We start from the raw sequence: 43,761 nt of genomic DNA on the forward strand, positions 1-43,761 counted from the left end.
CGAAATCCCAGAATTGCAGCGACATCTCTCTTTGACCATCACTCAGATTGAAGAATCCGATCGCGAGGTCACCGTCTGCTAATACTTTTACCAGCATGAACACTTCATTGGTATGGAACCACTGCGGCTCAGGCTTGATGCGGTAAGCTCCGCGGCCCTCGATATCCTGGTTGATGGCAATCAGATCCGGGTTCAGTAGAATCTTCTTGGTCGCTTCATTCGCCTTGCGGATGTCACTGCCGATCATCAGCGGAGAGCCCAGCAGGCTCCACAGCGAGAAATGCGTCTTGTATTCTACATCCGTGCAGCCGCCGATCTGACTGCCGATGAAGTCACTGTTGCTGCCCCCGTACATGCCGACTACCAGCATATCCAGATCGTTATGGCAGTAGGCCCCGGTGTAGGCGGCTTTATCAAGCTGTGACAGCGCCAGCGTCTTGATCGATTCCCAGCTGTCCTGGATATCGCCGGTGGAACGGTACATATGCGCGCCGGATTCACGAATCCACTGGTAGACGTTATCTTCACCCCAGTTACATGCGGAGAAAAGAATGTCTCTTCCGCAGTTCTTAAGTGCGAGACTCATCCGCTTATACAGTAGCTCCCCCGACATATGTCTGGGTTTGAAGCAGTAGTCATACTTCAGGAAGTCTACACCCCATTCCGCCAGCGATGCGGCATCCTGGAATTCATGCTCGAAGCTGCCCGGATAACCTGCGCAGGTATGCGTTCCCACACAAGAGTACATCCCGAACTTCAGTCCCTTGGAGTGAATATAATCTGCAACCGCCTTCATTCCGTTCGGGAATTTGTCCGGATCGGCCACCAGTCTGCCCTGCTCATCCCGCTCCTTCAAGCTCCAGCAGTCGTCAATCACAATGTATTCGTACCCTGCATCCTTGTAACCGTCCGCCACCAGCGTATCGGCCGCTTCCCGGATCAATTGCTCATTGATATCCCAAGTAAAAGTATTCCATGAATTCCATCCCATCGGCGGCGTTAAGCCAAGCTGTTGCTGTTTGTCCATCATTCGTATTCATCCTTTCGAGTCCATCATTAAATAAATAGTTACCAGCTAGTAGTCATCTGCATAAATACTGTATTCTTTATGTATTTAATCATACTGGAGCCTTGCATTCTATAGCTTGACGTTGCTTTCATATCGACAAATGTTGCTTTTGAGTGTGATGCTTATCTGCCTCCTTAGCCGCCATCAAAACTGCTTGATCCGTCTCCACTTCTGAACATAGGTGGAAAAGGGTATCTTAATTTTCCGTATTCTCAGGATTAGGCGGGAGCAAGTGGATAAAGAGCATCTAATGGGTTTGATTTCGTCACTTTAGTGGAAATGCGCAAAATTAAGTGTTGTTTATCCAACCATTGCCGTAGGAGGAGCCTTTTGTTCACCAGTAAGTGTATAAATGGCAACTGTGTCCCTCCACACCTTTGCGCCTGAACCTCCAGCCTTCGCCACCCACACCTCTACAGATCGACTACATTTCACCCACGCGCCTCCGCAGCGCCGAATGTAATCGGTTTTTCGATTACCTTTCGCCCGCACGCCTCCGCAGCGCCGAATGTTATCGGTTTTTCGATTACATTGAGCCCACGTGCCTCCGCAGCGCCGAATGTTATCGGTTTTTCGATTACATTGAGCCCACGTGCCTCCGCAGCGCCGAATGTAATCGGTTTTTCGATTACATTGAGCCCACGCGCCTCCGCAGCGCCGAATGTAATCGGTTTTTCGATTACATTGAGCCCACGCGCCTCCGCAGCGCCGAATGTAATCGGTTTTTCGATTACATTGGGCAGTAGCACCTCCCGCACGCTCAAAAAAGCCCCCTTTCCCCCGCGCGGCAATCCGGTACTGTCCCGGACCGCCCTGCAGATGGAGAAGGGGGCTCTTACCATAAACCTCTAGTTCACCTGAACCAGCTTCCACTGCTGGTGCAGATCGCCGCGGTAGAGGTTCTGCTGGAGCTTCGCGCCGTCTGCGGTGGAGGCTCCTGTGACTTCGACTGCCTTGTTACTGTTCACATTAAGAATGCTCCAGTAGCCGTTGCTCAGCTTGATGAGCCGGAACTGCTGGGCGGTGTTGTTCAAATCCTGCATCAGCTGGATGGCTTCGCCGTTATTCTTCGTGCCGTTACGCACATCCATCACCTTATTGTCGGAAGAATTCACGCTGCGCAGCCGGTAAATATTATTGTACGTGCCCATATCCGTAACCGTCCATTGCTGAGCCAGCGCCGTGTTCTCCGGCCACTGCTGGAGCTGAAGGGCGTTCGTATTCTGCCCGTTCGGAACGTCAATCGCTTTGCCTGACGCCCGGTTGATCAGCTTATATTTCGCATTGTTGGTGACCCCGTTCCACACCCCATTCCAGGGGTTGAACTGTGCCCGCTCGTAGTACCATTCGAAGATAAAGCGCGCCATGCCGTCCCGGGTGGCGTTGCCGTCATAGAGCAGCCCGCCGTCCGGATCGGCGAAGGAGCTTTTGGGACCGGGATCGAGCAGGAAGCCGTTCATATGGACGGCAATGCTGACATTGCCGGCGGCGGTGAAGATCGCTTTGGTATTCTTGCCGAAGCCTGCATTCGTACCGTTGAACAGATCCCAATATGCGGAGTCGCCCGGCTGGTTCTTGAACCAGGTGGTTTCAGTAATATTGATCGGGTAAGCATCGGCAGCAGGCTTGATGCTGCTATCCCAGATCTGCTGAAGCGAGTTGAAATTGTCATAAGCGCCGTAGCCCGGGTACCAGTGAACGGCATAGCCGTAATTATTCAGCGGGTCAGTCAGCGGACTGGATGCCGTCAGCTGATAATGCTGATCCCAGCCGAGTCCTGAAGCCCAGATCACATTATCCGCGCCCTTGCTGCGGATCGTGGAGATCATGGAGTTCTGGAAGTTCTTCAGCGAATTCCAGAACGCTGCGAAGTTAGGCTGGGAGGGATTGCCGCCCCATTGTCCGTTCACATCGCTCAGCACCGGCTCGTTGACCAGCTCGAACATGACATTATCCGCGCTCTTGAGTCCCGGCTGGGAGGCCAGGTAACCCCAGATCTGATTGAACTTGTCCAGATTGGCCTGGGTGGTCGCCTTATTGTCAAGCAGGGTGAAGTCCAGCCCCAGCGTGACGTACAGCCCCTTCGTCTTCGCATACTCCACATAGGGAATGATCAGATTCTGGGTAGCTGCCTGAAGGCCCGCGAAGTTATACGTTCCTGCCGCGACATCGCCCATATCCTCCCGGTCGATGAACAGGCGGACCTGATTCGAGTACCAGCCGTGGCTGTTGCCGTATTTGCCGGAGGTGCTGGTGAAGGTATCCGTGATCTCCTTCAGGTACTCCAGAGTGGCCTTATGCCGGTTCCCGCCGTTGCGGTTCAGATAATAATTGCTGTTCTGATACGTCCAGTAAGCCCCGGTAGGCTGATGCCAGCCGCTTAGCAGCACAGGCTGCCCGCTGCTGTTCACCAGCTGATTGCCGCTTACATGCAGCTTGGGAACAGGCGAATCCTCCCAAGCGTTTGCAGTGCCGCCGCCGGACTGCATCGGCGTCAGCAGCAGGGCCAGCATCACCAGCAGCTTCATGGATAAGCTTAACTTCCTTTTTCTCACAGATACCCATCTCCTTCTCATTTCGTGAAATCGGCGGAAGCCGTCTTAATGAAAGCGAATACATCTGAATTGTACTCTGCGCGGAGACGGGCGGAAACCTGTGTGATTATAGTTGATAGACTTACAGATTATAGTTGATACAATGACAAATTATAGATTTATATGCACAGACTCCCTATATTCCTGGGGGGTCATTCCCGTCATTTTTTTGAAGAACCGGGTGAAGGAATGATGGGCCTCATAGCCGACATCCAGCGCCACATCACGGATTTTGAGCGCTTCATTTCCCAGCAGCTCCTTCGCCTTGACCGCCCGGCATTGATCGATGTACTCTGACAGGTTAATGCCCTGCTCCTGCTTGAAGAAGCGGGACAGATACGACGGATTGAAATAATGCAGCTCGGCCAGCCGCACCAGAGACAGGTCTTCGCCCAAATGGCTGTGGATATAATCGCAGATCCGTTCAATAACCTCCGAGGAGCGCTCCTTCTCGGCTGTGCTTCTCCGCTCGAAAAGATCTGAGGCCAGCCTCTCCAGATAATAGATGCCCTCCCCCAGGGAAGAATGCTCGTCCAGCCGCATCAGCTTGCCATATTCATTGACAAGGCCGTAGAGCTCCGAGCGGTTCATATGGGACAGCAGCACAAGGGCAACTGTATAATACAGCTCGGCGGCTTCTTCCACGGAGACGCCCGAATGAATGCCTTTCCGGATCTCCTCCAGCGTCTCAGCAAACCGCTCCCGCCGTCCGGCATCTAGATGGGCCGCAAGATTCTCCACCCGCTGTTGGAGCCGGACCCCAGTCTCACGGACTGCGTCAGACTCCGGCGGACCGCTGCGGTCAATCTGCACCATGGAGATGCCGTCCCCGATCTTCATCTGCTGCAGCCGGTGAAGCCGCTCGTAATGGCGGCCGGTCTCTGTCCAGGCACAGGCCGAGCCGCTGACCGTAAAAGCAACCGGCAGGCCCAGCGTCTGCCGGCAGGATTCCTGGATCATCTCCAGCGTCCCCTCCAGATACCGCGCGAAATTCACGCCGAAGGCAGCCCCGGCATTGTGCAGAGGCTGCAGCAGCCACAGGAGATCCCCGTGCCTGTCAAGCACCCAGGCATGCCGGGTCATCTCCGCCAGATGGGAATTCCAGATCAGCCGGGAAGAGGTCAGAAGCTCACGCCGGTCCATGTAAGAGATGCCCTCCGGGTAGGTAAGCCGTCCAAGAACGAGCATGACCGGGGTATCCGCACTAAGGCTGATACCCAGCTTGCTGAAGTCTGCACGTAACGCATCCGTATCCTTACACAAGGCCTGGCTGTCCTGAAGCAGATGGCGGAGATAATCGCCCTGCGCCGCCGTCTCCATGGAATCGCGCTGCTCCCTGGACTGCTCCAGCAGCTCACTCAGCATGTTGCCCTGCTCAATCTCCTGCAGCACCTCCTGCACCGTCTCAATAATCTTGTCGAAGCCCTCGGTCTTCAGCAGATAACGGGCCCCGGGAAGCTGCAGCGCACTATAGGCATAATCGAATTCACTATAGCCGGTCAGAAAAACAATCCGTGACCGCGGCCAAAACTCCCGGATTTGCTCAGACATCTCCAGCCCGCTCATGCCGGGCATGCGGATATCGGTCAGCACAATATCGATCCGGGTGCGCGAGAGCCACTCCAGGGCCGCTTTGGCCGAATAGACCTTGTAGACATCAAGCTTGTCCGGAAGCAGCTGGTTGAACGCCTCGTATAAGCCGTCTGTTATTATCTCTTCATCATCAACGATCAATAGTCTGTACAAGACCTTCACCTCCCGTCAGCCTAATCCGGATCTCGACCCGGAGGCCGTTTAACATGCTTCTGTCCAGGAACAGGCCGCTGCCTTCCCCGTAGATTAATTGGATACGCCGGTGGATATTGCTCATGCCGGTGACTTCATGCGTTCCACCGTTCTGATTCAGCCGCCTTCTCAGAGTCTCGATCCGTTCATCGGTCAGCCCGCTTCCATTATCCTCAACAATAATGCGAATCTCCCGTTTCTCCTGTTCAAAAGAAACCCGCAGCTCCCCATCCTCCGCCTGCTTCTCCAGACAATGCTCATAGGCATTCTCGATAATCGGCTGGAGAATCAGACGCGGAACCCGCAGTTCCTCCATGTCTTCCGGCAGCTCATCGAACTGAACCTGAATGCGCCTGGAGAAGCGCATCTTCTGGATCTCTGTATACATCCGGGAATGGCGCGTCTCCTCCGCAAGCCGGACATTATCCTCTCCGTTACGGGTGATGAACCGGAAATATTCGCCCAGCATGCCGGAGAATTCCTCAATCCGGGAGCTGTCCCCCTGCTTCGCCAGGGCGCTGAGAATGAAGAAGCTGTTATAGAGGAAATGCGGATTGATCTGTGACTGGAGCTGCTTCAGCTCCGCCCGCTGCATCATCAGCTTCTGGGTGTAATCCTGGTCAATCAGCATCCGCAGCCTACTGAGCATCTGGTTGAACCGTAGATACAGATAGCCGAATTCATCCTTGCGGGCATGGTCAATCTGAATATCAAGCGAGCCGCTCTCCATCCGCTTGAAGCTGCGGATCAACACAAGCAGCGGTTTCTGGACGAACTTATAGGTGGCGTAGGAATAGATCAGCACCGCCAGGAAGGACGCCGCCGCGAACAGCCAGGCCCAGACCACGAACTTGGTCAGCGGGCGCTTGACCGCCTTCTCCGGCAAATAGGTAGCAACAGCCATCCCCAGCTTGTCCGAGGTGAAGCTGTCGATATGATACCGAATTCCGTCCAGCTCCCAGTTGTACAGGTTCCCTTCATCGATCGCCTGGTGATAGCTCTCAATCATCTCCGGGGAGCTGTTCTCTGTGCCGAGTGCATAGTCCGTCAGCCGCGAGACCAGCAGCGAGCCGCTCTCCTCGTACGCGTTAATCGCCCGGAGCGAATCCTTCAGCTTCTCGTTGTCCAGCTCAATCTGCACGATGAAGAGCGGAGGCTCATTCCTCCTGCCGCTGGATTGGGTAACGCTTAGCTCCAGGAAGTTGTTCCAGTTGATCAGCCGGCCTTCTTTTCTGAGATCGACGGACCGGAAGAAATTGAACTTGCTGCTGTCAAAATCATCGATGCCGTTCATCGCGGACAGCGTTTTATTAATGGTACGGATATGAACGAACACATCGCCGATGTAGGCGCTGCTGTTCTTCAGAGAGGTGAGCCGCTGCGAGATGTAGTTCAGGCTCTCCCGCTTTTGAACATCGTCCATGTAATTCCAGGTCACGGCAATCTTGTTCAGCTCGGTATCCTGGGCAAGATCATACTGCTGGATCTCCATCCACTCCACCTCGCGGTTCAGGTCCTCCAGATAATAGGTTAACTGCGACAGGGTCGCTCTGGACAGGTCCTGACTTGCATTCCTGTAGCTCCAGTTGTAGAGGTAGAGTCCCAGCAGCAGAATCGGCAGAATAATAGCAAGATAAGTGACAACCATCCGGATAAAAATCGTGTGGCGCATCGACACCGCAGGAAACTTAAGCATGTGTACCGCCTCCACTCGTCTGCTCAGGTCCGGTCATTTGCTGCTCCCGCCCTTCTCTGCGTACCAGTCGTTGACCTCAGCCGTAATCTGCTCGCCGCCCAGCTTGTTCCACTGTGCCACGAAATTATCGAACCCGCTGAGCGGTCTGCCCTGAATGATATCAAGAAAGGCATCAATCTGAAGATTATTTAGAATATTCTGCTTCTCGATCATCGTCTCTGTAGGTGCGCCGACGAAGCTCTCATAGAGCAGCTGAGATTTACGTTCATACCCGTCCAGAATGGAAAAAGCACCCGAAGGCCCGTACGTCCGCTCCCAGCCCCAGCCTGTCTCGCTGTCCGCACCTCCTGCCTCGTAAGCGGCAATCCGCTTCTGGATCGTCTTCGCTTCATCCTGAAGCACGGAGGCATCGCCGTTGCGCCGGAAGGTCTCCAGCTCCCGGAAGGCCTCCAGGTTCTTCTGCACCGGAAACGGCGTCACCGGCGACAGCTTCCACACCGCCTGCGGAGCGTTATAGTACCGCTCCACCTCACTCGTAGCCCCCCAATTCTTCTCCAGATGCAGGTTAATCAGCTTAATCAGCGCCTCCGGATGCTGGACGCCTTGCTTGACCGCCAGGAACTGGTTGGTGCTGAACGGAAGCGGCACCTTCGGCGCGGCCCCCGACTCCGAGACCAGCGGGAAGGCTTGCCACTCAGCCTGCGGATTATGCTCACGGCTGGACTGCACGAGGAAGGAGCCCCACTGCTCCCCATACATCATTCCAACCTGCTCATGCTCAATCCAGTCGCTGGCCTTGACCCCGTCCTTGAAGGCGAATTCCCTGTCAATCTGTCCTGTCCGGTACAACTCCTGAAGCACCTGCAGGGCATGCTTGACCTCCGGCTGGATCCCTCCATAGACCAGCTTGCCGGTCTTGTCCTTAATCCAGATTCCAGGATACGCACCATAACCGGCCATGAACCCGGTAAGTCCCATGACCGGGTCCCACAGATATTTGGTGACCGCAAGGCCATAGGTATCATGCTTGCCGTTACCGTCAGGATCTTGCTGCGTAAACGCTTTCGAAATAGCCAGCACCTCTGCCATCGTCTGCGGGGGCTGCAGGCCGAGACGCTCCAGCCAGTCCGTCCGAATCCACAGGAACATCGCGCCCTCAATGGACGAATTGGTCTCCGGGATCGCCATAAGCTTGCCGTCAAGGGTAACCGTCTCGAACGGGCCCGTTCCTTCCTCGCTCAGCACCTTGCGGGTTAACGGGGTTGCATACTCGTCATAGACTTCGCTCAGATCCTGGATCAGCCCTGCATTGCTCAGCACCCTGAGCTGCGAAGCATTCACCCGCACAATATCAGGGATATCCCCGGAGGCCAGAGATACCCCCAGCTTGCGGGAGTAGATGGAGCTCCACTCCGTCCAATCATAGGTGACCCTAATGCCGAGCACCTCTTCATACAGCTCGGTCCAGCGGTTATGCTCCAGCGACTCTCCCGGCAATTCCTTCAGTATTTCTTCCAGCGCATCGTTGTTCTCACGTACGAACGACAGCTGGATGGGCGGATCATATTTGCTTAGACCCGGCTCTTCATATAACGAAGCGCTCCCCGGCTGTCCCTCAGGAACCGGAGAACGCTCCGCAAGGTTACTGCTTCTCTCACAAGCGGTTAACAGTTGTACGGCCATGCATGCAGCGACAGTCCAGGCCATTGTATTCTTGATTGTTTTGGGCACCAGTTGCAACCTCACTTTGCAAGATTATTTATTACCGGAATATTATATTATCCCGGCAAAAATAATGAAATTGTAAGGTGCATTTCTTGTTTGGCTTACCCGTTCTTTACCATTTAGAAATTGGTGACCGCCTGGAAGGCCGGTTTGGGCTGATGCTGCCTGTCGAACAGCATCGGCGCCTCGGTCCGCTCGGTCGGGAACGTGCTCAGCCAGGTATGATCATCCGCAATGCCCCAGAACATGACCCCGCTTAACAGCTCCTTCCTGTCTCTTAGAGCAGCGAATAGCTCGCCGTACCGCGCAGCCTGCCGCTGCAGGATATCCTCAGGAACTACAGGGCCGACATCGCTGAGATCGTTATAGACATACAGGCTCATATCCAGCTCGGTGATCTGATTATCAAGGCCGAGGGCATGGAACTTCTCCATGGACAGGGTAATACTCTCCACCGAAGGATAGTCCAGATTAATATGGGTCTGGTGGCCAACCCCGTCAATCGGCACCCCCTTCGCCAGCATGTCCTTCACCAGCTCGTAGAGCCGGTCCCGCTTCTCGGGATTATCTGTGCCGTAATCATTAATATACAGCTTAAGCTCCGGCCCTCCAGCCTTGCGGGCCGCCCGGAAGGCTGTCTCGATGAATTCGGTGCCGGTAATCTTATACCAGTCGCTGGCCCGCATGCCATCCGGGTCTCCAGGCTCAATCACCTCATTCACTACATCCCAGGAGGAGATGTCGTCCTTGTAACGGCTGACAACAGCGGTAATGTAGCTGTCTAGCCGCTTCAGCAGCAGCTTCTTGTTCGCTTCGCGCCCTGCTGCATCGGTCTCATCCGCCATTGCCTGACCGGCTTCATCCCGGAAGAACCATTCCGGTGTCTGGCTGTGCCACACCAGGGTGTGGAAGCGCAGCCCCATGCCGTTCGCCTTCGCGAAGGCGACGATCCGGTCGGCCCGTTCCCAGGTGAAGGTGCCTTCAGCCGGAGCAATTGCATCCGGCTTCATGACATTCTCGGCCACGAGCCAGTTCACATGCCGCTTCAGCAGGTCGGCTGCGGGACCCTCCAATTGGTCCGGTTCCACCGCAGCTCCAATAGGAAAGTAATCCGCATAGGCTGCCGCCAGCGGCGGAGCCTCCTGCTGCACCGGAGCTTCTGCCGCAGCATCAGGCGAAGCTGTAGGGGCAGCGGACGGAGTCCCGGCGGGCGAGGCCGCCGGGGATGACGCTACATTCCCTGGCGGGGATGCAGCAGGAGCCGCATCCCCGCCAGGAGCGGAGCAGCCGGATAACCATAGAAGCGCGGCTGCGAAGACTATACTCCGGGCCAGTCTGGCCGGAGTGCTTGTTCTGTTCTTTTGGTGCACAGTCATCCTCCTTCTACGGTTATCCCACAATCCCGGTACGCTCAATACTCTCCACGAAATACCGCTGCACGAACAGGTAGATAATGATCAGCGGCAGAATAGCCAGCAGAATCCCTGTATCCTGGACCATGCTGAGGTAGAACGGATCAGCCTTGGAATTGGCGCCGTCCTCCAGCAGAATCGCCAGATTATACGGCAGCGAGCCGAGCTGGGTCGCCATCACCTTGCTGGATGTCAGATAAGTCGTGGTGAAGAAGCTGTCGTTCCATTGCCACACAAACGAGAAGAGCAGTACCGTAACAATGGACGGTATCGCGTTAGGCAGCATAATCCGGTAGAAGGTCTTGCCTACCCCGGCCCCGTCGATATAAGCCGCTTCCTCCACCTCTTTGGGAATCCCCCGGAAGAACTGCCGGAAGATGAAAATGTACAGCCCCGCCTTCAGCGAATTCGCCGTAGCAGAGGTTAGAATAAACGGCCAGTAGGTGTTGAGCAGATTCACCGATTTGCCGCCCGTTAAGAGCGGAATCAGCCCCATCAGACTGAAATCCTTCAAATTCAGGTAGACCGGAATCAGAATCGTGATCGGCGGAACCAGGATCGTCAATATGACCCCGGCGAACAGCAGCTGGCTCCCTTTGAACTTCAGCCGGGCGAAGCCATACCCTGCAAGCGCGCAGGAGATGGCGGTCAAGATTGTAGTCAGCGCCGACAGGGTGAAGGTATTCAGCAAGGCCTGCCAGTAATCCATTATTCCAATCGCTTTGACGAAATTGTCGAGCGTGTAATTCTCGGGAAGCCAGACGACAATCGGTGAATACAGATCGCTCTTGGCCTTGAAGGCCGTGGATATCTTCTGAAGTACCGGATAGAGGATCACGAACGACAGGCCTGCAATGAGCGTCAGCCGCACGAAGGACCATATCCATTTCTTCCAGCGTTCGAGCGACAGTAAGCGGGTCGCATGCATTAGTCCCATCCTCCCTTTAATCATAGTAGAAGACCTTCTTCGAGATCAGATAGCTGCTGACGGCCAGAATTAAGGCCACTGCGGCGAAATACAGCCAGGCCATCGCAGAGCTTAGACCGAAGTTGAACTGGGTGAAGCCGGTCTCCCGGATCAGGTCCGTCATGGCGTTATTCGAGAAGGAATCGATAATCGTATAAATGGAATTCACCAGAATGAGCGGGCTGACCATGGGAAAAGTGATTTTCCAGAAGGCCTCATAGCCGGTTGCCCCTTCCATCTTGGACGCCTCATACAGCTGCGGCGAGATGGTCTGGATGCCGGCCAGGAAAATCAGAATCTGTACGCCGGATTGGCTCACAATACTATAGATGCGGCTCACGGCGCTGGTCAGATAGTTCACTACCCATTCGCTTAAGCCCGCATCCAGCATCAGCCCCTCCAGCTCGAAGGTGCCCAGCCCCTGAATCGCTCCCGCTCCGGCATTCTGATCGTTGACCGCCTGAATTAGGCTGGTGCTCTCCAGGCTCAGAATGACCCCGGAGGCCAGAATAACGGGCAGGAAGAAAATCGAACGGGCCAGCGATCTGCCGATGAACTTCTGATTCAGCAGCACCGCCAGGAACAGACTGAAGATGACGATCAGCGGCACATTGATGACCATATTCATAATGGCATCGGCCAGCGAGCGGTTGAATTCGGTATTCACCGTCAGTGCTTCGGCATAATTCTGGAAGCCGCTGAAATGAACAATCAGTCCGTCGGAATTAGCCTGCACCGAGCTTAAGCTGTAGCGCAGCGAAGACAACAACGGAATCAGGAAGAAGAAGATGAACCCCAGCAGCCAGGGCAGCACATAGAAGAAGCCCATTAATGCCTTTTGCTCTTTGTAGGATCTGCGGTCCAGTCTAAGTATGGATTTCAAGATTGCTCACCACCCGTAATATAGCTTTCGGCTTCAACCGTCCGGCCTTCAGCAAGGACTGCTGTCTTATTGTAGTTGACGATGACAGACATCCCGTTACCGTAAGTGCTTTTATAGACACCGTCTGCCAGCTTCTCATGACCCGTCAGCCGCTGATTCTGAACGTTCTTCATCACTCCGTTCACTTCAGTGTACATATCGGCTGCCTGGTTGATCCACTGCTCGTAATTGACCGCATACAGGTTATCGTAGTCGGTATCCTTCACCTTGTAATTAGGCGCATACATCCATTCATAATAGATACCGGAGCCGTACTCCAGACTCTTCAGGATATACTGCCTTGGATTCGTGAACGTGGACAGGTTGTAAGGCTTGCCGGTGTAATTCACATATCCCCGCACCACCATCGGATAGAACGGAATCTCCTCATCCTCCAGCTTGAACCGGCTGCTGGACACCGGAGCATCCGTAATGTCAGAGAGATACGGGAGGGCGTAGGCATTCCCGCCGTCCGCGAGAATGCGCAGGGACTGTCCGGTGATCTTCTCCAGCGATTGGACCGATATCTGCTCGGACGCAGACCGGTCGATCTCCTGGTTCTTACGGAAATCGCTGTTCAATTGATCGGCCATATCCCTGAGTGAGATGCCCCCGGTCTGAAACGGCGCAATCTCCTTCAGCGTGGCATCGACATATCCGCCGATCCTGCTTGGCGAAATAATGTAGGCAGGCGTGAAGGAACGGTCCCGCCGGTTCAAGGCCATATTGTACGGATAGACGGCTGCCGGAATCTCACTGAGCATCCGGGAAGCCTTCTGATTAATACGGAAGCCGGAGGTCTGGTTCGCCCGAAGCAGAGCCACGTCAGGGAAGAGCTGAATATCTTGCTCCTTAGCGTATGCTGCCAGCCGGTTCAGTCCCTTGCTGCCGCCGATCGCCTGATCCACAGACAGCCGGTCCGGCACCTTGTGATCGAGGCCCCTGTTGAACCAGCCGGCATATTTCAGCTTGATATGATCAATGCCGCGCTGCTTCATCTGCTCCAGAATGCTCTGGGCCTCTTCGAAGGTCGTCAACGCCTCCAGCGATTGATACGGAATACCCAGGACATGCTTGGTCTTCGTGATTCCGCCCACCAGCTCCAGATAGAACGGCGTATTCACAGGAGCTTCTGCGGAAGCTGCCGGCTGCGCCTCAGGCAGTCCGCCATGCTCCGCCAGATAGCTCTGGTAATAACGCGCCATGCCCGGATAAGAGGCCTCTGCTCCGCTCAGGAACGCGTAACGGACGACATAATCTGTCTTAGGCGGCTCCTGCTGGAATTTCGGCAGGGTGCGGTTCTGATCGCTTGACGTCAGGGTAAGATCTCCCTTGGCAATCAGGGTGAAGCTCGGATACACATAGTTGTATCCATTCAATCTGCCGCTGGTATCCGCGTTGATGGTAGCCAAGGACGCACCTTGTTCAATAATGCCCAGCATGGCGCCTTCCTCCCGGATCAAGCCGAACACCGGCAGCTTGACCTCCTGCTGCTGCGCATAGGCATCTGTGGTCTCCATCGTCCCGTCCACACCATATACCGCCTGCTTATATGCGGGATAACGGATCTTTCCGTTATTGAAATGAATCAGCGCTCCTGAGCCGTCCGGCACCAGGATGGAACCCGAATCCTTGCTCCCTCCGGCACCCAGGAAGCTCAGCAGGGAGATGTCATTCACCGGATAATCCGCAGGATAGCGGATATCCGCTGCCGGAACCTTGACGACCAGCTGATCCCCGTCCAGGGCGTATTCAATGGCGAGCTGAAAAATACGCGGCGCAGGCTTGGTCTGGCTGAGTTTGTTCTCGGCGATATCCTGCTGCAGATCTTCCTCTGTGTACCCCGCCTTCTCGAAGCCCTTCAGGGTCCGCTCCAGCTGAAGCCCCTTCAGCGCTTCATCGTTTCGCGTATATACCCCGTTCTCCTCATCGAAGGTGTAGGCAATTTTCATCGTCCGCTGCCCGGTCTTATCCATCTTGCTCATGATCTTCTCCTCGAACCGCTCCTTGCCCATCTTCATCGGCAGATCCTCCGCTGTTGCGGCGGTCGTTCCGAACTGGTAGAAGACCTTGACGCCCTCCGGCGTCAGTTCCATCTTCATTTGCTTATGGGCCACGCTGTCCGTATATGAATTGACAGAGCTGACTTGACCCAGGTTGTTATAGAAATCCAGCTTGAGCTGTGCGGACAGCAGGTCTTTATTATCCCCGCTGGCCTTGGCATCCGCTTCACGGTCCAGCGGGTTGCTGTACCAGACCGTCCCGTCCGACAGATTCTTGACGGCAATCCCTCCGGTAGCTTCATCCATGAACAGCCGGAGCTGCGCGTTCTCGAGCACCCCTGTCATGCCGCTCACCCCACTATCGGTGAAGGCAGATTTCAGCGCGCTCCCTTCCGTAAAGGACACTTCAAGATTCGGTTCATGCCCGCTGGCCTGGCTGCCTGAGCTTGACGCCGAACAGCCGGCCAGCACACTCATACTGAAGAGAATCGAGAGCAGCATGATTAACGGCTTCCTCATTCCCGGTCCTCCTCCTATCTCCTCAAGACAATTTCTTGGTATATGGTCGAGACGAATGCAATCATCTGCTGAACCAGACTGAAGAACAGCAGGGTCAGGAAAGCCATGAAGGCCATAGCGAGCAGCGTCAGCAGAATCGTCCCGATCGTTTTGGACGGAGAGAACTGATGAACGGTCATAATGCCCACATACAGCAGCAGTCCCGACCAGAGAATGGCAAAGTTTTTGAAAAAGTAATAAAAAGAGCTCTCCTGAGCCGAGATGAAATTGCTGATCCAGATCCATGGGAAATTAATCAGGACAATCGGAACCAGGGCGAAGCAGGTGGTAATAAAAATCTCCGTGAACTTCCCCTCCCCGTCCATCAGCGTAGTCAGCGACCAGTTCGCCACACACCAGAACAGAACAGGAACCAGCACATAGACCGCTTCCAGCAGGCTGTTCAGATACCGGGGATTATTCATATTGACCAGGAACCCGCTGTATTGATTGCCCAGAACATTCGTCAGAATCAGCATAAACAGAATGCCGAAGGAGATGATCAGACTGGTTTTTTGACTGCGTTCATATTTGAGGTCCCAGTATCCGTTGAACGGATGAACCATCACATACAGCGGATGTTGCAGCGCTTCTCTGTTCAATGGAGCTCCACCTTCTTTCTGGCCTTCATTTTCCGGTACATTCTCAGGCCCAGCCATAGGGCTACCAGCGCGATCAGAGCCGTCATAATGGTGGAGAAATGTCCGCGAAGCACTTCCTTACGGTAGAGCAGGAACGCTTTGGAATAGTTGGTCCGGTCCATGCTGCGCTCGAAATACTCCGCCGACTCCTTGTACTCGCCTTGCCGCAGATACGCCTTGCCTATACCCGCATAGGCATACTCCATATTCGCATTCAAGTTGACGACCTTGCTGAACTCCTGGGAAGCCATCTCCTCATCACCGTTATAGTAGCTGCGCACAGCACTGTTCAGCGTTCTTCCATACTCTGTGGTCTGGAATACCGTGATTTCACCCAGCGCCTGATCCAGCACCAGAATATCGTCACCGCTGTGCTCAATGGCAACCGGGGTGTTGAATTCGCCCATACGGTTACCAATTCCGCCGAAAATATACAGCAGATAGCCGTCCCCGTTGTACGTGAACACCCGGCCCCGGCTGGCATCCAGCACCGCGTATATTTCACTGTCGCTCACATCAATATCCACAAGCCGCGGGGCGCCGCCCGACCGGGTTGAATACATCAGATCGCCGCTGGGCTTGTAATAGCCCTCTCTCCGCAGAATATCTGCCCCCTGCGCGTTCAGCTTCTTGATCGGGTCCCCGTAATCGTCACCGTTGGTAGCGTACAGAAAGCCTTCGTCATTAATGTCCAGATTCGTGAACTCGGTAGGCGTATACATCACCATCTGCTCACGCTGCGCCTTGGTGGAGATCGATTTCCAGAAATACTCTACCGCATCAACATGCACCCGGTTCGCGCCAATGAACGATTTGAACACACCATCCGCCCCGAATTCCATGAATCCGTCGAAGACGCCGGCCGACATCACATAGATGCGGTCCGCCTTGTCTACAGCAACACGGACAGGCTGAAATTCAAAGTTCGCCTGCAATAGCTCGGACTTCGGGGCTTCAATGATCCCCACGGCCTTGAAGTCGCTGTCGAGATGGACGATACGCTTATTGCCGGTATCCGCAACATAAATCTCCTTCTGCTTCGTCACATAGATGCCCTGCGGATTGTTGAACTTCTCCGCCTTCCCCTTGAACTGGAATGCATCTACCGTCTTGACGGACTTATAGTCCTGATCCAGAATCACAAACCGGTTATTGCCGCTATCCAGAACATAGATCTGCTTATCCGCCGTAACCTGAATATCCTGCGGATTGTTGAATGGGCCCGCACCGGAGCTGGCACCCGTGATGAGCGTAGTAGCCTGGTAGGCGGACGGAGCCGCCACCGCATTCCCCCAGTATGAATAATTGTAGGAAGGGGCTGCGCTCTCTGCCAGGGCCAGCTCTCCGCCAAGCCCCAGACTGACCAGGCAGCACAAGGCCAGCAGACCGGTTCTCAGTTTCTTTATCCTTGCGACCATTGTCACCGTTCCTCCTCTCTACTCTTTCATACCGGATGTGGCCATCGTCTGGATGACACTGCTCTGTGAAATAATGAACAACAGAATCGGCACGGTCATCAGCAGCAGAGCGACTGCCGCTCCGACCCCGGCACGCGCAATTCCGCCCTGGATGACCTGGCTGAGCGCGTAGTGAAGTGTCTTCAGGTTCTCACTGTAGATGAAGCTTCCTCCATCTGTGCCCCACAGCGCCGGAAATTGCAGGATCATCAGCGTCAGCCAGGCCGGCTTCACATTCGGCATTACGATTTGCCAGAACACGCGGTACTCGTTCGCACCGTCGATTTTGGCCGCCTCAATCAGTGCATCCGGGATCTGCTCCATGAACTGCTTCATCAGGAACAAACCTAGTGAAAAGGCCAGTGACGGGACGATAATCGCCGCCTGGGTATTGATCCACCCCAGCTGCGACATGACCAGATAGTTGGGGATCGCCGTAACATGCGGCGAGAACATCAGGGACAGCACTACAATCTTGAACAGAATGCTGGAGCCCGGGAATTTGAACTTGGCCAGCGGATACGCCGCTGCCGACGCCAGCAGGATATGTCCTGCGGTTCCTACCAGGGTGATCAGCAGTGTATTCGCAATGTATCTGGTGAACGGCACCCAGGAATTCCCCATGATCACCATCAGGTCGGTGAAGTTCTCCAGCGTCGGGTTCCGCACCAGGAATCTCGGCGGGAAGATGAACAGCTCATCCAGCGGCTTGAAGGCATTATTCACCGTATAGATCAGCGGAAGAACCATGAACGCGCCGAAGCCCAGCAGCAGGCCGAAGAGCATAAAGCTGACAGCAAAGGAACGGTTCAGTCTTTTTTGAGGGCGAAGGGCCCCTATCACTCTTGAATACAGGGTCATTCACCCACCTTTCGAAGCAGCTTCTGGGTCATCATGTTGGTTCCGAGCATAATTGCGAAGAGAATAGTGGCAATCGCAGAGGCATAGCCCATCTCAAAGCGCAGTGTCCCGTAATCCATCAAATGCGTGACCACCGTATGTCCCGCATAGTTAACGCTCGGGAAGCCCGCCAGCGCAATAGAGACCTCAGCCACCGCGAAGGAGGCGGTAATCTGCATGACCGCGCCGAACATCAGCTGCGGGCGCATGGACGGCAGGGTAATGAACCACAGCTCCTGCCAGCGGTTCCTGATTCCGTCCATCGCTCCGGCCTCGAACAGCGTCTGGTCCACGGTCTGAAGTCCGGCGATGAAGGCCAGGAAGCTTGTGCCAAGACTCAGCCAGAGCTGCACAATAATGATAATGGGGAGAATGTACTTCTCATTCTGCAGCCATATAATCGGCTCCAGCAGCACCCCGATCTTCATCAGGAAGCCGTTAAGATAACCATAGCTGTCCCCCGAGAAGACAATCAGCCAGATGAAGAACACATTGCCCGAGATCGAAGGCGCATAGAAGACCAGCGTCATCAGCGACCGGACAAAGGGCGACAGCTCATTAATCAGCCAAGCGAACAGGAAGCAGGCGATATAGCTTAACGGACCTGTGATGACCGCGAACAAAAAGGTGTTCTTCAGCGCGATCATGAACACATCATCGCCCAGCAGCAGCCTGGAATAGTTCTCCCAGCCGATGAATCTCGGCGTCTCCAGCATATTGAAATAGAAGAAGCTCAGCCCGAAGGAGACGACCACCGGGATCACCGTGAACAGGAAGAAGATGATCATATAGGGACTCATCATGAAATAATAATGCTTGCTCTTCTTGATATCTCTCCATAATTGCGCCAGACGGGATTCCTTGACCGGACCGCCAGCCAGCCCTGGCAAGGCTGGTTCAGTGGTATTCTGTATTTGTACCATCAGCTTGCAGCCTCCAACCTAATACGGAAGTTTGAATTCCTTCCGTTTGATCTGAATTTCATCGTTAATGTAGATCAGATAATCCGACAGGGCTTCACGCGGATTCACATTCCCGTTGACCACCTTGCGGAACGCATTGTCCAGATGCCGGCCTGTGAAGTACCCGCCAGGAACCTGAGGGTTACCCTTCACCCACTGCCACTGGCTCTCCAGTTCCTTGTAATCCTTCACCGGCCACGGCAGCTCCTCCAGCGCTTCAATGTTCGCGGTCGGATAACGTGCCGCCGCTCCCATCAGTCCTTCCATTTCCCGGCCGTACTGGACCTGGGTGTCCTTGTCTGTCCACCACTTCATGAATTCCCAGGACGAATCCTTGTCCTTGGCATTCTCCAGCAGCATGACACCGGTTGTATGGCTGGCTACGCTATGGTCCACCGTGCCGTCCGCCTGCTTCGTTCCCGGCACCACCGTGAATTCCCACAAATTGCGGATTTCCGGCGCCATTACTGTCAGGCTGTTATAGATGGTGTAATCGGCAATCCCGATTGGGATCTCGCCTGTACGGAAACGGTTCGGAAAGTCCACCTTCACCGGGAACTTGTAATTGGTATAGAACTGGGTCCACTTGTTAAATTCACTCATGGAGGTCTCCGAGTTCAGCGCGCTTCGCTTCTGGTCGTCCGTGTAGAGCTGCCCGCCGTTCTGGTAGAGCAGCATGGTGAAGGCCGCATTGGGCACCAGCGTCGCGTTGTTCAGTGTATCCTCCAGGGGAAGATAGAACTCCAGATTATGTCTCTGCAGCACAGAGACGACATTGTAGACTTCCTCCCACGTAGCAGGGGGCTCCAGACCAAGCTCCTGCAGAATATCCTTCCGGTAAAAGAGCATCGGGAAGATCTGCTGCTCAGGCAGCCCGTAGACGCTTCCATTGTACTTATAAGGCGTAAGGGCGCTGTCGCGGAAGCGGTCAGCCACTTCTTTGAAATCGGCGAACTGGGACAGATCGGCCGATGCTTTGCGCATCGCATAGTTCACTGGAAGATCCTCGCCGATCTGCATGGCTACGTCCGGCCCTTCGCCCGCCAGGGTTGCCGGCAGCAGAATGTTCGGAGGCACCAGCCGCAGTGCCACGGAGATGCCCGAATCCGGCGTGAAGGTATCGTCAATCATGCTCTTCATCACTTGAGCCTGATCCCGGCCGGTCGAAATCCAGACCGTAATCGCCTTCTGGTTCTTCGTCACGTTACCGATACTGTCATAGTCTTCGGTATACGAGGCGCCATACGCTCTCAGCTCATGCTTCAGCTTCTGGAAGAAGGTCGCCTGCGCAGACGGAAGCGGCTTATCCGGCGCCGAGACCACCAGTGAATCCAGTGTCAGCGGCTGTTCCCGTACGCTAAGAATCCAGGTCCCCAGTCCGCCGACATTCGTCTTGAAGGAGACCAGCCGTTTGGCTACCGTGTCCGGATGCTTAGCCATATCCTCTAGCTGGGTAACCATCGAGTACAACACCGATACCTTGTCGCTGCGTTCCCCGGTGGCCTGCTCCAGATATTCGCCGACACCGCGGATAATCTCCGCCTGCTCCCGGAATACCTTGGTCATCTCCGGTATCCGCTTCTCCAGCTGATAGTCGCGGAACTTATCCGGGTTGTTGGAGGTAATCGCCAGAATATTGCGGTACATTTCATTCAAGGTCAGGACACTGGACTGGACAGTACGGACCAGCGGCGCGATATCGCCCAGGGTCACGGTCAGTCTCAGCTTGTGCGTCCCTTCTGTAAGATGGAACAGATAAGGCTCTTCCCCGCCGAGTACATTCATCTGCCAGCCGGGAGAGTAATTGAAGCGGATCTGCTTCATCTCGGTGAACGGATATTCACCATCAATGGTCAGGCTGCGGTTGGCATAGACGCCCCGGAGCTGATTCTGCTTTTCCTTGAGCGCTATCCGGTACAGACCTTCTTCAGGGACATCAATCTCCCATTCGATCCATTGCCCCGGAAGCTTCCAGTTCACCCCGCCGATGGTGTTGATCCTTAAATTTGAGACGGCATAAGGAACCACTGCCGGGCTGGAGCGGTCCGATAACGGGTATAAGGTAGGCGAGGATTTGGCGGATGCCGCTTCGGCCTGGACCTCGATATAAGGCTCTTGTACCGGCTGAAGGCCTTTAGTCTCATACTCCTGCTTAGCCTCTGCATAGGAGCGCACTGTCCGGTCCTGGAACAGCTCAATATAATCAATGGCCATCGGCTCACGGAGTGCGGTCAGCGACAGGGTCTGGTTTCCCTGCTCCAGATAGAAGGCATACGGCTCCTCATAGAAGCCTTCACTGTCCGCAATGACCGTGGACTGCCACACCGGCTGCTCCACCTGTCTGGGGCGCAGATCGTTGCCTCGGTCATCCTGCTTAATGACCTCCTCACGGTTCCCCCAGACCCGGTCGAAGAGCAAGGTATCCGCTCCCTTGAACGGCACCTCCCGGTTGATGGATAAGGAACGTTCAATGGACGAGCTTTTGCCTTCCACCGGATAATAATGAACCCGGATGTTGTACAGCCCGGATTCCGGAACCGGCACCTCCCAGGAGATGGTTCCCGATTCCTGGGTAATGACTGCTGCTCCGTCAAGCCCCTCGAATTGCTGCTTCACCTCAAAGACATCTCCGCTGCCGGGGGAATAGCTCTCCCCTTCGATGCGGATCTCCCGGTCAGGGCGCGGGGCATCCCCGTGTTGCTTCAGATAGGCTTCATAGCTGCCTTCTTCAGCATCCTGCGCGGCTGCCGTGAACTTGCCTACTGCGGGAGAGTCGGAATGCACAGGCTGCCCCGAGGAATTAAATATCCAGATCGTCCCGGCCAGCAGGACAACAACCAATATAATCGCTATGTTCCTGATTCGAATATTCAACGTACTCCTCCCTTTAAGCGATGGATCATAAGTTGGTATATTTCAAGTTCCAGCTCTATAATTGCCGCAAGAATGGGAACAACAGTCCGCGGGGGACTGTTGTTCCATGCGGATATCCGTTTATTTTTTGTAGACTGCGTCTACAGAAGCCTGAACCTTCGCCTTGTACTTCTGAATGACAGTAGATGCCGAGGTTCCCTTCTTCAGTTCGTCAATCATCTCGTAGTAAGGCATGGTTGAGAAGGTATTATGGTTCGTGAGCAGCATGCCGCCTTCGACCAGCTTGGCGTTGTTGATATCATCCTCGTTGTCATACGTGCTCTCCAGGGAAGCCTGCTTCGGATAATCGTAGATGGACTCGATATCGTTGATCTTCTCCCAGATATACAGCAGCTGATCCGGATTCTCGGCCTTCTTCGGGATGGTCAGGAACTGGACATTGGATTCCACACTGTGGTATTCGGTAGCATTAGGTCCTTTTGGAAAAGGAACAAAGCCGATATCATAATCCTTCATATCCGTCTTGAAGCCGTTCGCCTCATAATCTGCTCCTGCATACATCAGCGTGTTCCCCTGACGGAAGAACTGCGCCGGTTCCTGCCAGTCCCCGCCTTCTGTCGGCCGCGCTACCTTCTCGGCACCCAGCTTGGCGATGAACTTGAAGACCTCCAGCAGCTTGGGATCATCGAGATTCTGTTTATCGTCAATGGTCAGATCGGTCTCGTTGGAGGCCAGCGCCATTTCCAGGAACCCGCCTGAGGCCAAGCCCCAAACATCAAGTTTCCCGTTGTTATCTGTATCCTTGTTCGCTTCTTTGGCGACTTGGGTGAAGGTCTCCCAGTTCCAGTTATCCTCGTTCACATATTCCTGGAGCGGCTTCATGCCCAGCTTCTTCATCAGGGTGCGGTTATAGAATACTCCGCTGATCAGGTTGCCCGCATTCTCCGAGAAGCCATAGCCCCGGCCCTCATATTGCGAGAATTCTGTAGTCATACGCTGATTGAAGGCATTCTCATTCTTGGTGTACTCGTCAACCGGCCAGAACATATCCTGCTTCGTCAGCACCGGAATCATATAGCCCTTGCCCATTCTGACAATATCGCCAAGCGGTTCACCGGCGACCAGTGAAGCCACAACCTTCTTCTGGTATTCACCGAAGTCCAGCGCTACATATTCAACCTTGAAATTATGCTTGGCCATCAATTCCTTCAGATTCTTCGAGCGCTGGATATTATCAGGATTGTCCTCGGGAATCGTCATATCCCACCAGGACACAATCTTGATCGTTCTGCCGCCCATATCGAAATCTTTTTCCGGTGTAGCATTGCTCGGCTCTGCAGTCGGTGTAGCTTCTGCAGTAGCCTCAGCTGCCGGAGCCTCCGTAGCCGCCGCCGGCTGGGCTGACGCTCCCCCGCCGGCGTTCCCGCCGTTCCCCGCTCCTCCACATGCCGTCGTTGCAGCTAATAACAACATACTAATAAATACTGACATTACCTTTTTTGCCCGCATGATCTGTCCCCCCAAGTATGAATGACTTACCTCGAAAGTTTAGCGCTTACATTTTCAGGCAGCAACCCGTCTAACTTCAGGTGTTCACCTGTCAAATTATAGGTCCGGCCCGCAAGTCCTTATCCACCGCGCAACCGGATTTCGATCAGGTAAACAAATGGAGCCTGGTGCAAGAATTGCACATTGTAGCGCCCGGCTCTGTTGCACATAATGAATGAAGGAAGCTTAACTTCTCTCTGAAAGCGGGGTCTTCATGTTGTACAGAATCTTATGTGTAGAGCGAAACGCCCAAGTGCGGGAGATCGCTTCTTATATGGCAGGGAGCAGACTTAAGAATTTCATCATTCATGCGCATGCTGATTATTCATCCGATATTCTGCGGCTGATCCGCAGCGAGGGGATATCACTTGTTCTTCTGAATATCAGGGATGCCCATACGCCGGGCATGAGAGTCTGTGAGCAGATCAGGCAGGGAAGCTCCGTTCCGATTATTCTGCTCGGGGGCAGCGGAGATTTCGGGCTGGCGCGCCAAGCCTTACTCTATAATGTAAGCGATTACTTAACAGACCCGGTGGACCCGGCTGAGCTGGGCGGAAGTCTGGAGGCGGTTAGTCGGGTGCTGGCTCAGGCTGGCAAACCCGCTGCTGTAGAGCGGGATTATGCTCAGTTCACCATTCAAAAAGAGCCGTCCTCCCCGTGTCCGATCGTCAGTACGATCAAGCAATGCGTGGATGAGCAGCTCCATCATAATATTACACTCAAGCAGATCTCCGACACCCTGAACTTCAATTGCGCCTATCTCGGACAGAAATTCAAGCAGCAGGAGAAGATGTCCTTCAACGAATACCTTCTGCGCCAGCGGATGGAGAAGGCCAAGCTGCTGCTGGAAACGACCGACATGAAGATCTATGAGATTGCAGACGCTGTCGGATATTCGGAAATCGACTGGTTCTACAAGAAATTCAGAGAATACACGGGAACCAGCGCCAATGAATACCGCAAGCAATGCTTCGTCATTGCCTGAGGCAGAGGGGGGTGGAGGGAGCGGCCTGTACGAAATCTGGAGCAAGGCTCTGGATAAGTACGGCTGCTGCGTGCCAGACCATCGAAGCAGCGCTGCTCCCCGTCCATTTGATGAAATCAGGGGCACTAATGCCCCTCATTCGGCTCATCCGCCCACTTTTGATGAAATCAGGGGCACTAATGCCCCTCATTCGGCTCATCCGCCCACTTTTGATGAAATCAAGGGCACTAATGCCCCTCATTCGGCTCATCCGCCCAACTTTGATGAAATCAGGGGCACTAATGCCCCTCATTCGGCTCATCCGCCCACTTTTAATGAAATCAGGGGCACTAATACCCCTCATTCGGCTCATCCGCCCAACTTTAATGAAATCAGGGGCACTAATGCCCCTCATTCGGCTCATCCGCCCACTTTTAATGAAATCAGGGGCACTAATACCCCTCATTCGGCTCATCCGCCCCTCAGCCTCCCGCATTCCTTTCTTCCCGCTCCTAAAAACTCCCGTTTCGGCTCCGACTCCTGCTTCTCTCACTCGCCCCTCCCATACAATTGCCCTTCTCATCCGCGTCTCCTTCACCTGACAATAGATCAATAATTGGTGAGGATCGGTCATTGTAGGAAGATAAACGATAACTTATTATAGTTTCATACATGAAAGCGTTATCAAAAACGGAGGTTGCTTACTGAAGAAGGGGGATGACAGACAGACAAGATGCCCGGGATTGCTTGCCCCGGCTTAGCTTCAGGAAGCAATCATACAAAGAGAATATGATGAGGAGTGAAACAATGCGCAGCCAGAGCATGAGAAGCAATTCGTTCCGGAAATTCCTTTACATCTCTCCCTTTATGCTTTTACTCGCTGTCTTTGCCTACTATCCGCTCTATGGATGGGTATATGCATTTTTTGACTACACCCCGCCTATCCCGTTGTCCCAATCTGAGTTCGTCGGCTTCAAATGGTTCCATTCCCTGGTTGAGAATCAGGTCAAGATCGACCAGCTGATGCAGGTCATCTGGAATACCTTCGGCATCAGCGGACTGGGCATCCTCTTTTCCTGGCTCCCGATGATCTTCGCCATCTTCCTGACCGAGATCAAGGCGGTACGTTTCCGCAAATTCATACAGACGGTCACCACGCTGCCGAACTTTATCAGTTGGGTGCTTGTGTACTCCCTCGCCTTCTCCATGTTCTCCAGTGAGGGGATGGTCAACGGCTTCCTGCATATGACTGGGCTGACCGATTCACCTACAATGTTCCTGCAGAGCTCGGAGCATGTCTGGTGGACCATGTGGGCCTGGGCTACCTGGAAGACACTCGGCTGGTCCGCCATTCTGTACATCGCGGCCATCATGGGCATCGACGAATCGCTGTATGAAGCGGCTTATGTGGACGGGGCTACCCGGATGCAGGTTATCCGCCATGTCGTATTGCCAAGCATGATGCCAACCTACTTCGTCCTGCTGATGCTCCAGATTGCCAGCTTCCTGAACAACGGATTGGAGCAGTATTTCGTGTTCCAGAATGCGTTTAACAAGGACACTATTCAGGTTCTTGATCTATATGTGTATAACCTCGCCATGGGCGGCGGCAGCTATTCCGTCTCCGTTGCGATCAGTATGCTGAAGAGTGTAATCAGCGTGGTGCTTCTCTTTTCGGTGAACGGTCTGTCCAAAATGCTGAGAGGAGAGGGCATTGTATGAGTGACAACCAGACCAGTCTTACGCCAAACACCCGGGAGATCGACATCACCAAAAAAACGGTCAAAATGCAGGTCAGCGCTACCGATAAAATCATCTCTACTATTATTTATATCCTGTTCTCACTGTTCGCCTTCATGTGCGTTTATCCGTTCTACTCGATCATTATCAACACGATCAGCGCGAACGACCTGAGCGCCAAGGGCGAAATTATTTTCTGGCCGAAGGGGATTCATTTCCAGAATTATATCGATGTGTTCAAAATCCCGGGTCTGGGCAATGCCTTTATGATCTCTCTCGGCAGAACAGTGATCGGTACACTGCTAACAGTCGGCGCTTCGGCCTTCCTCGGATTCATGTTTGCCCAGGAGGACATGTGGGGCAAGAAATTCTGGTACCGCTTCACCATCATCACGATGTTCTTCAATGCCGGGATTATCCCTTGGTATCTGACCATGAGATCGCTGCATCTGACGGACAACTTCCTGGCTTATATTCTTCCGTCCGTTGTTGCTCCTTTCTTCATTATCCTGGTCAAAACCTTCGTGGAGGCAACACCGAAGGAGCTTCAGCAGGCGGCCAGCATTGACGGTGCAGGAATCTTCACGATTTTCTACAAAGTCATTCTGCCGATCAGCAAGCCGATCCTTGCAACCGTTGCCATCTTCTCGGCCGTCAACCAATGGAACTCCTTCCAGGATACGCTCCTGCTGGTAACGGACAGTAAGCTCTACAGCTTACAGTTCATACTGTATAACTACATCAATCAGGCGAGCTCCTTGTCCACCATGGTCAACCTGCAGAATGCCGGCTCAACGGCGATGGCTACTCTGGCGACCAAGCAGACCTCAACCTCCATCCGCATGACAGTTACCATTATCGTAGTCGCACCAATCCTGCTGGTATATCCGATCTTCCAGAGATTTTTTGTCAAAGGAATTATAATTGGCGCTGTGAAAGGCTAACGGACCTGCGCCATTATGATACATTAATCATTCGGGGGGCTACACATGAAAACACACATTAAGCTGGGCAGAAAGTCCGCGCTGTTACTAGGGACGACCATCCTGCTGGTAACAACGGCGTTAAGTGGTTGCAGCGGTAATTCCAACAATGGAGGAACTGCTGCGGGGACGGCCGAACCCGGAACACCTACTGAGTCATCCGATCCGGGCACAAGCACAGGCATCGATCACAGCAAACCTCTAACCATTACGGTATTCGACAACGCAGCTAACTATCAAGGCGAGCAGACGGGATGGTACGGCAAGCTGCTGAAAGACAAGTTCAATATCACACTGAACATTCTGGCTCCGCAGGTAGCGGGCGACCAGCTGTACAAGACCCGCTCGGCATCCGGCGACCTCGGCGACCTCCTGATTATTGAGAACAGCCAGCTCGAGGAACTAATTCCGGCAGGCATGATTATGGATCTAACCGACATGATTAAGAACACGGAGCATCTGTCCCAATATGTAGACAATCACTTTAAGCCGTTCAATGTGGCCTTCGAGAAGCAGAATCCTGACGGTAAAATCTATGCCCTCCCGGCCTTCACCGCCGATACTTCGCCAACGACTTTCTCAGAAGAGCTGCCTTACTCCAGCCCGATTATGCCTTGGGATTATTACAAGGGAATCGGCGCGCCGAAGCTGAATAATCTGAACGACCTGATGACCGCCCTGAAGGACATGCAGGCTAAATATCCAAAGACTCCGGACGGCAAGCCGATTGTTCCGATCACCCTCTGGAAGGACTGGGATGGCGGAAGCATGGAGAATGTCCGCTGGCTCAGCAACTGGTATGGCTATGAGCAGCCGAACGGCACGACAACGATTCAATTGAATGCCAAAGGTGACATCGTGCCAATCGTGGACGACAACAGCATGTACAAAAAAATTCTGCAGTTCTATTATGACGCTAACAAAATGGGTCTCGTCGACCCGGATTCCCCTTCCCAGGATTGGAACAAGGTATCTGAGAAGCTGACCAACAAGCAAGTTCTGCTTCTGTGGTACTCCTGGCAGAGAGGGTTCTACAATACAATTGAACGCGGCAACCAGGGCGACGGCAACGTAGCCGTTCCGATCGGCGATACCCACCTGATCCAGAACAGTGATGCTTATTTCGGGAACGGTAGAGTGTTCGCTATCGGCTCCAAGGCGAAAGAGCCGGAAAGAATCATGGAACTGATGGACTGGATGTCTTCACCGGAAGGTCTGCGTTACTACACCAACGGCTTCGAAGGCTTCAACTATGAGAAGACACCGGACGGCAAATTCAAGCTGACCGAAGTCGGCCAGACGGCATTCCAAGAAAACACCCCGGTCCCTGCCGAATACGGCGGCGGCGGTTACCAGGACGGCCAGAGCAAGGTCAACTCGATGATTATGAGTGATTTCGTGACCGACCCGGAAACCAAAGAATTCTACAACAGCACGTACTGGGCTTCCACCATTGAAGCCAACAAGACTGCGCTGACTACAGACTGGCAGAAGACCTATGACGCTACTACTCCGACCGAGTACTATACGAAGAACAACATGATCGACATCGTGCCGAATATCAATACCAGTCTTGGCTCCGATTCTTCTGACGTCAAGAACAAACGCAGCCAGATCTCGGATTATGTCAAGAACACCTCCTGGAAAATGATCTTCGCCAAGGACCAGGCCGAATTCGACCAGCTCTGGACCAAGCTGAAGAGCGATGTCGAAGGGCTCGGCTGGAACGATGTGTTCGCTGTAGACAAGGAAAGAGCAGAGAAAATCGTTAAAATGCGCGCTGATGCGGTTGCCAATAAGTAAGCAGATGAGCGTTACCGCGTAAGCTGTAAAAGTAAAAGAAGAGGCAGCCCCTGAGCCATGGAAATGGCTTGAGGCTGCCTTTTTTGTTACCGGAAACTGTTCTTCCTGCTCCCTTAAAAAATAAGCTGAGCGAACTGATACAGCCCGTTCTTCCAGACCGGCCAGTCATGGTCGCCCTGCTCTTCTACCCAGATGTGCGGTACGTTATGCTCTGAGAAATAAGCATCGGTGCGGTCGCTGACATACTTGAGGCTGTCGAGGTCTCCGCAGGATAACCAGAGCAGGTTAAGCGCGTCCGTTACCTTCTGCGGTTCCGGTACCAGCAGTTCCGGCTCCTTCGTGTTAGGTGCCGCAGAGAAGGCTCCCACCCAGGCGAAGCGGTCCAGGTTATTCAGACCCATGTTGAGCGATTGCCCTCCGCCCATGGACAACCCGGCCAGCGCGCGGTGCTCCCGGTCCGTCAGCACAGAATAATTCGCTTCAATATAAGGGATCAGATCGTTCAGCAGATCAGACTCGAAGGTTGCAAAGGCTTCCAACTTGTCAGGAGCGAAGATGTCACCCTCCGCCCGGTCATTCAACATCGCCCGCCCGTTCGGCAATACAACAATCATGGGCTTCAGCTTGTGATCAGCATAAAGGTTGTCCAGAATAATCTGCGGCGTGCCGTGAGTGTACCATTCGTCTTCATCTCCGCCAATGCCGTGCAGCAGATACAAGACACTATATTTCTCTGTGCTAGAGTATCCAGGCGGCGTATAGACTCTGGCCTTCCGGGTGTTGCCTACTGTGGCAGAGGGATATTCGATCATTGTGATCTTACCACGCTCGATCCCTTCTCTCTCCTGATCATATCCCGCTGCTTGTGTTGTATACTTCTGATGGTTCATGTCCAATACTGCTCATTCCTCTCTTGGATTATATGTATTTCTCTACACTTAGTTTATTCAATAAACTAAGTGTAGAATCCTGCTGAGGAACCTGCTGCAGAAAAAATATATGTAGGATAGAAGGTCTTCTGCATTCTCCTACATTGGACAGTCCCGATTGTATTTAACCTTCGTATACATATGAATGCATCGGAGTAATCTCTACCGGCTGTAGGGATTGATATAGAGCATTAGCCTCAGCAGAAAAACCCGTTATAAAAGCAGTTGTCACACCTTGCTCCTTCAGCCGCAAGAAGCAGGCAGTAACAACCGCCTTGCCGAATCCGCGTTGCCGGTAGTCGGGGTGGGTCCCGATCGTCTCTATGACCGCAATCCCCTTATCGTGATCCACGAACCCGAAACAGAAGGCAACATGCCGCCCCTTCTCATCAACCACAGACAGATCAAGCTCTTCATTATAGGAGGGCAGAGTTTTTCTCCAATACTCTACCTTGACTGGGCTGGAATCAGATGGAGAGAAGATCTGTTCAATCAACTCTCCCTTCGATTCTTCGTCTGCCCCTTCCGCCATGCACCAGATGTAAAAGCCTTCTTCCAGGTTCAAAGTGTACTCAGTATGCACAAGATCGTATCTTCTTGTATTCCCGATATGGGAATCCTGCACAAAACCATGGTCTAATAATGCCTGAACCTCCAGACCGTAGGGATAGCAATCGGTGTTGAGCTTCTTTTTCCCCTCGCCCCATACATTCCGGGTCCATGCGACCATCTCGTCCGCCAGATGCGGGTAATCCGGATGAACGATTAAACTGAAGAAGCCGCCTCCGGATTCGGAAATGAACAGGCCTGTGATCTCACCGGCTTCATTCTTCCATAGGTGTGCATTTTTCCTCCTGAAATCAGGGTCTGCACTTTTGAGCGCTTCATGCTTGTCCCAGAACTCGAATCTGACAAATTCCCAGGTCTGAAGCTTCCCAGTCAAGGTTACCATTTTTCTCAAAAAGGTATGAACGTTGTTGAAGTTCTCCTCGGTGTCTACGTACTTTTCATTGAATGCCTTCATCTCCTCATCTCCATTCGGCTCTCATCATTTCATCCTTCTTCCATTATATGTAGGCCCACTTTTCCTTTATAGGCAGAGATCTGTTAGGATCATTTATTGCATTGCTCTGTATAGAACAAATTCACCCTGCGGGTGAAGGATGCTTTGTGCCTCATTGTATACTGTGACTTAGGCCGCATTGCTGCATTTCTTGCAGGATTTCTCTAAAAGGGTACGGGCTGCGGAGATGGGGCCCATCCCTCAGCGCAGCGGCACCGATTGTGGTCGGTTTTCCGCATACATTTGGCTTACGTGGCGCACCCTCACACCCTCGACGCACCGATTGTGGTCGGTTTTTCGCCTACATTGGGCACGCGCACCCTCGGCGTCTCCATTGTGGTCGGTTTTTCGACCATATTCCGCCCACGCACCCCCGCCGTGCCCAATGTGGTCAGTTTTTCGACCATATTCCGCCCACGCACCCCCGCCGTGCCCAATGTGATCGGTTTTTCGACCATATTCTGCCCACGCATCCCCGCCGAGCACAATGTGGTCGGTTTTTCGCCTACATTCGGCACGCGCCTCATTGGGAGGGCATTTACGCACAGATAGCCGCAACTCATAAATGTCTTAAAAAAACACAAGAGCCTGTCCCCAGGGACAGGCTCTCAACCATAACCTTCTACAGCACTATTTTCACTGCAGCATTATCGGATAATTCAAACGGTCCAGGCGTCACATTCGAGTCCGGGCGCTGCTTACCGAAGAAGTCGCGGTCGAACCGGTACGCCGAGCCGTCCGGCTCCTCGTAACGCATCTCGGCGTGATAGCTTCGGCCCAGCAGATTCGTGGTGACCACGGTCGGCGCGGCAGCACGCAGCAGCTCAGGGTTCACAATATGCACCTGCACCTTGCCGGAAGCCGGATCAACCTCGATCTCAAGACCCTTGTCGGCATAGACCTTCGCGTTCGGCTCATGCGCACCCGGCACCGCATCTTTCAGATACAGGTTGCCCTGAATTCCAACGGGCAGGGCCATCTGTTCAGGATGGAACGGCTTGCCGGAATCGATCATCGCCTTGATCTCTTCCTTGGTCAATTCCCACCACTGCTTATGCAGCGCATTCGGGTGCTCGTCATAGCCGCCCAGTCCAACTGGATGCAGATAACAGCGGGAATTATCAGGGATACCGTCCATCACCCGTTCACCGTTATCATTAAGCTGCTCTCTCGGGGTAAGCGGCAGATGCTCGAAGAAGGTCATCGGCACTACCTCATTGCCCATATCCTCATCACGCAGGAAGATATTGTTATAATAGCGGTCATCCCCGCCCGCGATATTGCTGTAGCCCGCAACCGCTGTCTCATGCGGCATATGGTACGGTGTATATCGGGTAAGCTCGGGGCGCACCACGAATCTTCCGGCGAACAGGTTATGGACGAACGCGCCGCCCTGGGCCATATTGCGGAAGTTCATCGGCGACAGGAACAGGTTGTGATCCACCATATAAGGGCCGTGGCACACCTCCATGAAGAAATCCTCGGACAGGTTGTCGTAGAACACATTCCGGCTGATCCGGGTGCCCTGTGCCTGCCAGTCCAGCCATAACGCCCGGTAGGAGCTGTAAATGACATTTTCGCAAATCTGGGTATCCAGTGAAGCATGGAGCTTGATTCCGCCTACCTCTGCCCCGTGGAAAATCCGTTTATGATGAATATTATAAATACGGTTCTGGACAATCTGGCTGAAGGCCCCGCCCAAATGGCCGACAACTCCGGCCTGCTCACAATCATGAATTACATTATTGCGGACGATATGACTTCCGATGTTATCCTTATGCCAATCCTGGCGGAGTGCGCGGAAAATAACCTCCTGCTCCCGCTGCGTCCCGCCCTTCATCCGGCCATTTGACCACTCGTTATGCCCGGTTGAGATTTCTTTGCCCAGGCTCACCCCTGTGCATTTGGACTCGCAGATGTGGTTGTCCTCAATGATCCACCCCTTGCTCCAGTGAGGTCCGATCAGCCCTTCCTGCAACGCCGTTGGCGGAGCCCACTGCGGAGAGGCCTGCCGGAGCGTGAAGCCTCTGACCGTAATGTAGCCCCGTCCCGTCTGCTCCGGCCAGAAGCAATAAGGACGAACGCTGATCTCCACATTCTCCCGGCGGGGGTCCTTGCCCCCAAAGGTCGCCCAGATCCTGGTGGAAGCCGAGCCTACTTCTGCATACCACTGGAGCAGAGAGTCCGCCGGGTACTTGGCCTGCGGCCATACCTGGGGATCGCGCAGCTTGGTAACGCTGTCACATTCATACAACGATTTGCCGTCCAGGTAGACCTCCCCCAGATGCGGCTCAAACGCCCCTTCGAACAGCCAGTCGCCATACAATTTCTCCGCAAAAGGATTGCGCACAGCAAACAGGCTGTTCGGCACCTCTGTACTCCAGACACCATCCCCTTCATCCTGCCAGTCCGCCACGGGCTCAGCACCTGTGATGATGACCTCCCCATCCCCGGCAGCCTGATAGACAATCCGTTGTTCCTCTGTTCCTCCGTTAGCCGGGCTCACCCATTCCCTGTATGTACCCGCCTGAACGGTAACCGTATCTCCAGGCTCCGCCAGCGCCGCAGCGCGGGAGATGGAGCGAAAGGGCCTCTGCGCTGTACCGGGAGCCTGATCGCTCCCTCGCAATGCAACATGATATTCCATATGAGCATCCTCCTCTTTCTTGTATGTCATATGGACATTTTAAATGAAAATACTTTATTTTGCTATAACCATGTATACAATACTCATAGAAAAGACCGCAGGCCTTGTACATCCGGCATACGATCTTTCTAAGATCATTCCCCGTAAGGGAGAACTCTTGTATACAATTAGACAACCTAACCTTTAACCCCGCCGACCATCATGCCTTTGACAAAATACTTTTGCAGGAACGGATACACCATAATAATCGGCACGGACGCTACTATCGTCATCGTTGCCCGCACGGACATCGGAGTGACCGCATTCTGCTGGCCTCCCGTTGCCCCCTGGATCATCCCGTCCAGCGACGAGGTGCCGGTGGTGGTGTTGGAGTTCTGCAGAATCTTTTGCAGCTCATATTGCAGGGTACTGAGACTTGCATCAGACGAGTTATAGAGGAAGACATCGAACCACGAATTCCACTGGAACACTCCCGAGAACAGCGCCACCGTAGCCAGTACGGGTACCGTAAGCGGCAGGATGATGCTGAAGAAGGTCCGGTAATCGCCCGCGCCGTCAATCTTAGCCGATTCGATGATGCTCTCCGGCAGATTTTCAATGAAGGAACGGATAATAATCAGGTTGAACACCCCGATGATTCCCGGAAGAATGTAGACCCAGAAGCTGCCGACCAGTCCCATATCCCGTATCAGCAGGTAATTGGGAATCAGGCCGCCGTTGAAGTACATCGTCATGATAAAAGCTACGGTGATGAATTTGCGCAGCACGTAATCCTGTCTGCTAAGCGTGTAGGCCAGCATGGCCGAGCAGAAGACAGTGACTACCGTTCCGATCACGGTGCGCAGCACCGAGATGAAGGTCGCATGAAAAATCGTGGCCTCTCTCAGAATATAATTGTAATTCGCCAGCGTCCATTCTCTGGGAAGAAGGTAGATCCCGCCTTTAATGGAATCTTGCGCATTGTTAAGCGATACGGCAAGAACATTCACGAACGGATACAGGGTAACAATCATTAGTGCGATCATGAAGCAGTAGTTGCAAATGACAAACAAGCGGTCGCCGGTGGAAGAGCTTATGGGGGGCTTGCGTTTTTTCTTATGGACAGCTGCGGTCTCCATGCCTGCGCCTCCTTTATTAATACAGCCTGGCTTCGCCCATACGCTTCGCGGCATTATTCGCCATGAACAACAGGATGAAGCTGACGACCGTCTTGAACATTCCCGCTGCGATGGACAGGGAGAAATTACTCTGGGCAATTCCGTATTTCAGTACGAATATATCAATGTTCTCGGAATAATCCACATTCATGCCGTTGCCCAGCAGGTACTGCGGCTCGAATCCCGATTCCAGCAGATAGCCGATATTCATAATGAGCAGGACAATCACAACAGACTTGATGCCCGGAAGCGTGACATAGATCATTTTCTTGAACCGGTTCGCGCCGTCGATCTCCGCTGCTTCATACTGTGTGGGATCAATCGTTGTCATAGCGGCCAGGTAGACGATGGTGTTCCAGCCGATATCCTTCCAGACGGAGCTGGCTCCGAAGATGGTCCAGAAGTATTCCGGGATTCCCAGGAACAGAATTTCATTGCCGCGGTCAAGGAAGCCCAGACCCACCAGCAGCTGGTTAATCGTACCATCCGGGGACAGCGTCGTCTGAATGATGCTCGCCGCGACGACCCAGGAGATAAAATGCGGCAAATAACTGACAGTCTGCACTACACGCTTGAAGGCAATATTGCGTATTTCATTAAGCAGCAAGGCCAGGGTGATCGCAGTGACGAAGCCGAAGAACAGGTTAATCGAGCTCATCGCCAGCGTATTGCGGAGCACCCGGAGGAAGCGGTCATCCCCGAACAGAAATTTGAAATGCTCGAAGCCAATCCAGGTCTGCTCCATGAACTTCCTGGCCGGCTTATAATCCTGGAAGGCAATGCTCCAGCCCCACAGCGGCAAGTATTTGAATACAAACAGCCAGATTAGAAAAGGGACCGACATCACTGCCAAGGCCCGCTGCTGGCCCAGCTTTTTGAAGAACAGCCTCATCCGGCCCGGCTCCTTATCCGCCGCCGGCCGGGATAACGCGGGTACCGTATTTTTATCCATCCGTATCTCTCTCCTTCAGCGCACCGGGGTGTCTAAGCGGCAAGCAGGAAAGACCAGCATCTCGGTACAGCCCTGGTCTTTCCCGCCGATTCCGGCGGCTATTGGTTCGCCAGTTCGACCTTCGCTTTGACTTGCTCAGTGGTCCATTTCTCATAACCCGCAGTATCGAGCTTGCCGAATTCCTTCATGTATTCCTCCCAGACTGCTTCGAACTTATCGGGAGTCGTCAGCACCAGCTTAGGGAAATATTTCTTCGTCATTTCATCCTTGCTGGCTTCCCAGAGCTGTTCCGGGGAATTCTGCTCCTTCGCGAAGCCCCACGCCGGGAAGTATGGACGCGGAACCGGTTCAGCGAACAGCTGGCTGTAGGTCTGTACGCCGTATTTTTCTAAGATCGCCTTATCCTTGTCGGTCAGCGTCATCTGGAACACCTCCGGCTGGCTGGCAACATTCTTGGCATTTCCGTCAGCCAGGGTAGAAGTGGCATTATACATCGGCCAGTTCCAGCTGAAGTACTTGAAGCCGAAGCTCTCTCTGAACGGCTCGTCAATCTTGTCGATCTGCTCCTGCGTACGGTAGTAGCGGCCCTGTTCATTCACTTCATACGTCTCGCCCTTGATTCCCCAGGACATCAGGGTCTGGTTCTCTTCGGTCAGCATGTTGTCGAAGAACTGGATGATGCGGACCGGGTCTTTGGCACTGACGGTAATCCCGATTCCGCGGTTCGTTACCAGGCCCCCAGGCGGATCAAGATAGGCATCCGGGGTGCCCTCCTCGAAGGTTACCGGCAGCGGGAAATACTTGAAGCCGTCCAGAGAAGGGTCTTTACGGGCGGCATCCTTCAGCACATTCAGCGCATTATCCACCTGCCAGCGGTAGTCGAAGAAGCCGAGCACCTTGTGGGAGGTTAATTTGGCAATGTACTGGTCATAGTTATCGACGAAGGAGGCTTTATCGAACAGACCGGCAGCATTGAGGTCATTCAGCGCCTTCAGCCACTTTTTGGTGGACTCGGCACCGGCATAGGTCTTGGCTTCCCAGGTGTTCGTATCCACTGTAACGTTACCGTCATTCGGATAGCCCATCAGATGCATCGGCGGGTTGGAGGTGGCGAAGAATCTCCAGTCATGCGTAAGAGAGACCATGCCCGTCAGATTCTCATCCTTGTGCTTGTCGCGGTAATTCTTAATCAGCTCTATATATTGATCCAGCGTCTTGATCTTCGGATAACCCGCTTCCTCCAGCACACGGCGCTGAACCCAGAACCCCGCACCGGCTTCCGGCTCAGGAATGAAATCGTTCACCTGGGCGGCAATCGGCAGGAAATAGATTTTACCGTCCTTGGAGCGCATCTGATTCAGCGATTTGCCGTAGACACGCTGGATGTTCGGCCCGTACTTCTCAATCAGCTCGTCGAGCGGGATGAATGCACCGGCATTCAGCACTTCCTCTATAGCGGCATCGGGAATCAGCACATCCGGGTAATCGTTGGCGGCAATCATTGTTCCGATCTTAGTATTGAGGTCGCCCACCACGAATTCCAGCTTGAAATTGACACCGGTCTGATCCTCCAGCAGCTTGCCGATGGTCGTCTCATTGGTATTTCCGTCCTTTGAGCCGGCCACCCCGTTGAAGATTTTGAACGTTACCTTATCCTGCTTGGGTTCGGTCTCTGTGGTAGCGGCAGCGCTTGTCGGCTCCGTCGTCCCCGTATTCTTCTTGGCATTATTAGGCCCCGAGCAAGCCGTCACCACGGATAATGAGACGACTGCCGTCAGAGCGAGAAGCCATATTCTCTTGCTTTTACCCATTGCCTGTACTCCCCCTTGTATATTCATGGTTTAGTGCTTCTTTAGTATAAAAGCGTTTTCATTCCTCCGTTACCCGTGAAATTATGGCTTCTCCTTTGAAAACTATGGATGAACTGGAATTCTCAGCTCAATCCGTGTCCCTTCACCCGGTCTGCTGTCCACCTGGAAGATTGCGCGCCTGCCATACAGCATCGTTACTCTGTAGATAACATTCTGTATTCCGATCCGCTCGCCGATAATCCCTTCCATGTCGAGGTATCCGTACAGAGTGTCAACCTGCTCACTGCTCATGCCAATCCCGTTGTCCGCCACTTGGAAGACCACCTCATCCCCCTCCATGCTGATGCGGATCTCAATGCTTCCGCCTTTTTTGAGCGGCTCGATGCCATGAATACTGGCGTTCTCCACGAAGGGCAGGAACACCATTTTGGGGACAACGCAGGCGTAGGCCTCAGGCTGCACATCGATATGATAGCTCAGCTTATCCTCGAACCGGTATTTCTGGATATCCAGAAAACAGAGAATGAAGCCCAGCTCCTCCTCCACGCTCACCCACTCCTTATTCCAGGTCAGCGAGCTGCGCAGGATCATCGCCATGCTCTGGATGATTTTGGCCGTCTCGTTCTCCTGCTTCAGCAGGCTCCGCATCCGAATCGTCTCCAGCGCATTGAACAGGAAGTGCGGGTTAATCTGGCTCTGCAGAGCATTCAGCTGCGCCTTCCGCCGCTCCAGCTCCAGCGACTTCTTCTGAATCTCTGTAAGATACACATCGTTAATCAGGGCCTTAATCTGCATAATCATACTGTTGAACTCCAGGGTCAGCTGGCCGATCTCATCGCGCGATTCCCCGTGCATGATCATCTGGAACTGCTGCGTCTTCACCTTTTTCATATGCTTCAGGATCTCAATAATCCGGAGGTTGATCGAACGGGTAATGATCAGAATAATAACGGTGGGGACAATCATCATCAGGCAGGCCGACCAGAGGATGAAATAACGGGATTTCAGCACCTCCTTGATGATCTCGTTCTCATTCACTGTGCCGACAATCCGCCAGCCGGACAGATAGCTGATACTGCCGTATTCCTTCTCGAAATCAATGAGTTGCTCCTGCTTCAGGGAGGCATACAGCTGCCGGTCCTTCCCCTGCCAGTCTATGGCCTGGTTCGTCGTATATTCAATCCGGCCCTCCGGCCCCAGCAGATACACATCCCCCTGCACGTTCAGATTGGCGAAGACCTCCATCAGATCAATCGTCTTAAAATCAATCTTCACCAGCTTCTCCTTGACCATGCGGTCCGCGAAATAATCCATCCGCCGCAGCAGCGAGAACGACTGGAACCGGCCGCCTGCATCCTGGGTGCGGACGAACATCGGCTGGGAAGAGGCCTCCTGCATCCACTCTTTATACCAGACACTCTCCCGGACCTCCGCGGACAGAATCCCGATATTCCCAGAATTCAGCAGCGTGGGGTTATCCACATAGATGGTCTTGTTTTGCAGCGAGGAAGAGAACGGGGAATAGTTGTTCAGGGTGGACCTGAGATAGAGGTCGTAAGCCTCGACATAGTCTTCGGTCTGTGTGAAGTTACGGTCCAGCACCTCATTGGTCTTGTAATCCGCATAGAAAAAAGAGGACAAGCCCACGGCCTGATCCACCATCAGCCGGAACTCATTCTTAATCTGTTCCACCGCCAGATCGATGTCCTTGATCCGCTGCGCCTTCACATTTCCGGTAATCGTGTTGTAGAAGATCACATTCGTGAGAATAATCGGAGCGATGACCCCGAGGAAATAGACGAGGAACATTTTATTCCTGAGCCGGATATTATTCAGCAGCTTCATGCAGCGCCCCCTCCTGGCATTAACGGTTGCCCGTCCGGTTTCTATATTCTGTAGGCGTTCTCTGCTCCAGCTTCTCGAACTGGGTGACGAAATAATCAGCATTCTTGAATCCGACCTGCTCGGCGATTTCATAGATCCGCAGATCGGTCTGCCGCAGCAGCTTCTTGGCCTCGGTGATACGCAGCTGGAGCAGATAGTCATTGAAGTACATGCCGTAATTCTTCTTGAACACCTGGCCAAGATAGGCTGAGTTCATATAGAACTGGCCTGCGATCTGCTTGAGGTTCAGGTTCTCATGGAAGTTCCGGTCCACATAGCACTTGATCCGGTACAGCCCGCTGCTGCCGTAGCTCTGGTACAGCTCTTGAATCCGCTCCGCCGCTTCCAGCGCAAAGGCTTCGAACAAGGACCTCAGCTCCGCAAGGGTGATGTTATGATCCGGCCAGTTCATCATCGGGACAAGGCTCGCCAGCTGCTTCTCATCCCCCTCCATGCTCCGTATAGTATGCAGCACACTATGGACGCATTGAATGGCTACGGCCTTCATCGCTTCCCGGGAGACCAGCTTCTCCTGAAATTCTGCGAACAGCTTACCGATCCCGCCCATGATCTCCGTGTGCTTACCCTCCTCAATCGCTTCAATCAGCGCCTGAAACACCCTACTACTGGTATGGATGTAGTTCAGGGACAGACCGGCAATATCAGAGGACAGCAGAATCGGCTGGGCAGGCCGGACATATTTGTACTCCACAGTCTGCTTGGCCGAGGTATACGAATGCTTCAGCTCCTGAAGCGTGCTCACCGGCCTGCCCGCATACGCTTGAACCTGCAAGGGATAACGCTGATAGAGCTTGCTCAGACAATGCTCCAGGAAGCTGCGCAGCTCCCCTTCATGGTTCGCCAGATAATGTTCCGGCACAATGAAGCCGAAGAACCTCCGGTGCTCATAGATAATAGGCGTCTCTGCTGTGAACTGCTGCACCGCCTGCCGGATCGCCTCCTTCAGCTCCGCCTTCCCGGGCATGGACTGCCCGCTCCAGGGGAACACATTGTTCACCTCCAGCAGCACATAGGTGAACTGGCGGGACCCCGCCTCTATCCACTGCTGCTCCCAGGCGTCTAGCACTTCATCCACCGCTTCCCCCCGGATCAGCGCCTCTACCCGCTTCACTCCCTCATGAATGCTCAGCCGGTCCTGGAGCTGCTTGCGCGCAGTGAATAAATCGCGGAACTTATGAAGCGCTTTCACAATTTCGTGCTCATTAATCGGCTTCAGCACATAGTCCAGCACGCCATACCGGACCGCCTGCTGGGCATACCGGAAATCGTTATATCCGCTGATAATGATAAATTCCGTTCCAAGCTGCTCCTCGGTCACCGCCTCAATCAGCCCGATGCCATCCAGGACCGGCATGCGGATATCGGTGATTACGAGCTGCGGCCGCTTGGCCCGGATCAGCTCCAGCGCATCTTCCCCGTTGTCCGCCTCATCCACTATCCGGAATCCGCTGCCCTCCCAGTCAATCATTCCGATCAGACCCTTGCGGACAAACAGCTCATCATCGACAATAATGATCCCGTACACTTCAGCATCCACTCCTCCGGTAAGATCGTGAAACAAAGGGAATCCCCGGCCTAAGTAAACGGTCAAGGATTCCCCGATGATAAGGAATATTATAGAGTTAGGCGGGCCCGTAGTCTAGCCTACGATGACTTCCATGGATACCTGCTTCAGGCCCGGATTCAGGTCCTTCTCCTCGGTAAGATCCAGAACTGGAGCACCATCAATGTCAAAATGCACACGGCGCAGGCCGGAGCTGCGCGGTCCCTCGATTCCCGGTCTGGCGTGGTAGGCGTTCCAGATGACCCCGTCCTCGTCCGTCACATAGGAATTATGACCCGGCCCGTATTCTCCCGGCACGCTTCTGGAGGTCAGCAGCGGATAATTGCCCTTGGTCCAGCTCTGGATATCCAGCAAATCTGCCCCCTTGTCTGCGGTCAGCAGACCGACCACATAAGTAGCATCCACCGCTGCACTGGCAAAAGTCACGTACAGCTTCTCATCAGTGTACAGAGCGAACGGACCTTCATCCACGAACGTATGGTTATTGGCCCAGCCGTAATCCGGCCGGGTCAACAGCACCGGATCACTCGTCAGCCTCCACGGCTCCTGCGGGTCAATCGTGGCGATATAGACCCAGGCTCCAAGATCCACCGGCAGGAATTGGCGCTCCGACCATGCCGCATAGAGCTTACCATTCCAGCGGATGACCGTCATATCCAGAGAGATCGTCTTGCCTGCTTCGCACAGATAGCTGCCGTCCTTCTTCACTACCCGGCGGGGCCTGGACCAGTCCGCAGCATTCATGGGATTTCCGCCGGGGCTCAGCTTCATCACATGCGACTCTTCGTGGAAGAATTCCCCTGGCGTTGCGGCATGGAAAATATACAGCTCGTCTTCAATGATATGGAGTTCCGGTGCCCACAGCAGGCCGCCAATCTCTTCATACGTGGAGGAATCGAGGATCAGGGCTTCCTCGGCAGTCACCAGCCCGGGAATCGTATTGGCTTCCCTCATATACAACGTATGTTCCTTATCCGCATCATTAGTCGCAATGAAATAATATTTCCCCCTCCACTCTGCAATGCAAGGGTCCGCACGGTTAAGTGCAACCGGGAATGGAAAGTGATCCTGATGGATCTCACCGGTGATGCTATAGGTTCCGGCCTTGTCCCAGTTGATGGCATCCGTGTTCCAATGGACTTTTTTGGCAGCCTGCGTTCCATCACTATATAGGGCCGTTGCCCGGACCCCCTTCACATCCTCCACCGATGCCGCATTCACACGGTCCGGTACTACGACAGCAATGTTCTCCGGCACCGTAAGCTTGCAAAAGAGTCTGCGGGCTATCTCAGGGGAGACAGCGATCCTATTACGCGGCTGGATTCCCTCGATATCAGTCTGCACCGCTTCCAGCGTGAACGGCTCCGCCTCCACCGGTGCTGAGACATTCGTAAGGCTCATGATGTCGGCAGTGAAATTCTCGTAGCCCTGACCCTGCCCGTCTATCCATTGGATCAGGTAACCGTTTCGCTCCGGGTCGTAGGTGCAGGAGACATCGCTTACATGAGTGTCTGCCTTAAGCTCCAGCAGTCCAATCTCGCTGTATTGCAGCAGATCGGGAGAGGAGAACAGCAATACCTTGCCCTTGCTTTGTTCATCTGCTTCCCCGTCAGCCTCGGTGCGCACGGCGAGGACGCCGAAATTCCCGTCTGCCAAGTAGAAGAGATACGGCTGCTTCAAGCTTTTGGCCCGGAGCGTCCCATCCTCATTCTCCGTCGCCTTGGCGAACAGGACACCCGAGTTATGATTCAATGCCTGATACTGGCCCCTCTCCGTCTTGTAAGCCAGGTGCATACTATAAGCCAGCTTCGATGCATACACGATATCCTCCTGCGGCAGTCTTGTATAGCAAAGGATATCTTTCCGATCTTCGTTTTGTTGTGGTATCATGAATTCATAACCTTCCTTCATATTGATAATTACTAATAATAATAATCACGCACTGTTCGGTTAACCTTAGAATTCACTCTTATATCCACTATAAATTATAGAGATTCACCGAAATTCTAACAATGATATTTACTGACCATTAATTGATCTATCCGCAGAAAGGAGAAGCCCATGCCCACAATTCATTACGTGGAATACGATGCCGCACATCCGGCTAATTTTGTCTACAGTATCCCCGAAGGACTGGACGCCTGGCTTCTTGTCCTGACCCAGACCCCGGCGGTGTTTGAAGTGGACGGTGAATTGAAGGAATTTCCAGCTCACTCTGTCGCTTTGTATCCTCCAGGGCGCAACATCTATTACCGCGCCTGCTCCCGGAGGTATGTCAACGACTGGGTGCGCTTCGATGCGGATGAATCGTATATCACCGAAAGCGTCCTGCCGCTGGGCAGCCCGTTCTCCCTGCCCGATCCCGGGTATTGCCATCAGCTGTTCCAGCTGCTGACGCTGGAGAACTCGTTCCAGAACGATTACCGGGAGCTGTCCATTGACTACCTGTTCCGCCTCTTGTTCAACAAGCTGTCCGAAGCGTCCCAGGACAAGCTGACGCCGCAGTATTATAATCTGCTGGAGCTGCGCAAGACGCTGTACAGCAATCCGGGCCACCCTTGGACTGTATCCTCAATGGCCGGGTATCTGCACATCAGCACCGGCTACCTCCAGACCATCTACAAATCCGCCTTCGGCATCTCCTGCATGGAGGATGTCATCCAATGCCGGATTCGGCTGGCCAAGGAGAAGCTGGGCTTCGGCCAGCATAAAATCGCCGAGATCGCCGCCCTCTGCGGCTACGCCAATGTCGAGCATTTCTGCCGCCAGTTCCGCCAGCTGACCGGCTTCTCCCCCCGCGCCTACCGGGAGCGTCTGGCTTCCAAGCAACCGCTGATTCGGAAGGGGGAATAGCGGGAGTGTAATAGGGTCGGAGTTAGACGAGGCTAAAGTGGGAGTTAGTTAGGAGTATGGCAAAGAGTATGTGGAAATGTGAATACATCGTTGCTCCAACTATGGGCACCCTCTCGCCGCCGCCCAATGTAATCGGTTTTTCGATTACATTCCATCCTCGCGCCTCCGCCTAGCCCAATGTAATCGGTTTAATACGAAAATAAAAGTACCGGGAAATGTGCCGCAGACTGGATTTTGACAAAAAAAGACCCACCGCCCCAAAAGAACGTTTCGTTTT

The 43,761-nt window shown here is 53.7% G+C and carries 30 protein-coding genes (1 of these 30 running past the window's edge); 5 read left to right on the forward strand and 25 right to left on the reverse strand.

Annotated elements, in window-relative coordinates; all coding sequences use genetic code 11:
• The 16 genes from J2Z70_RS18725 to J2Z70_RS18800 all read right to left on the reverse strand — a co-directional run.
• Window positions 1-1,027 carry the 5' portion of a glycoside hydrolase family 27 protein gene (locus J2Z70_RS18725; protein WP_209875778.1) on the reverse strand. Its footprint begins 137 nt before the window's first position, so only the first 1,027 of its 1,164 coding nucleotides appear in the window; the start codon lies at window positions 1,025-1,027; the stop codon falls past the left edge of the window.
• Between the two features lie 473 nt (window positions 1,028-1,500).
• Entirely contained in the window at window positions 1,501-1,911 is a 411-nt protein-coding gene (locus J2Z70_RS18730) for a hypothetical protein (protein WP_209875780.1), read from the reverse strand.
• 6 nt (window positions 1,912-1,917) lie between these two features.
• Window positions 1,918-3,624 carry an RICIN domain-containing protein gene (locus J2Z70_RS18735; protein WP_342593027.1) on the reverse strand — a complete coding sequence of 569 codons (1,707 nt, stop codon included), beginning with the start codon at window positions 3,622-3,624 and terminating at the stop codon, window positions 1,918-1,920.
• A 150-nt stretch (window positions 3,625-3,774) separates the two neighbouring features.
• Window positions 3,775-5,409, reverse strand: a complete 1,635-nt coding sequence (locus J2Z70_RS18740) for a response regulator (protein WP_209875782.1) — start codon at window positions 5,407-5,409, stop codon at window positions 3,775-3,777.
• A complete protein-coding gene (locus tag J2Z70_RS18745) occupies window positions 5,387-7,144 on the reverse strand; it encodes a sensor histidine kinase (protein ID WP_209875784.1) in 1,758 nt (585 codons plus the stop codon). Before J2Z70_RS18745 ends, J2Z70_RS18740 begins: the two co-directional genes overlap by 23 nt.
• A gap of 33 nt (window positions 7,145-7,177) precedes the next feature.
• Window positions 7,178-8,851: an extracellular solute-binding protein gene (locus tag J2Z70_RS18750; RefSeq protein ID WP_209875848.1), complete on the reverse strand. Its 1,674-nt coding sequence runs from the start codon at window positions 8,849-8,851 to the stop codon at window positions 7,178-7,180.
• A 137-nt stretch (window positions 8,852-8,988) separates the two neighbouring features.
• Window positions 8,989-10,239 (reverse strand): endo-1,4-beta-xylanase, encoded by a 1,251-nt coding sequence (locus tag J2Z70_RS18755; protein ID WP_342593028.1) that lies wholly within the window; start codon window positions 10,237-10,239, stop codon window positions 8,989-8,991.
• A 19-nt stretch (window positions 10,240-10,258) separates the two neighbouring features.
• On the reverse strand, window positions 10,259-11,209 hold the full coding sequence (locus tag J2Z70_RS18760; protein WP_036724912.1) for a carbohydrate ABC transporter permease: 951 nt from the start codon (window positions 11,207-11,209) through the stop codon (window positions 10,259-10,261).
• A 16-nt stretch (window positions 11,210-11,225) separates the two neighbouring features.
• Complete coding sequence (locus J2Z70_RS18765) at window positions 11,226-12,131, reverse strand: carbohydrate ABC transporter permease (protein WP_245368347.1); 906 nt, start codon at window positions 12,129-12,131, stop codon at window positions 11,226-11,228.
• Entirely contained in the window at window positions 12,128-14,692 is a 2,565-nt protein-coding gene (locus J2Z70_RS18770; protein ID WP_209875788.1) for a DUF5696 domain-containing protein, read from the reverse strand. The genes J2Z70_RS18765 and J2Z70_RS18770 overlap by 4 nt, the downstream gene beginning before the upstream one ends.
• 14 nt (window positions 14,693-14,706) lie before the next feature.
• A complete protein-coding gene (locus tag J2Z70_RS18775) occupies window positions 14,707-15,333 on the reverse strand; it encodes a YIP1 family protein (protein WP_036724916.1) in 627 nt (208 codons plus the stop codon).
• Window positions 15,330-16,790, reverse strand: coding sequence for a hypothetical protein (locus tag J2Z70_RS18780; protein WP_209875790.1), 1,461 nt, complete (start codon window positions 16,788-16,790; stop codon window positions 15,330-15,332). The genes J2Z70_RS18775 and J2Z70_RS18780 overlap by 4 nt, the downstream gene beginning before the upstream one ends.
• An 18-nt stretch (window positions 16,791-16,808) precedes the next feature.
• Window positions 16,809-17,690 carry a carbohydrate ABC transporter permease gene (locus J2Z70_RS18785; RefSeq protein WP_036724919.1) on the reverse strand — a complete coding sequence of 294 codons (882 nt, stop codon included), beginning with the start codon at window positions 17,688-17,690 and terminating at the stop codon, window positions 16,809-16,811.
• Window positions 17,687-18,652 (reverse strand): carbohydrate ABC transporter permease, encoded by a 966-nt coding sequence (locus J2Z70_RS18790; protein WP_076073655.1) that lies wholly within the window; start codon window positions 18,650-18,652, stop codon window positions 17,687-17,689. Before J2Z70_RS18790 ends, J2Z70_RS18785 begins: the two co-directional genes overlap by 4 nt.
• Before the next feature lie 18 nt (window positions 18,653-18,670).
• Window positions 18,671-21,565, reverse strand: a complete 2,895-nt coding sequence (locus tag J2Z70_RS18795; protein WP_209875792.1) for an extracellular solute-binding protein — start codon at window positions 21,563-21,565, stop codon at window positions 18,671-18,673.
• Window positions 21,566-21,685: 120 nt separating this feature from the next.
• Complete coding sequence (locus tag J2Z70_RS18800) at window positions 21,686-23,074, reverse strand: ABC transporter substrate-binding protein (protein WP_209875794.1); 1,389 nt, start codon at window positions 23,072-23,074, stop codon at window positions 21,686-21,688.
• 313 nt (window positions 23,075-23,387) lie between these two features.
• On the opposite strand from J2Z70_RS18800, the gene J2Z70_RS18805 reads away from it, so the two are divergent.
• From J2Z70_RS18805 to J2Z70_RS18820, 4 genes are all read left to right on the forward strand, one after another.
• Window positions 23,388-24,098, forward strand: coding sequence for a helix-turn-helix domain-containing protein (locus tag J2Z70_RS18805; RefSeq protein ID WP_245368348.1), 711 nt, complete (start codon window positions 23,388-23,390; stop codon window positions 24,096-24,098).
• A gap of 801 nt (window positions 24,099-24,899) precedes the next feature.
• On the forward strand, window positions 24,900-25,799 hold the full coding sequence (locus J2Z70_RS18810) for an ABC transporter permease subunit (RefSeq protein WP_235191861.1): 900 nt from the start codon (window positions 24,900-24,902) through the stop codon (window positions 25,797-25,799).
• Window positions 25,796-26,761, forward strand: a complete 966-nt coding sequence (locus J2Z70_RS18815; protein WP_209875798.1) for a carbohydrate ABC transporter permease — start codon at window positions 25,796-25,798, stop codon at window positions 26,759-26,761. The genes J2Z70_RS18810 and J2Z70_RS18815 overlap by 4 nt, the downstream gene beginning before the upstream one ends.
• A 45-nt stretch (window positions 26,762-26,806) precedes the next feature.
• Window positions 26,807-28,603 (forward strand): type 2 periplasmic-binding domain-containing protein, encoded by a 1,797-nt coding sequence (locus tag J2Z70_RS18820; protein WP_209875800.1) that lies wholly within the window; start codon window positions 26,807-26,809, stop codon window positions 28,601-28,603.
• Window positions 28,604-28,716: 113 nt separating this feature from the next.
• Here J2Z70_RS18820 and J2Z70_RS18825 read toward each other — a convergent pair whose 3' ends face one another.
• The 9 genes from J2Z70_RS18825 to J2Z70_RS18865 all read right to left on the reverse strand — a co-directional run bounded on the left by J2Z70_RS18825 (window position 28,717) and on the right by J2Z70_RS18865 (window position 42,452).
• Complete coding sequence (locus J2Z70_RS18825) at window positions 28,717-29,493, reverse strand: alpha/beta hydrolase (RefSeq protein WP_209875802.1); 777 nt, start codon at window positions 29,491-29,493, stop codon at window positions 28,717-28,719.
• Window positions 29,494-29,656: 163 nt separating this feature from the next.
• Window positions 29,657-30,556, reverse strand: coding sequence for a GNAT family N-acetyltransferase (locus tag J2Z70_RS18830; protein ID WP_209875804.1), 900 nt, complete (start codon window positions 30,554-30,556; stop codon window positions 29,657-29,659).
• A gap of 661 nt (window positions 30,557-31,217) precedes the next feature.
• Window positions 31,218-33,242 (reverse strand): right-handed parallel beta-helix repeat-containing protein, encoded by a 2,025-nt coding sequence (locus J2Z70_RS18835; protein ID WP_209875806.1) that lies wholly within the window; start codon window positions 33,240-33,242, stop codon window positions 31,218-31,220.
• A gap of 176 nt (window positions 33,243-33,418) precedes the next feature.
• Window positions 33,419-34,360, reverse strand: coding sequence for a carbohydrate ABC transporter permease (locus J2Z70_RS18840; RefSeq protein ID WP_051477981.1), 942 nt, complete (start codon window positions 34,358-34,360; stop codon window positions 33,419-33,421).
• A gap of 16 nt (window positions 34,361-34,376) precedes the next feature.
• Complete coding sequence (locus J2Z70_RS18845) at window positions 34,377-35,351, reverse strand: ABC transporter permease (protein WP_036693425.1); 975 nt, start codon at window positions 35,349-35,351, stop codon at window positions 34,377-34,379.
• Between the two features lie 98 nt (window positions 35,352-35,449).
• A complete protein-coding gene (locus J2Z70_RS18850; protein WP_209875808.1) occupies window positions 35,450-37,162 on the reverse strand; it encodes a type 2 periplasmic-binding domain-containing protein in 1,713 nt (570 codons plus the stop codon).
• Between the two features lie 102 nt (window positions 37,163-37,264).
• A complete protein-coding gene (locus tag J2Z70_RS18855; protein ID WP_209875810.1) occupies window positions 37,265-39,007 on the reverse strand; it encodes a sensor histidine kinase in 1,743 nt (580 codons plus the stop codon).
• A 19-nt stretch (window positions 39,008-39,026) separates the two neighbouring features.
• Window positions 39,027-40,628, reverse strand: a complete 1,602-nt coding sequence (locus J2Z70_RS18860) for a response regulator (protein ID WP_209875812.1) — start codon at window positions 40,626-40,628, stop codon at window positions 39,027-39,029.
• Window positions 40,629-40,706: 78 nt separating this feature from the next.
• Window positions 40,707-42,452, reverse strand: a complete 1,746-nt coding sequence (locus J2Z70_RS18865) for a family 43 glycosylhydrolase (RefSeq protein WP_342593029.1) — start codon at window positions 42,450-42,452, stop codon at window positions 40,707-40,709.
• 240 nt (window positions 42,453-42,692) lie between these two features.
• Here J2Z70_RS18865 and J2Z70_RS18870 point away from each other — a divergent pair, with 240 nt between their 5' ends.
• Window positions 42,693-43,484, forward strand: a complete 792-nt coding sequence (locus J2Z70_RS18870; protein WP_209875816.1) for a helix-turn-helix transcriptional regulator — start codon at window positions 42,693-42,695, stop codon at window positions 43,482-43,484.
• Window positions 43,485-43,761 lie beyond the last annotated feature (277 nt).

The organism is Paenibacillus silagei, from assembly GCF_017874735.1.
In the GTDB taxonomy this organism is placed as follows: domain Bacteria; phylum Bacillota; class Bacilli; order Paenibacillales; family Paenibacillaceae; genus Paenibacillus_AQ; species Paenibacillus_AQ silagei.

Coding starts and splice junctions, on each gene's coding strand:
- J2Z70_RS18730 (WP_209875780.1), bottom strand. CDS start 1,911: ATGGTAAGAGCCCCCTTCTCCATCTGCAGGGCGGTCCGGGACAGTACC.
- J2Z70_RS18745 (WP_209875784.1), bottom strand. CDS start 7,144: ATGCTTAAGTTTCCTGCGGTGTCGATGCGCCACACGATTTTTATCCGG.
- J2Z70_RS18750 (WP_209875848.1), bottom strand. CDS start 8,851: ATGGCCTGGACTGTCGCTGCATGCATGGCCGTACAACTGTTAACCGCT.
- J2Z70_RS18760 (WP_036724912.1), bottom strand. CDS start 11,209: ATGCATGCGACCCGCTTACTGTCGCTCGAACGCTGGAAGAAATGGATA.
- J2Z70_RS18770 (WP_209875788.1), bottom strand. CDS start 14,692: ATGAGGAAGCCGTTAATCATGCTGCTCTCGATTCTCTTCAGTATGAGT.
- J2Z70_RS18780 (WP_209875790.1), bottom strand. CDS start 16,790: ATGGTCGCAAGGATAAAGAAACTGAGAACCGGTCTGCTGGCCTTGTGC.
- J2Z70_RS18785 (WP_036724919.1), bottom strand. CDS start 17,690: ATGACCCTGTATTCAAGAGTGATAGGGGCCCTTCGCCCTCAAAAAAGA.
- J2Z70_RS18790 (WP_076073655.1), bottom strand. CDS start 18,652: ATGGTACAAATACAGAATACCACTGAACCAGCCTTGCCAGGGCTGGCT.
- J2Z70_RS18800 (WP_209875794.1), bottom strand. CDS start 23,074: ATGCGGGCAAAAAAGGTAATGTCAGTATTTATTAGTATGTTGTTATTA.
- J2Z70_RS18805 (WP_245368348.1), top strand. CDS start 23,388: ATGGCAGGGAGCAGACTTAAGAATTTCATCATTCATGCGCATGCTGAT.
- J2Z70_RS18810 (WP_235191861.1), top strand. CDS start 24,900: ATGAGAAGCAATTCGTTCCGGAAATTCCTTTACATCTCTCCCTTTATG.
- J2Z70_RS18815 (WP_209875798.1), top strand. CDS start 25,796: ATGAGTGACAACCAGACCAGTCTTACGCCAAACACCCGGGAGATCGAC.
- J2Z70_RS18820 (WP_209875800.1), top strand. CDS start 26,807: ATGAAAACACACATTAAGCTGGGCAGAAAGTCCGCGCTGTTACTAGGG.
- J2Z70_RS18825 (WP_209875802.1), bottom strand. CDS start 29,493: ATGAACCATCAGAAGTATACAACACAAGCAGCGGGATATGATCAGGAG.
- J2Z70_RS18830 (WP_209875804.1), bottom strand. CDS start 30,556: ATGAAGGCATTCAATGAAAAGTACGTAGACACCGAGGAGAACTTCAAC.
- J2Z70_RS18835 (WP_209875806.1), bottom strand. CDS start 33,242: ATGGAATATCATGTTGCATTGCGAGGGAGCGATCAGGCTCCCGGTACA.
- J2Z70_RS18840 (WP_051477981.1), bottom strand. CDS start 34,360: ATGGAGACCGCAGCTGTCCATAAGAAAAAACGCAAGCCCCCCATAAGC.
- J2Z70_RS18845 (WP_036693425.1), bottom strand. CDS start 35,351: ATGGATAAAAATACGGTACCCGCGTTATCCCGGCCGGCGGCGGATAAG.
- J2Z70_RS18850 (WP_209875808.1), bottom strand. CDS start 37,162: ATGGGTAAAAGCAAGAGAATATGGCTTCTCGCTCTGACGGCAGTCGTC.
- J2Z70_RS18855 (WP_209875810.1), bottom strand. CDS start 39,007: ATGAAGCTGCTGAATAATATCCGGCTCAGGAATAAAATGTTCCTCGTC.
- J2Z70_RS18870 (WP_209875816.1), top strand. CDS start 42,693: ATGCCCACAATTCATTACGTGGAATACGATGCCGCACATCCGGCTAAT.